This window comes from Vallitalea sediminicola, assembly GCF_054408565.1.
In genome coordinates, this window is sequence record NZ_BTPT01000003.1 from 1 (window position 1) to 57,671 (window position 57,671).

Consider the following 57,671-nt stretch of genomic DNA (forward strand, 5'->3'; position numbering starts at 1 on the left):
GATTGTTCAGAAGGATTAGGAATCAAGTAAGGGGCTATCGGATAATTATGCCATTTCCAAAAGGTATTATCCGACAGCCCTGTTTATTTAGAAAATCATTTGTATTTCATTACCATTATAATCCATAATTTTGTCTGTATTTATTCGTTTATCAATACCTGTTCCATGACCTTTTGATACAATTACTATTTTAAATTGTCTGTATGATAACATTCCCTTATATGAGCCTTCACGTTTACCAATTATTAATGTTCTACTATCATCTAACCATTTTATATTAATGAGTGAATAAGCACCGTTCTCGTAGTTGTAATTATCTCCCTCATCTTCATAAATAGTAAAAGAAGAGTCAGAACCAGTATATATCCTTAATTCTATTGGAGCATCTAATTGCTCATCTGTATACTGAACAGCAGGTCCCATAGGTATAATAGAGCCAGCACGTATATAGATTGGCATAATATCTAATGTTGCCTTGGATTCTATAATCTGTCCGCCTTGATATTGTTTTCCTGTCCAAAAATCATACCAATCATAACCTTTTGGAAGGTAGACCTCACGAGATTTTTCTATACCTGACAGTTTCTTAGAATTTTTTCCATAATACATAGGCTTGGTTATAGGATTAATCATAAAAGATGGACCGAACATAAATTGGTCAGCTATGTTATACACATTATTATCATCTCTAAAATCAAAAGCTAATGACCTCATTAGTGTGTAGTTCTCAAATGTAACCTTTCCAGCTAATGAATATATGTAAGGCATAAGTCTGTATCTAAGATTATCAAATTTTACTAGAGTATCATAAAATATGGAACCAGGTTCTCCAAATTGCCATATTTCTCTAGGTGTATCTGTCCCATGTGAGCGGAACATTGGTAAAAATGCTCCATATTGAAACCATCGTACATATAATTCACGGTATCCAAGATTGTTATATCCATCATCATATTCTCCGGCAAGAAACCAAGGCGCTGGAATATTCTTATCATCACACCATCGACACCATTTGCTCTTTCCTCCAACAAAGAAAGCGCCTATGTCAAGTGTCCAATATGGTTCACCGGTTACACAGAAATTAAGACCTGCTGGAATCTGTTTTCTTAATGTATCCCAACTTGCAGCTATGTCTCCTGACCATGTTATAGAAGCATATCTATGTTGTCCTGCGTAAGCAGAACGCGTCAAATTGACAACCCTCTTACGGTCAGTTGTGTTTCTTTGTCCTTCATATATACCTTTACAGTGTAATAAGGAATAAGCATTTATGTATTCTGGGTCAAGATATTTTTTGGCTTCCTGGGTATTTATTTTCATTCTCTCTTCTGGTTCAGGTTTTAGTTCACCTTTCCAGTCAGCTTCAAAAGGTTCAGTACAATCGCACCACCAAGCATCTACCCCATGTGAAAATATACCGTCATTAGCTTGATTCCAATAAAGTTTACGTGCTTTTTCATCAAAGGCATTATAGTTGGCTTGATTCCCCAGTAAAAATCCCTTGCGAGACATTTCTAAATGATTTTCACATCCAGTTGCCATAATAGGCCATATTGAGACCATAAGTTTTGTATTCATATCATGAAGCTGACTCATCATTTCAGTAGGAGCAGGGAATCTCTCAGGGTCGAAAGACTTTTGCCCCCATAGTCCATCAGTCCAAGAACGCCAATCAAGAATAATCAAATCGAGAGGTATTTTACGTTTTCTGTATTCTTTTACTATTGAAATCAATTCTTCCTGTGTTTTATATCTCTCTTTGGATTGAACATAACCGTATGCCCAACGAGGTAACATAGGAGTATTTCCAGTTAATTTTCTATAACTATTTATAATTTCATCGAATTCAGGACCGTAGATAAAGTAATAATCCATTTCATCATCTACATCTGTCCAGATATAAGAACCATATATATCATCATGGAATGTCATTAATGAGTAACTGTCAATTAGAATGCCATATCCTTTTGTAGAAACTAACATAGGAACAACAGATTTCATATTCTGCTGATACATATATTGGTGGTGACCTCTCAGGTTCATGACTCCTTCTTCGTGAGAACCAAGGCCATAGATAGCTTCTCCATCTTCCCAAATGAATTCTAATTTAGTATGATAAGCTTTACGGTCGATTATTTCTTTATAATCAGTAGCATTGGATCTGATTCCATCAACACTTTGTGTAGCTTTTATTTGTGTTGTTTCATCAAATACAGTTTTTACAACATCAATTGGTTCCAAACTTTTTCCACCATGAGCAGGTTCTTTTGTTAGTAAATTCCCTAAGCTGTCATAATAGGTGAATGTACCTGTATGCTTATTAATATCAATTCGTAAAGCTTTTGTGATAAATGTTATTTTGTCATGAGATTCTTTTAATGACCAGTTTGTCCAAGTATCTTCTTCTGATATAATCATGATACTATCTTTTTGGGAAAAATGTTTTTCTCTACTATAAGTAATTCTGACAATTGAATCTGAATAGGGTATAAGTCTAATTTTCCCACAATCAGTATTTAATAAAAGATATTCATTAACCTTCTTATAACTTGTTATTATCATTTTCTAAGCTCCTTACTATTAACATTTTAATGATGGATTCTAGGATTAAGATAATTATATATCTATATTAAAAAGGATACTAATAACATTTTGCTGATAAATAACACAATATTGCTTTTTTATTGATGTTTTTATATTTTTGTATTATATTAAAATAGAGGTGTCTAATATGATGAAACATAATCTGAAAGAGAATATAATACATGGTACTGATAAATATCCATTTGCAATTTATAAAGTGGATTTTGGAGAGTGTAATCAGCAGATACTCCCATGTCATTGGCATGATGAATTAGAAATCATATACATAAATAGAGGAAATGCAATTTTTAGAATTAACGATGTCAACTATGAGATACACCAAGGTCAAGCTTTAGTTATTAATTCTGGAGAACTGCACTGGGCATATACAGAAAATCAAAGTGGTTGTTCTTATTTTGCTATTGTGTTCAATACAAGTTTATTGGAGCTGCCCAGTACAGATGTTTCCCAGGGAAATTATATTAAGCCCTTATGCTATAATGAGTATAATCTAAATTCTCTAATTGATGGAGAAAGTACACCTAGTAAGGAACTCCTTGGAATAGTTGGAAAAATTATGGATAAAAATAATAGTAAGAGTGCAGGATATGAATTAGCTACAAAAGCTTATTTATTACTATTTCTATCTCTACATATAGAAAATGAATTATTAACTCATGTAACCCTTTCTACGGTTACCAAGAAGAATACACAGAGAATTAAGAAGGTATTAAGTTATATTGATGTGAACTATACTCAAAAGATTACTATTGAAGATCTAGCACAAGTAATAAATGTAAGTAAATATCATTTTTGTAGATTGTTCAAAACATATACGGGACTAAGTCCAATAGAATATATTAATATGATAAGAATAAACAAAGCTGAAGAATTACTTAAAGCATCAGATTGTACAATAACAGAAGCAGCTTTTGAAGTTGGTTTTGAAAATTTAAGTTATTTTACAAGACAATTCAAAAGATATAAAGGGATTTTACCTTCAAAAATATCATTATAATAGACAGGAGGCATACATGGATAAATACTTTTCAATAGGAGAAACAGCCAAGATAAATAATGTATCTATTCAAGCTTTAAGGTTGTATGATAAAATGGGGCTTTTAAAACCTGCATATGTTGACCCTGAGAGTAAATATAGATATTACACAATAGATCAATTCATATATATTGACTTGATCAAGTATTCAAAACATATAGGAGCACCTCTAAAAGAGCTTAGCGATGTTTTGCAAAAAAAGGATATTGTTACATTGCTGTCATTTATCCAAAAACAACAAGATATAGTGGAGAAAGAGATTAATAGATTAAAAAATATAAAAATCGCTATGGGGAATATTGAAAGCAAAATAAAATATGTTATGGAGTTTGAAGAAACCAATAAAATATATTATAGACATATAGATAAAAGATTTATCATAAAGACAAAACTAAAACAAGAAGACAAAAAAAGTGATATCGAAATAAAAATCAGAAAATTAGATAAGATATTAGAAGAGAATGATAAGATATTAGAAGGAGAAACTGGATATTTTGTTGACTTGAATTTATTGATAGGTAAAGGAGAAATGGTTTATAGAAATATCTATACAACACTATATAATGATAATATCAATAGCAAAAATATAGATGTTGAAGAGATACCTGAAGGAAGATATTTATGTATAGCTTATTATAACCATGAAAAAGAAAAAGCTGTAGACAAATTATTGTCATATATGAAAGAAAAAAATATCAACTACAAAGGTATCTCTATGCAAGCTGAGTTATTCAATACCCTTAGACAATGGGAGAATGATAATCTTTTATATGAATTACAAATTTTATTATAAAAACTATTGACTCTATACATGGTATAGACTTTATAATCTTTCACAGGAGGGATGAAAATGAAGTCACTATGGAAAGAGTTTACAAAATATGCAATACCATCAGTAATAGGTATGATGGTTTCAGCCCTATATGTTGTTGTTGATGGAATATTTGTGGGTAGAGGAGTAGGAGCTAGTGCTTTAGCTTCAATAAATGTTGCTTTACCAGTTACAACCTTGATGATTGCAATTAGTATGATGGTAACTATGGGTGGAGCGGCTGTTATGTCAATAAAATTTGGTGAAAATAAGCATAAGGAAGGTAATAATATATTCTTGCAGAGCTTATTTCTTATAGTAGTTATAACAGGTATAGTATCAATAATCAGTGTTATTTTTCCAGAACAAATAGCTAGATTATTAGGTGCTAGTGATGAATTGGTGAAAGGAACTGCTGATTATCTTCGCTATTATATGATGTTTGGTCTGGGTTTTGCAGCAAGTCTGGCATTAAGTGTTTTTATTAGAAATGATGGTAATCCTAATCTAGCAATGATTGCACTTATAGCAGGTGCTATAACAAATATAATATTAGACTATTTATTTATATTTAAGTTTGGTCTAGGAATAGCTGGTGCGGCAGTAGCTTCAGGATTAGGACAATTATCCAGCGTATTCCTGCTTATGACACATTTTATAAGAAAAAAAGGTAAGCTTAGATTATATGTACCTAAGTTAAAGAAAGATGAGCTTAAGCGAATTCTTAAGGTAGGAACACCAGAATTTCTTAATCAAATATCACCAGCAGTTTGTATATTTGCATTTAATCAAGTCATAATCAGAAGGCTTGGAGAAATTGGAGTTGCAGGTTTTAGTATCATTGGTTATATAAGTGTTGTTCTATTAGCACTATTCATGGGTATCTCACAAGGGATTCAACCATTGATAAGTTATAATTATGGTAAGGGTAACATAGAAAAAGTGAATAAGGTATTTAAGATGGGTCTTAAGACTAATTTGATTTCATCTATTGTAATTTATTCAATTATGTTATTGGTTGGACAAAAAGTGATTGGTGTTTTTAATAGTAATGCAGAACTTATAAAATTGACTTATGACGCTTTAATAATTTATAGTTTTTCCTTTATTATTGCTTCAATCAATATAGTTAATATCACTTACTATCAATCCACAGAGAATTCTAAGACTGCTAATATTATATCAGCTAGTAGAGGAATGGTATTTACAATTATTTTCTTGTTAGCTCTTCCTTCAATGATTGGAAATATTGGAATTTGGATTTCTATTATTCTAGGTGAAATATGTACTTTGCTCTTAATACAACTACTTGTGAAAAAAGCAGATATACATTCTAATAAAAAAGGAATTACAGTATAGTATAAATATATAATAATAATTTTAAAGCTGATACGTATACGTTACTAAAGTGTACATATCAGCTTTTTGATTTTTGGGATGAAATGCATTTTAATAATATTTTTATGAACAAAAAGACATAAAATAAGAAATTCTTAAGAATTTGATTAACTAATTCTTAAAACATTTTTGATAAGATATCTTTAGTAGTTCAAAGAAAAGGTGTGATATAATATGATGAAGAAAAATATAGCATGTAGAGGAGATACGTCGTGAATATATTAGTATGTGACGATGATAAGGAAATAGTAGAAGCAATAGATATATATTTACAGAATGAAGGTTATGAGGTTTTTAAAGCCTACAATGGAATAGAAGTATTGAATATAGTTAAAGAAGTAGAAATTCATTTAATATTAATTGATATTATGATGCCTGTGATGGATGGATTAAGAGCTACAATGAAAGTTAGAGAGAATAAAAATATACCGGTTATTATGTTGTCTGCTAAAACTCAAGATACTGATAAGATAATGGGGCTTCAAATGGGAGCTGATGATTATATAACCAAGCCATTCAATCCATTAGAACTTATGGCAAGAGTTAAGTCACAGCTAAGGAGATATACTACCCTTGGAGGTATGGAAACTAAAAATAATTTATTAAAAACAGGTGGATTAATAATAGACGATGATTACAAGAAAGTGACTGTAGAAGGAAAAGAAGTTAAGTTGACACCAATTCAGTATAAGATATTAATACTGTTAGTAAAAAATGTAGGTAGAGTATTTTCGATTCAGCAGATATATGAGCAAGTTTGGGGAGAAACAGCTTATAATCCTGAAAATACAGTAGCTGTACATATAAGAAAGATAAGAGAGCAAATTGAAATAAATACAAGAGAACCAAAATATTTGAAGGTGGTGTGGGGGATTGGATATAAAGTGGAAAAAATTCAATAAATTACTATTAATAAAAATAGTAGTATTTATCCTGGCTGTCATATGTTTAGCCAGTTCTATTACTATGTCAATTAATCTTGTGAAAACTTATGGTAACAATAACGAGGTTATTAATATGCTACACGAAAATAGTTATTATGAAAGTCAGATGCTTGAAGACGACATAACCAATATTATTAAACTATTTGATAAATATTTCAAAGATAATTATAGTGCTTTAAATGGAAATGGACCAGAACTACGATATAAACTAGAAATGCAATATAAAGGTCTAAAGTATAATTATTTGAATATCATATCAACAAAATCATCTATAAAAGAATCCTTTAAAACTTATCCAGCCTATTTTTTATATGATGAGAAATTAGGTGCAGAAGTACATCCAATGGAAATAGCGAATAATAGTAATTATGATTATACGATTAGAAAAAGTGTTGAAAATTCAGGGACTAAAAAATTTATTTATCTTGGTTTTACATATGAATTCTTGAACCCTAGGATTGAAAAATGGAAAGATCAAAAATCAATAATTATTCAAAAAATATATATTATTATAGCTCTTTTGACAGTGCTTTTAATAACTTTAATTTTCCTTGCAGTATTCTGCGGCAGAAAATCCAATAGAGATAAAAAACTGCTTCTTAACGCTTTTGACAGAATCTATAATGATATCAATATTTCACTTTGCATTGTACTAATATTTGCATGGTTAGAACTTACTAAGGGCATATATTTTAGCAACTACTTTTTTATTGAGGCAATATTTGTAGAAACCCTTATAACGAGCATAGTAGGTTTATTATTGTTACTATCTGTAGTGAAGCACTTTAAAAATAAAACTTTTGTTAAACATACATTAATATATACTCTCATAAATAAAATAAAAATATTAATAGAAGAGATATATAATCAAGGTAGTATTGGGAAAAAGGCTATACTAATTGTTGTTGGTTATTCCATAATATTATTATTGACAATCTATATTTTTCCAGTAACTATCTGCATTGCTGTATGGCTAGTTCTTAAAAAGTTAAGGGATTATAATGATATTAAGAAAGTAGTCAATGAGGTTGAAAATGGTAAGTATAATTGTAGAATAGATATATCATCCCAGGGTGAATTAGGAGAACTGGCAAATAGTATAAATAGTATAAATAATGGATTGCATCAAGCAGTTGAGAACAAGATTAAAAGCGAACGTTTAAAAACAGAACTTATATCAAATCTTTCTCATGATATAAGGACTCCTTTAACATCTATTATTACATATGTGGATTTACTAAAAATAGAGAAGGATACAAATAAAAGCAAAAAATATATAGGTATCTTAGAAAAAAAGTCACAAAGGTTAAAAATACTAACCAATGATTTATTTGAATTATCGAAAGCATCTAGCGGAAATATAAAAGTGAATTTTGAAAAGATTGATGTTATATCTCTAATAAATCAAGGGTTAGGTGAATTACATGAGAAAATAGAAGAGAGAGGTTATAATTTCAAAGTAAATCATTCAAAAGATAATCTATATGTTAAAGCAGATGGAATGTTGCTCTGGAGAGTTATTGAAAATCTCTTGAATAATATTATTAAGTACACAAGTGAAGGTTCTAGAGTCTATATAGATATATTTGAGCTGGATGGATTCGTTAACATGTCTTTTAAGAATATTTCTGCTTATGAATTAAATATACCTGTAGATGAGCTTATGGAAAGATTTATACGAGGGGATAATTCTAGAAGTAGTGAAGGAAGTGGGATTGGATTATCAATTGCAAAAAGTTTGACAGAACTACAAGCGGGGAGATTTCAGATAAATATTGATGGTGATCTATTTAAAGCAACTATACAGATGCCACAATTTATAGAGGATTAAAATAGTGGGGCTGTTTCATGAGACAGCCCCACTATTTTATTTCCATTTTGTATATAATTTATTAAGAAGTTTTTGAGCTGTCTCTTGTGAGTCAATACCACTTATATTTCTTAAGAAAACACCTTCAGGTGAAAGATTATCAATAAGCATATCTATTTCACTGATATCTATACAATGAAGATCTATGCCTTTTCCAGCTTTTTGTATTTTCTTATATACGTCAATCCAATCTTTGAAATTGTCATGTCCAGCTCCTGGAACCCATTGTACTGCGTTCAGATTTTTCATTGAAAGTATAGTATCCAGATGCCTTAACGCACCAGGTCCATCTAGATGATATATGGATTTATCATAAAATAAAGTTTCGTCAATTAAGCCATCTAGAAACAGTTCCTCAAAATCAGTTGTACTTATCATACAAGAAAAGTCATTACTCAGAGCATAGTATTTTTCTTTGGATATTAGAGGTAACCAAGTAGATGCAGGATTAGAAGCAGCATGGATTTTATTGTAGAACATATCATATATCTTATAAAATTCTCTCTGTGAATCAGATGACTTCTTCTTAATATAATGCTTGTTTTCAATAACATCCATTGCTAAGTTAGCAGGGTCACGTAAAGCCGATAAATGGTCACCCCCTGGATGAAAATCTGGTAATCCTGTAATAAATGTATCTTTTCCAATTTCGATTAGCTTATCAGTAAATTTTAGAGCTTTTTCCAGTAGAGGATGGGATGTATCTAATAGTGCTTTATCGTAATCTTTTTCCCAGTCCTTGATGCATGGTTCTGACCAAGCTGTTGTTTCTGAGAATGAATAATCACAACCACATAATGCACTAAAAAACTCAGGTCCCATATCAGGAAAAGCCACAGGCATTGCATCGCCTAGATATATTTGATTATTCAATTGGTGTGCAATCTGTTTAGCTCTATAATCTATATCTAACCATTGCTCCTTAAATGAATCATATTTTTTCTTAGGGAATTCAATATAGTTATCTTTGGGTAGAATAATAGATACTAAAGGTCTATCGGCAATTGTTCCTTCAAAAAAAGCTTCATATCTCTTATAACTTTCTTCAAAATCAGGCTTGAGAGAAAAATTCATAAGTATATATAATATTATCTCATTAAGTGTGTTAGCAAAGATTAGAAAATAGCCAGGTGTATGATCATCTTTGGTATAAATCTTGTGAGGTGTAAAGGACGGACTAATGATAAGGTCATTTACGGATAAAGTATAGGCTCTATCACAAAATTCCACATATGTTGTTCCAGATATATTATATATAAGTTCTATATCAGTAATTATTCGCCAATCACAAACACCATAGTTCTTAGGGGTCTGTTTACCGAAAGCTTTTGGAGTTAGTTTGAAATCGTTTATGAAACGGGTTAATTTATCTATATTATATTCATTAAAATATGTAGTGACTGTTTCAATCTTTTTCATAACGCACCAACCCTTTCTATACTTCCAAAAAAATAATTAAGATTAGTATATCATCAAATGAAAATAAAACAATATCTATAATAAAGATAGTTATAAATATCTAAAAATACATTTAACCTATAATTTTACAATAACCATTGGAATAGGCGGTATTTATTTTTCACCAAGTAAATATATTGAGGATTGTAAATAGGTGCATTGTATTTTCTTGTTGAATTATATTTGTAGAAATATGAAAATAATTGTAATATATTCAAAATAAATTGAAAAATACCAAGATGATACTTAATTGACAAAAAATAATACTAATTATATAATGTTTAAGAAGATTTTATTTGTTGGATAAATAATTGATGAGGAGGAGAGATAGCGGATGATATATTAATCCGTTTTCTGTATATTGCAGCAAATAGATTCTGAAATTAGCAAAGGAGAAAGGTGATTAGTATGTTTAGAAAAAACAAAGTTACAACTTCTCTTATTTTTTCTTTAATTATATGCTTAATATTAGGAACAAATGGTTCTTTTGCAAAATCATTAGAGAAAAATAACTTACTTATGAATGACAATATTATTAATAAATCAACTGATATGGAATTATCAAAAACAGATGTAAAATTAGATGAAAAAGAGGATATCTCTAATCTAATAGACAATAAAGCAGTTAATGATTCAACTTCAGTACAGCCTTCTGGTATAGAATGGCAGTATCTATTAAACTATCAAGGATATGATTACAATAATAGTAAGCTTTTTGAAAATACTTCAGATGGTGGATTTATGATGGGGGCAACTACTGGAAACAATCTTATATGGTTAACTAAGATTGATTCAGCAGGTAATATAGAATGGTCATATGCCTATGGTGAAGGCAATAGTTGGGCTGTAAATGGTTTAAGTCAAACATCTGATAACGGTTATATTGTAACAGGAAAGATAAATGATGATGTTTTTCTTGCTAAATTTAGTTCTATTGGAAATTTTGAATGGATCAAACTTTTTGGCGGAGATAAATCCGATAATGGTAATGACGTTATCCAAACTACTGATGGTGGATATTTTATAATTGGTACTTCAAAATCATACGGTGATGGACATTATGAACCATTATTAATAAAAACAGACTCAGCTGGAGATATACAATGGGGTACTACATTGACAACAACTACTAGAGATGAGTTTGGTCTACAAACTATGTTAGAACCTTCAACTGGAAATATAATAGTTAGAACACATAGTACGGATTTGAGTAATGATCAAACCAAATTATTGAAGATAAGTAATACTGGTAATCTGGTTCAGACTAAAATACATAATGATATTATGGAGGGTATCGTAGAACATATGGAACTTACTAATGATGGAGGTTTCATAATGTCAGGTAGAGATTCAGAATATGAAAATGGTGAATATGTTTGCAAGATGTCAATAGCTAAACTAGATTCTTCTTTCAATTCCAGTTGGAAGAAAAATATTTATGTTAATGGATATGATAGTTTTCAAGATGCTAGTTATGTAAGTCAGACTAATGATGGTGGTTATGCTATTACTGGAACAGCTAGTTATTATGATTCTGCTGCAAGTAAAAATTTTTATGATATAGTATTAATTAAAGTAAATTCCTCCGGAAATACTGAATGGATTCAAACATATAATATATCTGATGTTGATTATCCATCCTATGTATATCAAACAAGCGATTCAGGATATGTTCTTGGAGGTAAGATAGCTCCTAGTGGTGGTAGTGATATATTTATTTTTAAGTTGAATTAATAAATGTATTTATAATAATTAGTTGATTATTAGTAGTTGATACATAAATGAAAGGTAAGCAAAATGAGCTTACCTTTTGTTATTAATAAAAATTTATATAATAATATTAAACCAAAATATTTAGATGTGATATAATGGTATATGACAATAGATAAAAATATTATGTGAATGGTGATAAGATGAAAAAGAAAAATGTACCGTACTTTATTGCATGTTTGATATTAGTTATTTTAGTTTTATACTTATTCAAATTACAGAATTCATCACTGGAAAAAATACATAATTCAACTAGTGTTTGTATAGGTTATGGTTATAGTAGTCATATGGCTCTAATTGATAAGAAAGAAGAAGTATCGGGGTTAGAAGAGATATTTAATAAGGCAAAATTTACTGAATCAGATACAGCCATACAGTTTCCATATCTTAGTATTACTTTTCAGACTAATAATGGAACTACTAGATTCCATATTGATGAAAACGGTATTATAGAAACTGAAAATGATAAATACATAAAATCTGAAGATATTAATTTCAAAGATTTATATACAATATTTGAAAAGAATTAAATATTAGTATCATAATACTTAAGATTGGAACTGACCAGCCTTAATCCAACCTATAATATTTTAATTCTCTAAAAAACACCTCATTTTTATTTTGAGGTGTTTTTTAAATATATGTAAGTATAATTGGAGTGGCTTGATTAGTGTTTATGATTTATTTCAAAGAAATCTTCCATTTCCATACTTTTTTTGATTTTTCTCCATATTCTTTTTTTAGTATGGTATGAAATACATTCCAGTATTATAAACTTACCCATAGAACCTACTAAGAAACCAATTACAAAATATAAAAATAACATTTTAACCCCCTAATATTTATATAAAATATATAATCTATATTAAGTTTAATTAGTATGTGAAATTTATAGTTCTATTTATGTATGGGTCTAGCCTTAACTGAATCTATGTTATCAAAAAATAGATTTTCTATAGAAGTATTATAATAGTTAGCAATATCCATAGCTACATCTAAGCTGGGGTTTCGAACACCAAGTTCAATCATTCCATAATAACTGGTCGTTATCCCTAATGAATCGGCAACACTTTTTTGCGATTTGTCGCCTCTTTTTAGTATTAGATTAATTCTAATCATTTTTACACCTCTATCAACCAATAAAATATTCTATATTAATTATATTATACAATAATGTATTGTTTGTCAATAATAATAACAATATAATATTATAATTTATTTACACTTACAACTATAAGTTGTAAAATTCGTGTGAAGGGTGTGATAGCGTGATAGATAAAAGATTAAGAGAGTTAAGAGAAAAAAATGGATTAATACAAAAAGACATAGCAAGTTTGCTAAGCATAACTACTAGTGCATACGGATATTATGAACAAGGTAAAAATGATCTTGATACTAATACTCTTATATATTTAGCAGATTACTACCATGTATCAACAGATTATTTGTTGGGTAGAACAGATATCTCATTACCAATTGAAACTTTTTTACAAGATAAGCGGATAGACGAAAAGTTACGTGATATCATAGAAGAAATCTCAAATAGTAAAAATATGAAATTTGATAATAGACTCTTGAATATGCAGACAAGGAATTTTTTGATAAAGATGCTTACAAATACATGTGATATTGCAGGGGAGATAAACAGTACTGTAAGTGATAATTCAACAAAGAAATAGTACAGGCATAATAGAGGGAGAAATTATGGCTTCAGTAAGAATTTGTTTTAATGATATTGGCACTCTTTCCAAATGTAATAAAATAAAAGAGTTATTAATCATTAGTATTTGATAAATGCTCAAGTATATTATGTTCTTTCATAATAGCAACAACTTTTTCTGTTTCATCTTCAGAAAAATAAAATGTTGCTATTTCTTCATTTTTATTAGGATTATAAGGCTTTATATATAATATAATACCTTCTACATTTCCATTATCTAAGGATTGTATTAATTCATATAATACGATTTTATCCCATTTGCATATCTTGTGATATGATTCTATTCCTAACTCATAAAATTTTTGATTTCTTCCGAATTTACCCATATAAAAAATAAATGGTACGATAAATAATAATGCGTAAAAACTCAATTGTAAAACTGTATTAATAATGATGTAAGCGATAATTAATAATAGATATATTATATTAGAATTAAAAGTCCACTTGAAATTTATTAATACTTTTCCAAGATTGCGTATTAATTTTATTTCTCGATAAACCATTATTAAAAATATCGTATATATAACTATGATAAAGATTATGCCTATATAGAAAGGAACATCCATTGACTACCACTCCTTCATCTTAATTCAAGATATAGATTCAGTTACAAATGAAATTTGGTTATTGATTATATTAATAATATAGTATCTCAATTACTATAAAATATCAAGAAATATTATTTTCCATCACTACAGAGTCATTAAATCTTAATTTTTTTATGTCAAAAGGAATTATTCTTGACAAAACTTTTAGTAGCTACTATAATAATTACTAATCAATTGTGTAGTAGTTATTTTAGTAGTTACTAATATTATAAGAGTGGGTGATATGCATGAGAAAAGATAATAGATCAAGATATAGTTTTAGTGATGGATTTATTGATGGTTTACCGTTAGTAATAGGTTTTATCCCTATAGCTATTACATTTGGTATATTAGCGAAAACTAGCAATGTTACATTGGTAGAAGGAATTTTATTTTCTGCACTTGTGTTTGCAGGAGCAAGTCAGTTTATTGCTATTAACTTATTGATGGTGGGTGCTGGAATAGGAGAAATCATATTAACTACCCTGTTAGTGAATATGAGGCATATGCTTATGAGTGCATCTTTAGCATCAAGGCTGACAAAAGATATGAAGAAATGGAGTCCTCTTATTGCATTTGGTATAACTGATGAAACATTCTCGGTGAGTTCTTTTAAAAAGGGAACACTGACTAAAGAGTATATGTTGTCGCTGGAATTAATTGCATATCTTTCGTGGGTAGGAGGAACTGCCCTCGGGTATATAGCAGGAGGTACTTTGCCTGATATAGTCAAGACAAGTATGGGAGTTGCATTATATGCTATGTTTGTAGCAATATTGATTCCTGAGATAAAGAAATCCAACAAAGCATTAATATTAGCATGTTTATCAGGGGTAACAAATACAGTTTGTAAATATATCCTAATAATTCCTCAAGGTTGGAGTATTGTCATATCCATTGTCCTGGTGTCTTTATTAGGAGTCTGTTTATTCAGAGAACAGGAAGTGAAAGAATATGAATAATATAATAATTTTAATTATCGGGATGATGCTAGTAACGTACATACCTAGATTATTACCTTTTATAATAATGTCAGATAATGAAATACAGCCTGATCTAAAGAAATTTTTAGAGTATATACCGTATACAGCACTTGGGGCATTGATTATTCCTGGGGTATTTTCAGCTATTGAAGAATTACCACAAGCTTCATTGTTGGGAATAGGTTTCTGTTTAATCTATGCTTGGTATAAGGGGGGCATAATAATACCTGTAATAGGTTCGATTTTAGTTGCATTTTTAACCCTTTTACTTAACTGACACCTTTGTTTTTTAGGATTGTTATGAGATAATATACATAGATTTTAAGATTAAATGTTGATTACATATCACAAAAAGATAAATAGAGGTGGATTACATGGATAAAAAGATATCAATAATTGAGGATATGAAAAAATTAGGATTAAGTGAATATGAAGTAAAAGCTTATTTGAATCTCCTAGAAGAATATCCTGTAAATGGTTATGTTCTAAGTAAGAATTCTGGTATTCCAAGGTCAAGAATATATGAAGTATTGGATAACTTGAAAAATAAGCAGATTGTATTCGAACAAGTAGACAATAACACTACACAATATTATCCATTAGAACCTAAGTTATTAATCGGTAAATTGAAAAACAACTTTGATGATATTTTGAATAACGTAGACGAATACACAAAAAAAGTATACTATGAACAGCAAAATGATAATAAATTGATAGTTATCAAAGGAAGGGACAAGATTATTGATTTTGTCAACACTTTGATTTCACAAGCCGATAAGCGAATAGCTGTTTCCATATGGGAAGAAGAAATAAATGATATCAGAGCAATGTTGGATGATGCTATAAAAAGAGGTGTCACCTTAAAAGGTATATACTTCGGTAAAAATAATTCTTATAAGGACATCGTTTCACATAGAAGGATTGAAAGATATCTTTCTGAGAAAAGTGAAAGATATATGATAGTTATCATTGATGGTATTCAAGTTGTATCTGGAATAATATCAAGAGGAGAAGATAGCCAAGTTACTTGGACAAAAGATGCTGGTTTTGTTGATATGAGTGAAGACTATATAGCCCATGACCTAATGGTCAATCTATATTCTGAGAAACTTGATGATGATCAAAGAGAAGAATTTGAGGCATATTCGGATGAGGTTAGAAAAGATTATTATGGGTTTACTGATGAGGAATTTAATAACTTCAAAATATGATTTCTATATAATTATATCAGTCTTTTGTATATATCCTTAAATAATTAAAGTAAAAATACTAACTTGTCATTGTATTGAATATATATATATAAACTTATATATATAAGAGGTAGTTTATTATTAATCTTAAATTGTTGCATGATGAAATCTATAAACAGAGTATAAAAATAAGTGATTACAGGATTTCATTTTTTAGAACTCCTTTTATTGAAAATAAAATGTATTACGTAAGTAAGATTGAAAAAGAGCTGTTTGTATTAGATAGGTTACTTGAACAATGTTATATATGTCTAGAAAATATGGCAATTAACGAGACAAGTGAAAAAAACCTAGACAGAACATTTACCAGAGAAGAATTAAAAAAATATAATGGAGAAAAAGGTAGACCTGCTTATATTGCAGTAGATGGTGTAGTCTATGATGTAACCTATAATCCAAGCTGGGGTGGAGGAACTCATTTTGGTGTAGTTGCAGGAGAAGATATAACAGAGGAGTTTAATAAATGTCATGGTGGTGAGAGTATATTAACTCAATTGGAGGTCATGGGGAAAATAATAGAAGGGTAAACAATTGTCCTATAATAGATACTAAAAACAGAATGGCAAGAACTTTGATGGATATGGTGTCAGAACAAAAATCACAATTGAATAAAATTAATCTCATATGGCTGGAAACTACAGGATGTTCAGGTAATATCATATCTTTACTTAATGCGTATAATCCAGATGCCGTATATTTTTTGAAAGATATGGTTAATCTCATGTACAGTAATAGTTTAATGGCGGCTGAAGGAGAAGCTGCATATGAACAATTTCAAAAAACCATAGAAACAGAGTTTGTTTTGGTGGTAGAAGGAGCAATTTCAACAAAAGATAATGGTCTTTACAATGTGATTGCAAGATATAAGGGACAGTATATAACTGGAATGGATGCAGTAAAAAAAGCTGGTGAAAAGGCAAAATACATACTAGCTGTAGGAACCTGTGCCTCATATGGTGGAATATCAGCTGCAAGTCCTAATGTAGCAATGTGTAAAAGTGTAAAAGAATTTCTCGATGAAGAAATTATTCTACTACCTGGCTGTCCAGGGAATCCAGATTGGATTACTGGTACTATCGCACATTTAATATTATTCGGCAAACCTGAACTAGATGAACAAGGAAGACCTATCATATTCTATGGTACTACAATTCATGATAGGTGTCCAAGACGCTCTTACTTTGATAATAAGATATTCGCTAAGAAATTAGGAGATAAAGAGTGTATGTTCCGTTTAGGTTGCAGAGGACCAGTCACAAAGACGGATTGTCCTATTAGGCGGTGGAATAATACTGATAATTGGCCAATAGGTGCTAATACACCTTGTATAGGTTGTGCCCAAGAGGGGTTTCCAGATAAAATGGAGCCATTCATTAGGTATTAATTTTTATATAATTCATTTTAATAGAAAAAGTGCTAAATTTAAGTTTGATAAATATAATTAAACTTAAATTTAACACTTTTGTTTTTTATTATAAGTTCAAAATAATGAATAGAAATTTTCATTGTTAGAGATACCATATCTTCTAATATAGTATGGATTAGTCTTTTTGGTTACCTTACCTTTAGCAGTAAGGAATGCAAGTTTGTAATCTTTTTCTTTTAATATTTTCTGTGAAGTTTTCGTATAAGCTCCATATGGATAAGCTAATGCTTTAGTATCTATGTCAATATATTTTGATAAGATTGTTTCACTTATGGTAATATCATCTTTAATATCTTCATATGACTTGAATTTCATATATGGTAAATTTGTTTCACCATCTTTTCTATGTAAATTATATGTGTGGTCTCCATATGTAAATACATCACTACAAATTTCTAATTCTATAGCAGAACAAAATTGTAACTTCTTAGGGTCAAATTTCTCTTGATAATCTTGAATTCTAGATGTTATTAAAAATATTGTAGCATTGAAATTGTACTTCTTCAAAATGGTATAAGCATATTCAATATTACTCTTATATCCATCATCAAATGTAATTAGTACACTGTTACTGGGAATAGGTTTATCCTCATAAATATAATCTTTAAATTCTTTTAGAGTTAAGATAGTATATCCATTATCATATAAATATTTCATTTGTTCATGGAAATCTTCTAAAGATAGAACAGCACTGTTATTCTCCCAAGGACCAACAATATCCTTTTTGGGTAAGATATGATGATACATCAATACGGTTACAGTATTTATATTATTATTTGCTCCTAATGAATATGAACCAAAACTTAATAGTGACAAGACTAAAATTACTGCTAATAATTTTTTCATTGGTAAAACTCCTATTTCTAACTATGTAGTGCTAAATAATTGTTTTAAATATTGGATAATTATAACAATTTATTATATAACATATGAATAAAATTGTCAATATAAGGCGAAAAATATAAGAACAAATTAATGTTGTTGAAATTAAGTTTCTATATAGAATTACTCAGATTATTTCATTTTTAATAAAAATTTATAAGATTTTGTGTTAAGTATAATAACTTGTACATGTATTGAATATATATAGTTAAAGAGTTGTAATTAATACATTGAAATAAATATAGATCAAGATATTGATAAAAATGAGGTGAGAATAATAATGAATAAGAAAATAATCATTAATCCAGTTACAAGGATTAGTGGGTTTTTAGAAATTCAAGTTGAAATAGCTAATAACAAGATTATTAATGCGATGAGTAGTGGTATGTTATTTAGAGGATTCGAAAAGATGCTTCAGGGAAGGTCGCCCTTAGACGCGGTTTATTTTACTGAGAGGATATGCGGAATATGTTCTACTGCTCATAGTATGGCTTCAAGTCTTGCATTAGAAGAGGCACTTGATATAACCGTAGATGATAATGATAAAATGATTAGAGATTTTATGCATGGATGTGAATTTTTGCAGAATCATATAAGACACATATATCAATATACATTTCCTGACTTTGTAAAAGGACCGGACATCAACCCTGTATATGTTGTATCTCATAATAATTTTAAATTACCTGTCAAAGTGAATAATGAAATAGCTGGACATTATCTGACTTCTATGAGATATAGTAGGTTAGCCCATGAGATGTTAGCAGTATTAGGTGGAAAAGCTCCCCATAATCATGGTATTTTTGTTGGTGGAACTACTGGTAATATGGATATATCAAAATATATGAAAGTAAAATCTATTTTACAAGAAATAAAAGATTTTGTTGTTGATATCATGATAGAAGATGTAGAAACTATTGGTTACTATTATCCAGAATGTTTCCATCAAGGAATTGGGTATAAAAATCTGATGACTTATGGATGTTTTGATACTTACAAAGAAAAAGACAGAACTTATGTATTTCCAAAAGTATGGATCAATGGAAGAGAGGAAGAATTCAGACCAGAAAATATCACAGAAAATATATATTATTCATGGTATGAAAATGGAGAACCCAATCGTATGAAATCAGATGCCTATTCTTTTATAAAAGCTCCGAGATATAAAGGTTTGCCTATGGAAGTAGGTCCTTTAGCAAGGATGTGGTTAGGGGGATATTATAGAAGGGGAATATCATTAATGGATAGAACCATAGCAAGAGCATTAGAGGCTAAAAAGATTATAGAGATAATGGAATCACTATTGGAAGGAATTAAATTGAAGGATAGTCAACAAAAAATATATGATATCCCACAAAAAGCAAATGGAAAAGGGCTGATTGATACAACAAGAGGTGCATTAGGTCATTGGATTCTAATAGAAGATGAGAAAATTAAAAGATATACAATTATAACACCATCTGGCTGGAATCTATCTCCAAGGGATGAGAAAGGAATAAGAGGCACTATAGAAAATGCACTGATAGGAACTGAAATTGAAGATATAGATTATCCAGTAGAGATTGGAAGAATTGTAAGATCTTTTGATCCATGTGTATCTTGTGCAACACATGTAAGAGGTCAATATAATGCAGTGGAGATGAGGATAGTATAATGAATGTAAAAATAATCGCAATTGGCAATCCTATTATGATGGATGATGGAATTGGTATTTCTGTGGTAGATGAACTACAAGATTGGTTAACTAGTAAGGACATAGATATCATCATAGGTGAAACTGATATGGACTATAGTATGGATTATATAGAAGACGGGGATTTTATTATAATAATTGATGCTACTTATCTAGATTATAAGCCTGGTCATGTAACGATTTGTCCTATCCGTGAACTAGATGATGATTATAGAGGTGGGTACTCTCAGCATGAAATGAGTATATTAAAAGGTTTAACATTATATGATAGGAAAGTTGAAGGATATTTCATTGGAATAGAAATAGGTAAAATTGAATATGGTTATGAATTAAGTGATATATTACTTTCGAGATTTCAGAGTATATGTAATGATGTCAAGAAAGAAATTGATAAAATAATGAGGGGGAGTATTAATGCATGATACATTTTTATTCAAGAAGATTGGAGATTATCTAAAAGAATTATGTGAACAACAGAATATCAATAAATTAACTAAACTAAACGTTGTGGTTAATGATGATAGTCATGTAACGGAAGACACTTTATTGGAAGAGCTAAAAATGAATATAGGTGATTATATTTCAGACAATATAAAAATATGTGTAGAGCACAAACAAATTGAAGCGTTGACAGCGATTATATACAAAGTAGAGGGTGAAAAATAGTTGCAAGGTTATAAGATACATATTATGGGTATAGTTCAAGGAGTTGGATTTCGACCTTTTGTCTACAAAAAAGCACTTAAAAACAATCTAAAAGGTTGGGTTAATAATTGTGAATCAGCAGTAGTTATTTTTATAGAAGGAGAAAAAAATCATATAAAACTCTTTTTAAAAGAAATTATTAATAATTCACCTCCAATAGCACATATTGAAAAAATAAGAATAACTTCATACAGAGTTAAAGGCTACAAGGATTTTAGGATACTTCCTAGTACCAATATGAATTCAGCCATAACCTTTTTATCTCCTGATATAGCTACTTGTGATGAATGTATGAAGGAAGTGCTTAATCCTAAATCAATCAGATATAGGTATCCTTTTACGAATTGTACTCAATGCGGTCCTCGTTATTCTATAATTAGAGAATTGCCTTATGATAGAAAAAGCACCACTATGTCAGCGTTTCCTATGTGTTCAGATTGCAAAACAGAATATGATGATCCTAATAATAGAAGATTCCATACTCAACCCAATTGTTGCAAGGACTGTGGTCCAAGTGTCACATTTTTAGATTCAAATAATAATGAAATAAGCAGTGATGATCCAATACAATCTGCTGTTTCTATGATAAAACAGGGTAAAATAGTTGGAATAAAAGGATTGGGAGGATTTCACTTATGCTGTGATGCAGTTGATGAAAATATTATAAACACTCTTAGAGTCAGAAAGAAAAGACTTAACAAACCCTTCGCCATCATGGCTAAAAATCTACAAGCAGCTAGAAAGATTGCTCATATAAGTGCTGAAGAGGAACAAATTCTAACAGGTAAACAACGACCTATAGTGTTACTGAAAAAAAGATTATCTGATATACTCCCAGAAAATATCGCACCAAATCAAAAATGCATAGGAATAATGCTACCATATACACCATTGCATCATCTTCTATTTAATGACTCACTAGAATATATAGTTATGACAAGTGGTAATCTTAATGGACAGCCTCTAACTTATAAAAATGAAGAAGCTATAAAATCCTTAGGAAATGTATGTGATTATTTTCTAACTCATAATAGAGAAATTCATATGCCTATAGATGATTCTGTTGTAAAAGTGGTAGAAGACAAATTAATGGTAATAAGACTTGCAAGAGGATACGCTCCTTATCATGTGAAAATGAATAGTAAAAATGAGATGTTAGCAGTAGGAGGACAACAAAAAAGTACGGTGTGTCTTCTGAAAAATAGTTACGCTGTAATGAGTAATTATATAGGTGATTTGGGTGATTGTGATACTTATGAAAGATTTCAGCAAACTATAGAAAATCTTTTGAAGATATACAAAGCAACTCCTAAGATGTTGATTCATGATTTGCATCCAGCATATGACTCAACAAAATATGCCCATGAACAGTCAGGAATACAAAAAGGTGTACAGCATCATTACGCACATATGTTAAGTTGTATGATAGAACATGATATAAATAAAAAGGTTATTGGAGTAATCTATGATGGGACAGGACTTGGTGATGATGGAGCTATATGGGGAGGAGAATTCTTCGTAGGTGATAGAAAAAACTATAAACGGGTTGCACATCTGAAATATGTAACATTACAAGGTGGAGATATTACTGTAAAAGAACCTTGGCGTAGTGGAGTGGGTTTTCTAAGTAGTATAGGAGTTGAACCTGAATTATATATAAAAGGGGTTAAGAAAGATGCAATAAAATTACTCACCCAAGCTCTAAAATCAAATTTTAACTGTTTTCAATCATCTAGTATGGGACGTTTTTTTGATGGGATTTCTTCACTTATTGGACTATGTAATCACAATATCTACGATGGAGAAGCCGCCATAATGCTAGAAAATAATATAGCTCCTGATGTTACCAAATTATATGACTATGTTATAGAAAGTCTTAACAATAAATGGTTGATAGATTATGAAAAAATAGTTATAGGGATTATTAATGATTTGGAACAAGGAATAAGTAGAGATATCATAAGCAGTAAATTTCATAATACAATTATTGATTTTACAGTAAAAATGGTAGAAGAGTTACATAGAATATTAGGAATTAAGGATGTTGTTTTAAGTGGAGGAGTTTTCCAGAACACATATTTATTGAGTGGAATATATAAAAAATTGAAGGGATCAGGTTTTAATACATATTTTAATGAAATAGTACCCATTAATGATGGGGGTGTGTCACTTGGGCAGATAGCAGTAGGAAATGCGATGTTAGAGGAGGAGAGTCAAAATGTGTTTAGCGATTCCTGCACAGATTAAATCCATAGAGGGAGCTTATGGTGAGGCGATGTATTTGGGTGTTGTTCAAAGGGTAAATATTGAACTTATAGAATCTCCCAGCGCGGGCGATTACATTTTGATACATGCTGGTTTTGCTATTGAAAAGATTGACGAAGATGGTTATGTTGAATTAGAGAGAATAATGCGATGTCTTCTAGAAGAATGTGATAGTTATGAATGAAAAACTATTGATTGCTAAGATGGTACAAGAAATAAATGGTTCTGTAGATAAGGATATTGTGATTATGGAAGTCTGTGGAACACATACCCAGAGTATTGCAAAATATGGTATATGGGATATGCTTTCCCCTAATATAAAATTGGTTTCAGGACCAGGCTGTCCTGTATGTGTTACTGATAAGAAATATATAGATATGGCTGTATCTTTATCACAAAAGGAAGATGTAATAATTGCTACTTTCGGGGATTTGATGAAGGTAACAGGAACCATCTCTTGTTTATCAGAGGAAAAATCAACAGGAAAAGATATTAGGATTATTTATTCTCCTATCCATAGTATTCAATTAGCTAAGGAATTTCCTAATAAGAAAGTTGTTTTTCTAGCTGTAGGGTTCGAAACAACAGCTCCTTTGATCGGGAAAATCATTATGATGGCAAGAGAACAAAATATCAGTAACCTTTTTTTCCTAACCAGTCTGAAATTGATGAAACCAATATTAATAGAGATTCTAAATGATAAGTCTAACTGCATAGATGGGATTATATGTCCAGGTCATGTTGCTACGATAAAGGGTTCAACATATTTTTCATTTATTACTAATGATTATAATATAAAATCTGTAGTAAGTGGATTCGAACCTTTAGATATAATCAGTGGAATATATTTAATAATGCAACAGTGCAAGGGTAATGTATATGGCCATAATAGAAACTTATATAAAAGATGTGTGAAAGAAAAAGGAAATCATATAGCTAATAAAATCTTAGAAGAAGTTTTTGACCATAAAGACGGGAATTGGAGAGGAATTGGAATGATTTCAAATTCTGCCATGATAATAAATAATGAATATGAAGACTTTGATGCTGAAAAAAATTTTTACTTTAATGATTTACCTGAGATTAAAGAAGATAAGTGTATATGTAGAGATATTCTCCTAGGCAAGAAGATTCCTGTGTCTTGTAAGCTGTTTGGGAACCAATGTACACCACAGCATCCTGTAGGAGCTTGCATGGTTTCATCAGAAGGAACTTGTGGTATTTATTATAGATATAGAAAAGAGGGATAATTTGTGTAAAACTATTCAACTTCATCATGGAGATGGAGGAATTCATACTGATAAGTTGATTAAAGAAGTCTTTTATAGATATTTTCAGAATCCCATATTGTTAAAAGGAAGAGATGCAGCTATTTTGGATGTTGATAAAGGAAGATTGGCTTACACAACAGATAGTTTTGTTGTGAACCCTCTTTTTTTTGAGGGTGGAAATATCGGAACTCTAGCAGCTTGTGGAACAATCAATGATTTAACAGTATCTGGAGCAAATCCGTTATATCTAAGTACAGGCTTTATAATTGAGGAAGGGTTTTTGATGGATGAACTAGAACAGATTGTTTGTTCAATGCAGGAGGTTTGCAGTAAGTCCAATACATTAATTGTGACTGGCGATACCAAAGTTGTTGATAAAGGAAGTATAGATGGTATTTTCATTAATACATCTGGCGTAGGAAGTATATATGATAATTATCATCCTGATTCAATTAGAGTAGGTGATGAGATAATCATTACTGGGGGTATTGGTGAACATGGAACTGCTATAGCAGTTGAGCGATATGAACTTAATGTTCAAGGGAAAATTAAAAGTGATTGTGATTCATTGTACAATATACTGATAGGAATAAAAGAATTCTTACCACATATAAAAGTTATGAAAGATCCAACAAGAGGGGGGATGGCTACTAGTCTTAATGAGATATCAGAAGAACAAGGCATAGGAATTTTATTAGAAGAAGATAACATCCTTATATCTGATGAAGTAAAAGGAGTGACAGAAATATTAGGGCTGGATCCTTATTATCTAACTTGTGAAGGCAGAATGATATTAATTGTTGAAGAAGGTTATGGAGATAAGATTACAGAGATAATCAGCAAAGAGGATAATGGAAAAGATGCAAGATTAATTGGAAGAGTAGTCGATTATGCAAAAGGAAAAGTTTGTGTAAGAACATCCATAGGTGGAAAGAGAAGATTATATGCGTTAAGTAATAGCATGTTGCCTAGGATATGTTGAATAATTGAAAAAATATATGTTTTGTATTATAATTATAGCCGTGTTTTATAACTTGAAAATAATTATATATGTAATAATAAGGCGGTGGATTAAGTAATGTATCAAGCAACATTAGTGTTAGAGGGTGGCGCTACTAGAGGCGTGTATACAGCAGGTATTTTGGATTATTTTATGGAACAAGAATTAGAGATGTCCAATATATTAGGAGTTTCAGCAGGTTCATGTAATTGTGTGGATTATATTTCGGGACAAATCGGAAGATCTAAGGATTGTATGATTATTACTAAAAAGGAAAATGTCTACTATGGTATTAGGAAGCTTGTGGAGAAAGGCAAATTGATAGATATGGATTTATTATTTGATGATTTTGCTAACAAGGTATTTCCCTTTGATTATGATTCTTTTTTAAATTCTGATGCTACATGTGAAATAGTTGCTACTAATTGCATAAATGGAAAAGCAGAATATATGAGACCTCAGAAAAAAGAGGAGCTAATGTCAATATGTAGAGCATCAAGTAGTGTGCCTATGATTGCACCTATGGTATGGATTAATGATATTCCGTATTTTGATGGGGGTATAGCTGATTCTGTACCTATAGATAGAGCAATGCAACTGGGAAATGAAAAGATTGTAGTTATTTTAACAAGGAACAAAGGATATCGTAAAAAAGTACCTTCAAAAACTATGATAAGGTTATGCAAACGTAAATATGCTGCTTATCCAGGATTGATATCTGCTTTGGAGAATAGATATAAAGTATATAACAAAACAATGGATTATATTGATGAACTTGAGAAAAAAGGAGATATTTTTGTTATGCGACCAACTCTTCCTCCAGTTTCAAGATTTGAAAAAAGCGTGGAAAAGCTTAATGAATTTTACAATCATGGTTATGAGGATGGGAAAAAGCAATATTCTTCTGTATTAGAATACATAAAGTAAATCGTTATATTATCAAAAAAAACATAACAAGAAATTATAAAAAATTTTTAAATCCTAAAAATATTAAAATTAATTGATATTTAAGTTCATCGTGATTTAATAGTTAAAGTAGCTAAAATTAAGAAATTGTCAAATTAATACTTATTTACTAACATTTTAACTTGCAATTTCGAAGAAAATATAATATAATAGTGCTTACAATTTTCAACACAAACCAGCCTTATACTAGTCTTATCTTAAAAGATAAGGGGTCGCTCCCAAAGAAATTTTCTAGTGGGTCAAGCGAATAGGAATATGGTATCTTCTAAGTGGCTATCTGCATGACGGAAATCGTAGCAGACCTAAGAGATAAAATTAACTATTCGTTATGGTTGCTTATTATGTTAAATAACTTTAGATAAATAGTATGTTAAGAGTATAAAGCACTCCTGTAGTACATTGAAGTACTACGGAGTGCTATTTTTTTGTTGGATTTTATAATTATTTTTTATTTTTTGGTATATAATAAGCGATAATGCTAATAAAATTGGTACTTTAATTATTCAACTGTTCATATTTTTTCCAATATGATTCTACAGATTCATGACTTGAATCATCATTCCAATTATCTCTATACTTAAATAGTTCATTACGAAGTTTAGTTACTATGTCTTTATAGTTTTTGTCATAATATAGATTATTCATTTCTAATGGGTCATCTATTAAATCAAAGAGTTGAGTATCATTAGAGTTTTCACTGACGTATTCTATAAGTTTGTATCTCTCGTCTTTCACACTTCTTATTGTATCTGTATATGCAAAATATAGATTTTCTCTTGTTTTGTGATTTTCATTTAATATAGATTTCAATAAACTTTTACCTTCTACTGAATAAGGTATATCAATACCTGTTAAATCACATAACGTAGGATATATATCAAGTAAATAAGCATAAGAATCTCTTCTTTCATTCTGAGGTATTAATGGACCTGAGAATATTAGAGGAACCCGTATGCTATGTTCGTAACAGTTTTGTTTTCCCATTAATCCATGTTGCCCTAGAGCAAGACCATTATCTCCTGTAAATACTATGATTGTGTTATCATATTGACCTGTTTCTTCAAGAGCAGTAATTACTCTACCCATTTCATTATCAAGATGACTTATCATACCATAATATTCTGCAATATGCTGTTTAATGGCTTTTTCAGTACGTGGATAAGGTGTCAAGATTTCATCTCTTATACCCTTGATACCATAATCAATAGGATGTTCTTGTAAGAAATTACCTGGTAGTGATATTTTTTCTACATCATACATATTCAAATATTCTTCAGGCATAGTCCTCGGGTCATGAGGTGCCATGAAAGCAATGTATAAGAAAAACGGGTCATCACTATTATAATTGCGTAGGAAATCTATAGATGCATCGCAAAATATTTCACTAGAATGTTTACCTGATTCAACATGATCACCTATGGAAATACGTGTTTCATTTGTAGTCATGAAATTGTAAGTTCTTTTTAGTCTGCTCCCATATACGCCTTTTGGGTCAAAATGATTAAGAGGAACGTTCCAATGGTCGTCCATTCCACCAAAGAAAATGTTATCACCACATGAAAAACTTCGTGCATAAGACTTAACTCCATTATGCCATTTACCTGTTCCAAATGTTTGGTATCCTTGGGTTTGTAGGTGTTCACCTAATGTAATATGATTTTCAGGTATGTTTTGACCTTCTTTTTCTAGGTGGAAAAGAGTTCTTCCTGTATGTATCATAGCTCGACTTGGCATACATACAGCTCCGCTAGTTCCACAAGGTATATGAGCCTGAGTAAAAGTAACTCCGTCGTTTACTAATTTATCAATGTTAGGGGTATGTATTTCCTTATTACCCAAAGCAGAAATAGTATCGAATCGTTGGTCATCAGTTAAGAAAAATAATATGTTCGGTTTCATAATAATCCTCTCCTTATATGTTTTTAGTAAAAGCTAAATGATATGTGTATATGATCTAATTAGTTTTATTTTAGCAATTTATTTGGGTTAGATAAATATCAAAAGGGATGATTAGAATGTAAAAAAAGGACATCTTGGTTAATAGGATGTTTTAGAAATATTATCTGAACATACTATTAGATAATTATCAACATAGAAAAAAGGACTGTATTAAAGACATTTTAATATGATATAATATAAGATGTATATTAATAACAATTAATCGAAGATAATATAAAGTAAGAATATGCTCTAAGCATAACTAAAATTTCTTAGAGTATTTCAAGTGGACAAGAGAGGAAATTGTAATGAAAGAAAGAGCCAGTGATATTGTTTTTAAAACTATAAAAGAAAATATTATTAGCGGAAAATGGGTTTCTGGTACTAAAATAATGTCAGAAACACAACTAGCTAGTGAATTAAATGTTAGCAGGATATCAGTAAGAGAAGCTATAGAGAAATTAGCTGCTTTAAATATACTAAGCAAAAAGCAGGGTGGAGGAACATATGTTAACGATTTGCAGCCCTCAATATATTTCAATTCCCTTATACCCATGCTTACACTTGATAGAGATAACTATATGGAAATATTAGAATTCAGACTCATTTTTGAAACACAAAGTATGGGATTATGTGTCAAGAGATGTACTGATGATAAAATAAAAGATATGGAAGAATGCTATAATAGAATGGTTGAATATGAGCATGACGAAGATAGATTTACAGATGAAGACCTTAAGTTTCATATGCTTATTGTAGAAGGCGCCAATAATTCTATATTAAAAAAAGTAAGTGAAGTCTTGGGAGAGATATTACGATATCACCAAAAAAAATTGTATAAGGAATTAGGACCTGGTGGGGGTATAAAAGAGCATAAAAAAATGCTTGAAGCCATAAAAGATAGAGATGAAGAAGTAGCCATGATCTATATGAGAAGACATATAGAAAGAACTATAGAGGATATTAAAAACAATAAAATTGATTAAAGAGATATTAAAGATTATTATAGGAGTGGACAGCATATGATAAATTATATTATATGCTGTTTTTTTAGTAGAATCATTTTTAATTCTAGCTGTGCTTTATATTCCTATGAAATAACTAAATGATGAAAAACACAAGTTGTAATACAATTACGAGAACGGCGATTGGTTGATTTGTATTACAATTTGATGCATATTTTACCAAAAAAGGGGATTGACAGAAAAAAATGCATGTATTATAATGAACTTGTAATACGAATTGTGCAACATGTACAATTGTTTGAGTTTAAATTTATATCATACAATAAAAACATAATTAAAGTTGTAATACAACTGGAGGAGCTAAAATGTTAAAGAGTCAAGAATTAAGATCCATTGCACCAGAATTAGATTCTCTTAGAATTGGTTCTGGATGGAAAGTTGAAGAGTTAGAAAAACCACAGATTTTTGTACAAAGTAGTTATGGTCACAGTCACCCAGGAAGTGCACACCTAGATAAATTGGTGAAAGGCGTATGTGAAGGTGTCTATGAAGAAGGTGGACGTCCAGCAAAATATTTTGTAACAGATATGTGTGATGGAGAAGCACAAGGTCACGATGGAATGAATTATTCATTAGCATCTAGAGAAATGATTGCTAATATGATAGAAATACAATATGAAGCCACACCATTTGATGCAGGTGTATTTATTGCAAGTTGTGATAAGTCGGTACCAGCACATTTGATGGCTATTGCAAGACTAGATGTACCAGCTGTAATATTACCAGGTGGAGTAATGAAAGCAGGTCCAGATACACTTACATTAGAACAGATTGGTACTTATAGTGCGATGTATCAGAGAAATGAAATCTCAGAAGAGAAATATACTTATTATAAGCATAATGCATGTCCAAGTTGTGGTGCATGTTCTTTTATGGGAACAGCGTGTACAATGCAGATAATGGCGGAATCATTAGGCTTAGCATTACCAGGTACATCATTAATTCCAGCAGTAGGAGAAGAAATAAAAGAAGTATCAGTAAGAGCAGGAAAACATGCATTGAAATTAGCCAAGTCAGGTATTAAACCATCTAGTATATTAACTAGAAAAGCATTTGAAAATGCAATCATAATGCATGCAGCAATAGCTGGTTCTACTAATACATTACTTCATATTCCTGCTATAGCACATGAAGTTGGAATAGAAATTGCACCAGAATTATTTGACGAAATTCATAAAAAAGTACCTTATATATTAAATATAAGACCAAGTGGATTTTATCCCGGAGAATATTTCTGGTATGCAGGTGGAGTACCAGCAGTAATGGAACAAATTAAAGAATACTTACATCTAGATGTTATGACTGTAACAGGTAAAACTCTTGGTGAAAACTTAGAAGAATTGAAACAAAACGGATATTATGAGAAATGTCATAAATACTTGAAGGAACTTGACATTAAACCTGAGGATATCATCAAAAATAAAGAAAATCCAATACAAACTCAAGGTGCAATTGCTATATTAAAAGGTAACTTAGCACCAGAAGGAGCAGTAGTAAAACATTCTGCAATATCAAAGAAATTAATGCAGGTTGTTCTAAAAGCAAGACCATTTGATAGTGAAGAAGAAGCTATCAAGGCGGTTCTAACAAAAGAAGTGAAACCAGGTGAAGCTGTATTCATTAGATATGAAGGACCAAAGGGTACTGGAATGCCAGAAATGTTCTATACAACAGAAGCGATTGCATCAGATGAAGAATTAGTTGAATCCATAGCTCTAATAACTGATGGTAGATATTCAGGAGCCACAAGAGGGCCAGCTATAGGACATGTTTCACCTGAAGCTTCAGAAGGTGGACCAATAGCACTAGTAGAAAAAGATGATTTAATCAAGATAGATATTCCAAATAGAAGTTTAAGTATAATAGGAGTAAATGGAGTAGAAAAATCTGAAGAAGAGATGACAGAAATCTTAAAGATAAGAAAAGAAAAATGGCAAAAGCCAGCACCAAAATATACAAAAGGAGCCCTAGGAGCATATACAGCACTTGCTGTATCACCAATGAAGGGTGGATATATGGAATATAAATAATTACAAGATTATCTATAAGGTAGTACAGATTAAAACAATAGGAGGACATAATGATGACAAATACAACTATGTTGATTTTAATTACTATAGCAGCAATTGTGTTATTATTGGTTTTGGTACTTAAATTTAAAATTCAGGCTTTTATAGCACTTCTTATTACTAGTATGTTTGTTGGAATTGCTACAGGCATGCCTTTGGGTGATGTTATATCAAGTATACAAAACGGTATGGGAAGTACGCTAGGATTTGTTGCAACGGTTGTTGGATTAGGAGCGATTTTCGGACAGATATTAGAATCATCTGGAGGAGCTGAAGCTCTAGCACAAACAATGATTAAAAAGTTTGGTAAAGAAAAAGCGAATTGGGCTTTAGTTATAACAGGTTTCTTTGTAGCTATTCCAGTTTTCTTTGATGTTGGATTCATAATTCTTGTACCAATAGTATATGCATTAGCAAAGGATACTAAAAAATCAGTTCTATTTTATGGTATACCATTATTAGCTGGTCTAGCTGTAACACATACTTTTATACCACCAACTCCAGGACCAGTAGCAGTGGCAGAAATCGTTGGAGCAGATCTAGGATGGGTTATACTATTTGGTTTTATAATTGGAATACCTACAGCAATTATAGCTGGACCAATATTTGGTAAATACATAGGGAAAAAAATTAATATTGCACCACCAGAATTTGTTAATGAAGCTGATAATAAATCTAGAGTCAATGATAATAATTTACCTTCATTTGGACTTATAGTAAGTATAATAGGTGTACCACTTGTACTGATTTTATTAAATACCCTTACAGATGTATTAGTTAAAAAACAAGTAATTACCGAAGGGTTCTTAGTTGAATTATTAAAATTCTTAGGACATCCATTCGTAGCGTTGACAATAGCGACTCTTTTAGCATTATATCTTTTGGGAGTCAAAAGAGGGTTCTCCAAAAATGAATTATTAAATCTAAGTAGTAAAGCTTTAGCGCCAGCGGGTCTAATTATTTTAGTTACAGGTGCTGGTGGAGTATTTAAACAAATGCTTATAGATAGTGGTGTAGGAAATATGATGGCTGAGTCAATAGCAAAATCAAGTCTTCCACCTATCGTTTTAGCGTACATATTAGCAGTAGTAGTAAGAATTACACAAGGGTCAGCAACAGTTTCCATGATAACAGCGGCTGGTATAATGGCACCAGTTCTTACAGTATTTAATCTTGGGGCTCCAGATAGGGCATTAATAGTTCTTTCAATTGCTTCAGGAGCAACAATATTATCTCATGTAAATGATAGTGGATTCTGGTTAGTTGGTAAGTACTTTGGAATGAATGAAGCACAAACATTAAAATCATGGACCATGATGGAAACCATTATATCTGTTTGTGGATTCGTCGGGGCAGTTGTGATAAGTTTATTTGTATAGATTGATTTGGAAATAATCATATAGGAAATATTGTTTTGATAGATGATAGGATATGTAAAATATTGTATCATCTATTTTTTTTTATAAATTCCAAATGTTATTGCATATATTTCATTTCAAAATGTTGATTATAAATGTATAATAGATATCAAAAGGGATGAGTCATATGTTAAAAAAGGATATAATCACTAATAACCCCATTGAAAATATTAAAAGTATGTTTAGCCAGGTACCTTATAAGTACCATTTTAGAATACATACGATTTATAATATTGATAGAGTACCTTTAACGTGGAAGATTGAAGAGAGTAGGAGAAATAAAGATTTTCATATAATATTTATTAAAGGTGGTAATGGATATTATTATCTTGATAATAAGGAAGAACAATTAAAGAGGGGTAAGGTTATGTTTGTTAGTAATGACTTTCCACATAGTGCATTACCTGATAAAACTAATTTACCTTCTATTATGCCTATTAGATTCGGATTATATGATAACAAAACTTCATGTCAAAGAGAAAATTACTTCTCAAGTCCTTTTTCATATGCCTTTCATGCTAATGATATAATTAAGTACCAGAAATTATTTGAGAAATTATATCAGATAGCTAATGGTGATAATGAGTTAACTAATGAGATGTGCAATAGTATAATAACGCAAATATTTTATGAATTGGTTAATGATTATGAATGTGATAAGGATTATATAAAAGATAGTAGGATAGAAAATGTTAAAATATGTATAGATGAAAATCCCAGTCGAATGTTCACCATTGATGATTTGGCTAAATTGGCTAATCTATCAAAGAAACAATTTACAAGGCTTTTTATTGTACAATATAAAATATCACCTTATCAGTATATAATCAAATCAAAAATAAGATATGCAACATTTTTATTGGAGGAAACAAAAATGAGTGTGAAAGAGATATCTAATTATCTAGGTTATCCTAACCAGTATTCATTTTCAAAGCAGTTCAAGAAATGTACAGGTTATGCACCTTCTATATGGGCTAAAGGGGAAATAATAAAAGTTTAAGTAGGTTTGTACTTTTTTTAATTTGACAAATCAATCACTTATAGATAAAATCAGTGGATAGAATAACTATCGAGGAGAAATATAATATGAAAACTTTTAGAGAATTTAATATAACTGAAAAATTAATCAAAGGGCTACAAAAGGAAAAGATTACTATGCCTACAAAAATTCAAAACGAGACTATATCTCTCGCAATTGAGAATAAGGATATTATTGCAGAAGCAGTTACTGGTAGTGGAAAAACACTATCTTATCTAATTCCATCTTTTGAACGAATAGATACAAGCTCTAAAGATTTACACACTATAATATTAGCACCTACACATGAACTTGTTGTACAAATAAACAATGTAATAAAAAGTCTTGCAAAAAGTTCAGATATTCCAGTAAGATCAACAACTATAATGGGTCAAGTAAATATTAGAAGACAGATTGAAAGTTTGAAGGCAAAACCACATATAATTGTTGGTTCACCGGGTAGAGTCCTTGAATTAATTAAACAAAAGAAAATTAAAGCTCATCAAGTAAAAACTATAGTTATAGATGAAGCTGATAAATTACTATCAGATAGTAATTTACAAACTACAAAAGATGTCATTAAAACTACATTAAGGGATAGACAAATATTGGTTTTCTCTGCTTCTATTGATAAAATTGCCATAGATAGAGCAACAGAGCTTATGAAAGAGCCATCATTAATCAAACTTACTGAGGAAAAGGTTAATAGTGATATTGAACATTTTTGTGTAGTCACTGAACGAAGAGATAAAACAAACACACTTAGAAAAATAATTCAAGCTACTAAACCTACTAAAGCTATTGTTTTTATTAATAAAAACAATTTAATCCAAGAAGTAGTATCAAAACTTAATTACCACATGGTAAATACAGTTGGAATCTTTGGTAATGCAACAAAGGTAGAAAGAAAAAAAGCACTTGATGCTTTTAAAAGCGGAAAATCTAAAATTCTTGTAGCTTCGGATTTGGTAGCTAGAGGTCTTGATATTCAAGATATTACACATGTAATTAATCTTGATATTCCTGAAAACTTAAATGAGTATATTCATAGAGTTGGACGGACTGGTAGAGTAGGGGAAAAAGGCACCGCAATTTCTATTATTACTGAAAATGAAATACAATTATTGCAAAAAATTGAAAGATTAAATGATATAGAGTTTAAAGTTAAAGAGGTTTATATGGGTAAGTTAACAGATCGTGTAGAATAAGAATTCAAGTGAAAATGGGGGCTGAAGGATTAGAGTCTAAATAAATCTGAATATAATTATATAATATTACAAAGAAAAAACCGTTAGATTTATTATTCTAGCGTTTTTTTTGAACAAAAAAAGCATAAAAAGACAAAAATAATTTTATGTTATATATATGGTATGTTATAATTAAATACAGTCGATTAATGTAAAAAACACATATATAAACTAGAGGAGTGTCACTAATGGAAAAGTTAACTTTGCAAAAATTAGAATCAACACTGTGGAATGCTGCTGATATATTAAGAGGCGAATTGAATGCCGCTGAATATAAAGATTACATATTTGGTTTATTATTCCTTAAGAGAATGAATGACCAATTTGAAGTAGAAAGAAAATCTAAGAAAGAAGAGTTTTTAGCTCAGGGAATGGATAAAAATGAAGTAAATATAATACTTGAAGAACCATCCATTTATGAAGCTTTTTTTGTTCCTGTAAGGTCAAGATGGGACAATCTTAAAAACCTTAATCTAAATATAGGTCCAGAATTAGACAAAGCATTCAAATCCATTGAAGATGAACCTAAAAATAGTGAATTGATTGGTGTTCTTACAACAGCCAATTATAACGATAAAGAACGAGTTCCAGACAAAAAGCTTTCACAACTATTATTACTATTTGATACAATAAATCTTTCAAATGATTATCTAGAAAATAAAGATTTATTAGGTAATGCATATGAATACCTTATCAAGCAATTTGCAGATGAAGGTGGCAAAAAAGGTGGAGAGTTCTACACACCAGAAGAAGTTGTAAAATTATTAGTTAACATAGTTAAACCAAAAGAGGGAGATAGAATATACGATCCTACAGTAGGTAGTGGTGGTATGCTTATCAACTCTACATATTATATTGAAAAACATGGTGGTAACCCTAAGAACGTATCTCTTGCAGGACAGGAGATAAATCTATCTACTTGGGCTATATGCAAGATGAATATGTTATTCCATGATGCCAGAGGAGCAGATATCAAAAAAGGTGATACTATTAGAACGCCTATGCATTCTGAAGGTGGTACATTAAAAACATTTGACAAAGTTCTAGCCAATCCACCATTTTCACTAAAAAATTGGGGAATTGAAGAAGCACAAGCTGACCCATATCATAGATTTGTCTATGGTGTACCACCAAAATCTTATGGAGACTTAGCATTTGTATCACATATGATTGCTAGTCTTAACTCAAAAGGTAAGATGGGAACTGTTGTACCTCATGGTGTATTATTCAGAGGCGGAGCAGAAGGTAAAATTAGAAAAGGTATATTAAAAGATGATTTGATTGAGACTATAATTGGATTGCCCGCTAATTTGTTTTATGGTACTGGTATCCCTGCGGCGTTGTTAATTATTAATAAAAATAAACCAGTAGAGAGAAAAGGAAAGGTTTTATTTATAGATGCAAGTCAAGGATTTGTGAAAGATGGGAATAAGAATAAGTTAAGAAAAGAAGATATTGAAAAGATAACAAAGGCATATGACGATTATCAAGATGTTGATAAGTTTGCTAGTTTGGTTAGTTTAGAGGATATAAAAGAGAATGATTATAATTTGAATATAAGTAGATATGTGGATACTACTGAGCCAGAGCCTGAGGTGGACATTGAGGCAGTTATTAAAGAGATTAAGGATATTAAGGAGAAGTCTAGGGAGACGGAGAGTAAGTTGAATGAGTATTTGGTGGAATTAGGGTTTGAGACAATATAATAGAAAGTTGGTGAGATGGTGAAAGAAGGATATAAAAAGACTGAGTTAGGAGAAATACCTGTTGAATGGGAAGTGAAGAAAATAGAGGATATTACTGAATTTGTGGGTAGTGGAGTAACTCCACGTGGAGGACAAAGTGTTTATAAAACTAATGGAATACCATTTATTAGAAGCCAAAATGTATACCCAGAAGGATTAAGACTAGATGATGTTGTATATATAGATGAAGTACAAAATCAAAAAATGAAAAGAACAGAATTCAAGGAAAATGATGTTTTGTTAAATATTACTGGTGCTTCAATTGGTAGGTGTACGACTGTACCAAAGGGGGTTGGTAAAGGTAATGTTAATCAACATGTATGCATAATAAGATTACTGAAAAATACTGATTCACATTATATAAGTTTTTTTATTAATTCAGATAGGGGAAAAAAACAAATTGATTCATATAATGGAGGTTCAAGCAGAGAAGGGTTGAATTTTAAACAGGTAGGGGGAATAAAAATTATTATTCCACCTCCTCCAGAACAACAAAAAATAGCTTCCATCCTATCAACAGTAGACCAACATATTGAAGAAATAGATTCGTTAATTGAAAAGACAAAAGAACTAAAAAAAGGATTAATGCAAAAACTTCTTACTAAAGGGATTGGACATACAGAATTTAAAAAGACGGAAGTGGGAGAGATACCTGTTGAGTGGGAAGTGAATAAGTTAAGTAAGATATGTACAAACATTACTATTGGATTAGTAAAGACAATGACTAAAAACTATGTTGAAAGAGGTGTGCCTCTTATAAGAAATTCTGATATTAAAGATTGCAAAATTAATAAAGAAAAATTAATTTATTTGGATAAATGTTTTTCACAACAAAATGAAGAAAAGAGGTTGAAAAAAGGAGATATTGTTACTGTCCATACTGGAGATATTGGTACGTCAGCCGTAATAGATGAAGAATTAGATGGTTGTCATGGATTTGCAACTCTAAACACTACTGTCAATAAGAATATAATTTACGAAAATTATTTATGTCGTTTTTTTAATTCGGAAAAGTTTATTAGACAAGCACTTAGTTTTTCAACAGGTGATGGGAGAAATAATCTGAACTTAAAAGATTTTGTAAATACAAATATTACATATCCTAAAAATATAGCAGAACAAAAACAAATAGTAGATATATTATCTTCAATAGATGGCAAAATTTTTCAATATGAGACAAAGAAAGGTAAACTTCAATACTTAAAAAAAGGACTAATGCAACAACTACTAACAGGAAAAAAACGAGTTATTTAATAAACACAACAATTATAATTTTTATTCATTATAGATTTGAGGTGAAATAAATGTCTATACTAGGCAACGAAGAAACCTTAGTAGAACTACCAGCAAAAGAATATTTAATAAATAAATTAAACTACAACTTCATTCATGGACAACAACTTACACCCGAATACGGTGAACGTGATTCCATGAATGAAGTAATCTTAACCAATAGATTAGAAAAAGCACTAAAACGAACTAACCCATGGATGAATAACAGCAACATAACAAAAGCAATCAGATACCTAACCAGACCAGAAAACTTAGGTATTAACCTATATGAAATCAATGAAAAAATATATGATGCCATTGTTAACTTGTCCTACTCACTAGACCAAGATATAGATGGCAGCGGTCAGAAAAAATATCATACAGTTAAGTTTATAGATTGGGACAACATAGATAACAATGAATTTCTAGTGACTAGACAGTTCAAAGTTCATGGACCCCAAGAAAATATTATCCCAGACTTAATAATATTCATTAACGGTATACCAGTAGTAGTTATTGAATGTAAATCTCCATTCTTAGAAAAAAACAACAATGAAAACATGGGGAAACAGGAAGCTTTTGAACAACTACGCAGATATATGAACTTAAGAAAAGGTAATATGATTGAAGGAGCAGAGCGATTATTCTACACTAACTTCATTACTGGAATCCTTAACAAATATCATGGATATCTAGGAACTATAAGTTCATCTTATCAATATTATCAAGAATGGAAAGACCCATACCCTTTTATGAATAAGAACATAGAAGGGATAGAGGATAATGGACAAAACACTTTTTTACAAGGTGTTCTAGAAAAAAATAACTTATTGGATATAATGAGAAACTTCCTTCTATTTGAAGGTGGAATCAAGAAAGTATGTAGATATCAGCAATTTAGAGCAGTTAATAAGGCTTTGACAAGGATTATAAGTGGTAAGAGTTCTATTAGCAGAGGCGGAGTTATATGGCATACTCAAGGGTCGGGCAAAAGTCTGACTATGGTTTTTCTAGCAAGAAAAATACGAAGGATTAAGGAATTAGAAGATTCTACTATTGTAGTGGTTACTGATAGAGTGGATTTGGATAAGCAGATATATCAAACTTTTATAAGGACTTTATCTACCATTACTACACCAGTTAGAGCAGATAGTGTAGCTAAATTAAAAGAGTTGTTAGAACTTGCTAGACCACAGATTATTATGACTACAATACATAAGTTTCAAAGTGATAAAGAAGAAAAAGAAATCCTAAAAGATGATAAACAGATAAGTAACTTACAATATGATAAACAGTTTCCAGTACTAACGACTAAAACAAACGTTATAATACTTACTGATGAAGCTCACCGTAGTCAATATAAAGGTATGGCTAAAAATATGAGAGATGCACTACCTAATGCAGCATTTCTAGGGTTTACTGGTACACCAATAGATAAAAAAGATAAGTCTACCAAAAGAACTTTTGGTTCATATATTGATAAGTACGGAATTAAAGATGCTGTAGCAGATGGTGCAACAGTAAAAATTGTATATGAAGGTAGAAAACCAGATTTACAGATTAAGGCAGATACCCTAGAAGAGTTATTCAATGAAACTTTTGATGGTAGAAATGAAGAGGAAAAAGAAGCTATTAAGCAGAAATATGCTAATAAAAGAGCGATTATTGAAGCGGATAATAGAATTGATGATATAGCGAAGGACATGTTGATTCATTTTAAAGAACAAATATATCCTAATGGTTTTAAAGCCCAGATTGTATGCGTTTCTAGAGTAGCATGTGTAAAATATTATAATGCGCTAACTAAACATATGAAAGAAATAATGGGAGAAGATCTTGAGGTTAAGATAATATTTTCCTGTAGTCCTAATGACGAGCAATACCTAAAAGAACATTTTACAACTAAGACAGAGCAGGAAAATTTAATAAAAAGATTCAAACAGCCTATTAAGGAAGATAAATTATGTTTTATCATCGTAAAAGATATGCTTTTAACTGGTTTTGATGCGCCAGTAGAACAGGTAATGTATCTAGATAGACCGCTAAAAGAACATACCTTATTACAAGCTATAGCAAGGGTTAATAGAACTTATGATGAATCGAAGAAATGTGGGTATGTGGTAGATTATTATGGTATATCCAATTACTTAGAGGAAGCATTAGAAACATTTGATAAAGAAGAACTTGGAGAGCCTATGGAATCCATAGAATCCATTTATAAACAGATGCTTTCTTATAGGGAAGCAGTTATGAATATGTTTCAAGGTATAGATAAAAGTGATTTGGATGGTTTGGTTAACAGAATTAAGCCAGAAGATAAAAGGTCAGAATTTGAACTTGCATATAAAAGGTTTGCTAGTTCTATGGAGCAGATTTTACCTGCACATGTACCTACTGAAAATATTAATGATCTGAAATGGTTATCCTATATAAGAGCAGCAGCAAAAGCAAAATTTCAGCCAGAAAACAAATTAGATATTGCTGGTTGTGGCAACAAAGTAAGAGAATTGATATCAGAGCATCTACAGTCAAAAGGTGTTAGGCAGTGGATAGAACCTATAACGTTATTCGACCCTAATTTTGAGACTAAGATTAATTCACAGAAATCAGATGAAGCAGTTGCATCAAGTATGGAGCATGCCATAAAACATGTTATTAATGTAAAGATGGATGATAATCCAGTTTACTATACATCATTATTAGAAAAGCTTCAACATATTCTTGATGAAACAGTGAATAATTGGATAGAAAGAAAACAAAAATTAAAAGAGTTCATTGATAATGATATTGAAACAGGAGAGTCAAAAGAGGCTGAGTTACTTGGTTTATCCAAAGAAGAGTATGCATTTTTTGAAACAGTGAAAAAGCAGTTAAATGATGACATAGAAGATGAAACAGGCATTAGTTTAGGTAAGGAAACAACAGCGGAGTATGTATCCAATGATGTAGTTATTTTATCAAAAAATATAGCAAAAGATGTTGCTGAGATAGTTAAAAATAAGTACATGATAGATTGGGCTACTAATCCAACAAAAACAGATGATATCAAAAGAGCGATTTACTTAAAGCTTACTACAGCATATTTTAGACAAATTAATATAGAGGCAAGAAATAGACTAATACAACCATTGTTACAATTAGCTAAAAAACATTTTTCGGTAATAGATTAGAGGGAAAATATGAGACTAGAAATTGAATATGGAACAAAGGTTATTGAGTTTAGTGTTGAGTATAGAGATAGAAAGAGTCTAGAAATAAGTGTAGAAGCACCAGATATTGTGAAGGTGGTTGCTCCTATAGATACAAATGAAGAAGTCATTAAAGAAAAAGTGTATAGCAAGGCATCTTGGATAGTACAGAGATTATTTGAGTTTAGAGATATAGAGTATAGAAAGATTAATAAAGAATATGTGTCTGGTGAAAGTTTCATGTACTTAGGCAGAAACTATTCTTTGCAAGTATTACTAGATGAAAATGCGAAAAATAATCAAGTTAAGTTATACCAAGGTAAATTATATATTACTTCTAATACTAAAGATGAAGTTGTACTTGAGAAGCTGATGGAAAATTGGTATAGAAATAAGACATTTGATAAAGTTACTGAAAGAGTGGAATATTATAAGCACTTATTTAAGGTGAAGCCTATTAATATTAAGATTAAAGAACAGAAGAAGAGATGGGCAAGTTGTACTTCTAAGAATGAATTATTATTTAATTGGCGATGTGTAATGGCTCCATCTAATGTATTGGATTATATTGTTGTTCATGAAATGTGTCATATGATATATCCTAATCACTCAAATGAATTTTGGGAACTGGTTGCTTCCGTTCTACCTGACTATGAATCTAGAAAAGATTGGTTAAAGAAGTTTGGTGTAAGAATGGATTTGTAACCATAAAAATATATTATAGCAATTTTGGACTAGTTAATATATAATAAAATTATGTTAGAAAATGGATAGAAGTTTTAGTTATCAATAAAAGAGAAAGAATCTCTATAAGAAGGTGATCTATTTGATTAGGAGTTTTATTTTTGAGAATTTTAAAAGCTTTAAAAAGACAACCTTAGATATTGAACAGTTAACAATCATGGTGGGTGCTAATGCAAGTGGAAAAACCAATGCAATAGAAGGAATTAAAATATTATCAGAAATCGTTACTGGTAGAGATATATCTGATGTTCTAGATGGTACAAAAAATTTTAAGGGTTGGATTAGGGGCGGAAGTGATGCTTGTCCAAGACTTGATACTAATTATTTTGTTTTAGGTTGTATTATTGGTTATGATAAGGATACTGACCTAGAGTATAGAATAAAAATTAAAATTGATAACAAAATTTATGTGAAAGAAGAAAGTTTAGACAGGATATCTTATAATTCTGGTAATGAGAAGGAAAATATATTTACAACAAAAAGAATAAATAATTATTCAGGTACTATTAAAGCAGAGTATGACAATGGGAACGATGATTCTGATTCTGTAATAGTATGTATGGGTACAACTTCTGTACTTAGTCAGTTATCAACTAAAATACCTTTAAATGGAGAAGTAGAAAAGAAAATTATTTCTGAAATTAATCATGTAATTAATAGATTAAGAAATATACTATTTTTTGACCCAGAACCAGCTAATATGGAAGTATATTCAAGAGTAAATGATGTAGATATGAAGCCGGATGGGTCAAATTTGCCATCTGTTTTGAATTATTTATGTAAAGATAAAGACAAGAAAGAAAAAATAATAGATATTATTAAAGCTCTACCTGAAAATGAATTTGAAGATATTTCTTTTGATAGAACGTCAATTGGTGATGTAATGTTCAAAGTCATTGAAAAAGTAGGTAACAAAAAATTTGAAATCGAATCAGAAAAATTGAGTTATGGAACGTTGAGAGCTTTGTCAATCGTAGCTGCTCTATTACAAGGTGACGAGAGATCTATGATTATTATTGAAGAAGTTAATAATGGAATTCATCCAAGTAGAGCATCAAAACTTATAGACATAATATCTAATGTTTCTCAAGAAAGGAATATAGATACTTTAATTACTACTCATAATACAGCTTTGTTAAATGCCGTAGATAAGGAAAATCTAAAGGGCGTTATTGTATGTTATAGAAATATTTCTTCTGGAAATAGTGAATTTGTTCCTTTAATAGATATTGAAAAATATCCTTCATTAATGGCAAAAGGTAGATTAGGAGAGCTATTAGAAAAAGATGAAGTCAATAAAGCAATAACTAACAATAAAAATACAAGGAAAAAACATTATACTTGGATGGAGGATTAGATATTATGAATGTACATTTTATAGATACCTCTGTACTAGTTAATATCTTAGATATTCCTAATATGAATGCTTGTAGAGAAATAGTATTAGAGGAGTTTGAAAGTTTAAAAGAAAGTGGAATTGATACATTGATTTTACCTTTAGCTACTATAATTGAAACTGGTAATCATATTGCACATATAAGTGATGGAAGAATTAGAAGAGATAAGGGTACGAATATGGCAGGAATGCTTAAAGATATGGCTGAAGGTAATGCACCATGGGAGTATTACGAGGAAGAAATTAATAGAGAGGATTTATTGTATTTTGCAGAGGAATTTCCTGAGATGGCAATGGCTAAGACTGGTTTAGGTGATTTATCTATAATCGCTGCTTATAACAAATATAAAGAATCAGTGCCTGCAATTGGTCATATAAGAATATGGAGTATTGACAATCATCTACAATCATATAGTGAAGAAATGACTACTGAACCAAGAAGAAAAAGGTAATTTACTTAATATCTTATTAGTTGTTATAAGTACATAGTTAAATTGTTAAACGATTAATTTTAAGCTGGCTATCTTAGCAGTTTTTTTTATGCTGATATTGCTCACACAGAGCACTGACATTATAAGGATCATTGGCAGCAAAACAAAAAAATCAAATATTTTGCTATAATTAACAATTTATTCATATATAATTCAAAATTTAAATATAAAATAGTAGTTATTGGTATTGTATTAAATATCATATTCGTATTACTAAGGAGGATTAAGAAATGGAAATAACAAGTTTATCTGATACTAAGCAGATAATAAATTCACTAAGAGATGAAATAAATAAGGTGATTGTTGGTCAAGACTATATGGTTGATAGAATACTCATTGGACTTATGACAGGAGGACATATCTTATTAGAAGGAGTTCCAGGCTTAGCCAAGTCCCTAACAGCAAGTACGATAGCCGAAGTGAGTGGTGTTAATCACAAAAGGATACAATTTACTCCTGACTTATTACCAGCTGACATTCTTGGTACAGAAATATATAATCAAAAAAATGGGGAATTCATTATTAAGAAAGGACCTATTTTCAGTAATCTAATACTCGCCGATGAGATTAACCGTGCTCCTGCTAAGGTACAATCTGCTTTACTAGAAGCAATGCAGGAAAAACAAGTAACCATAGGGGATACGACTTACCAGCTTCAAAGACCTTTTTTAGTAATAGCTACACAGAACCCACTTGAAGAACAAGGTACTTATCCACTACCAGAAGCACAACAGGATAGATTTATGATGAAGTTGAAAGTTAAATATCCTGATAGAAAAGAAGAAAGCGAAATTATCGACCGTTTTACTATGGATAATTATTATGAACCTAATCTTAGCAAGATTTTATCATGTAGGGACATATTGCATATAAGAGAACAAATAAACGGTATTTATATAGATGATAATGTGAAGAATTATGTACTTGATATTGTTTTGAAAACTAGAGAAAAATCTAATTATATAGCATGCGGTGCATCTCCACGTGCTAGTATCAACCTTATTAAATCAGCAAAAGGACGAGCATTCTTGGAAGGACGTGACTATGTAGTACCTGATGATATAAAATCTATGGCGTATGATGTTCTGAGACATAGGATATTACTTTCATATGAAGCTGAAGCTGATGATATTACTTCTGAAGATATAATAGCTGGGATTTTGGAAAAAGTTAACTTACCATAGATAAGGAGTTAAACAATGGTATCTAAAGAAATGATTAAGAAGATAAGACAAATTGAAATAAAGTCCAATAAAATAGTAGAAGAAATATTTTCAGGTGAATATCGTTCTGGCTTCAAAGGTAAAGGAATGGAATTTGACGACATCAGACAGTACTATCATGGAGATGATGTGAGAAATATTGATTGGAATGTTACAGCCCGTCATAATAAAGCTTATGTAAAACAATTTAGTGAAGAGCGAGAATTGAACATGTTTCTAATAATTGATATGTCAAAATCCAGTGATTTCGGTAATAAAAAAGAGTTGATAGCGAGTATTGGTGCAACATTAGCTTTATCAGCAAGTAAAAATAATGATAGAGTCGGTATGATTTTATTTACTGATGAAGTGGAGAAATTCGTTCCTTCAAAAAATGGAAGGAAGCATGTTTTGTCAATAATTGAAAATATTCTTGATTTCAAACCTAAGAATAAGGGAACCAATCTTGGGAGAGCACTACAATATTTTAACAGAATCGAGAAAAAAAGAAGTGTGGTTTTTGTTATATCTGATTTTCTTGACGAAGGGTACAATAAAGATCTGAAAATTACTTCAGGACGTCATGATTTAGTGATGGTCCGTGTTATTGATAAAACAGAAGAATTGATTCCAGCAGGAGCTATTTTTACTTTTGAAGATTTGGAAACAGGGGAAATAATGGCACTAGATAATCTAAAGAAAGAATATAGGTTAGAAAATAACTTTAAAATGTATAAAAAAAATATTATCAACATCTACACTGACGAAGATTATTATAAACCGTTAAAACAATTTTTCAGAAGAAGGGGTAATAGATGATTAAAAGGAAAATTACATTAGTACTTAGTTTAATATCTTTATTATTACTTATTTCATCTATGACTATATTAGCTGAAGAAAGAAATATATATGTTGGTGATCTAATTAATATTGAGGTTGAAACTGACTTATATAATGAAGATGATATAAGAGAGAAGTTCAAGGATTTTGAAATTGTTGTCATTAAAGAAATTGATAAAGGTTACTTAGTTACTTTGCGTACCTTTGAAACTGGTAAACAAACAATACACTTAGATAATAAGGAAATTGAAATAGAAGTTAAATCAACTAAGGATGAGATTGATAAAGATGGAATATATGAAGGAGATTCAAATACCCAGAATTATGGATTCTCATTTAAATATAGCTATGTATTTTATGTATTGATAATTATTTTTTTGATAACAGGTAGTATTAGCTTATGGAAATTATTAAAAAGAAGGAAGAGCATATCAGTTAGTGCATTTAGGCGGTTTAAAAATGAGGTAGATGCTATTTCATTAGAAGACCGTAAATGTTTTGTGCTGATGACATTGGAACTAAAGAACTATCTACAGTCCAAGTACTCATGTTCTATAAGAGGAAAGACCTGTAATGAAATAATAGCTGAGATTTCTTCCATAACTGTTTTAGAACCTTTTATACCTGATATTAGATCGTGGCTTCAAATGAGTGATTACTACAAATTTACAGGAGTTGTCGTTACAATAGAACAAAAACAAGAATTATTAGAAAAATTGATAGAACTAGTTGAAAAAATTGAACAAGCAAAAGAGGTAGAAGTATGATACGATTAGCAAATTGGTATTTCCTATTGTTTATACCTTTCATAATATATATTTTTATAATCATGAAAAATAAAAGTACATTAAAATTTTCTAGTGTTAAACTTCTAAGAAGTTCTGGGCTTAAAAAAACTTATAAACATAAAATTGGCAAATACATAATATGTTTAAGCTTGGTACTATTGGTTATAGCACTTTCAAGACCTCAGATGACTGACCAGCCAAATACCATACAGGAAAAAGGGATAGATATTGCAATGGTATTAGATGTATCTGGTTCAATGGAGTCTGTGGATTTTAAGCCTAATCGTCTTGAGGTAGCTAAGGAAACCATAGAGGATTTTGTAGAAGATAGACCGTCAGATAGATTAGCTCTAGTAATTTTTGCTGGAACTGCATATACAAGAATACCACTGACACTTGACCATAACATTGTTAAGCAATCATTAGAAGAAATAACCACAGAATCTGTTAATGATGATGGTACAGCTATTGGAATGGCTATTTCTGTTGGACTTAACAGACTGAAGAAGAGTGATTCACTATCAAAGGTGATGATACTAGTTACTGATGGTGAGAATAACGCAGGAGCAATTAACCCTAGTACGGCAACTGATTTGGCAAAAGAATTAGGTATTAAAATATATACTATTGGTGTAGGGACAGACGAAACTATATATGCAGTAGATTTCTTTGGACAGACTCATTATCAGCGAGGTGAGGGTGGAATTGACGAAGAATTATTAAAAGAAATTGCAGATAAAACAGGTGGGAAGTACTATAGAGCAAAAGATCCAGAAACTATGTCTCAGATATTTTCAGATATAAATGAACTAGAGAAGACGAAATTTGATAGGGACGATTTTGTACAGTACAAAGAACTTGCTTTTAATCTAATCAAGATTGCACTTATATTGTTATTGATAGGGATATTCCTTGACCGTTATTTTTATATTCAAATTCCATAATGTATGCAGTAACTAAGATTTAGAAAGAGGGTTATTTTATTGAATGGTTTAGAATTTAGATATCCTTTTAATATAATATATATCATAATTCTTATAGCATGTTTGACCGTTTTTATACTAGGATATTATAAAAAGAAAAAGATAATGAATCTATTGAAGTTTGACACTAAAATGAGATTCATACATATCAAGATTGTTATGATGATTGTAGCAATTTCTCTAATAGTTTTTTCCCTGTTAGGACCAGAGATTCTAAAAGGTTTTACTGAAGTGAACAGTAAAGGACTTGATATCTATGTGCTGATTGATACTTCTAAGAGCATGTTAGCAGAAGATATCAAGCCTAATAGGATTAGCAGAGCTAGAAAGATAGTTGAGGATATTATAGATAATCTTGAAGGAGATAGGATAGGCTTTATTCCTTTTTCATCATCAGCTTTTATTCAGATGCCTTTGACCGATGATTATGACTTGGCTAAGATGTTTCTTAAGGTAGTTGATACTGATATGATAGGAGGAGGGGGCAGTAATGTTGGTACTGCAATCAGTCTAGCCGATAAATCTTTTGATCAGACTTCCAGTTCAGATAAAGTTGTAATAGTTTTAAGTGACGGAGAAGAACATGACTCTAACAGCTTAGAAGTATTGAAAAAAATTAAATATGATAGCTTGAAAGTTTTTACTATCGGAATAGGTACAGAAAAAGGTGGGTTGATACCTGTTTATGATCCTATCAATAATAATGTTGTAGATTATAAAAAAGATCAGAACGGGCAGCCTGTAATGTCAAAATTGAATTCGGATATATTGGAGCGCCTAGCTGATACTGGCAATGGCTCATATTATCAATCATCTTTAACAGGTGAAGAAACCAATTCGCTTGTTAATGATATTCGTTATCTAAAAAGAGATATAATGAAAACTAAGAAGTTGAAGAGATATAGATTGTTATATCAATACTTTTTAGGTGCAGGAATATTATTATTTATACTAGCGTATTTTATTCCAGAAAGGAGGAAGAATCAGTGAAAAAGATTTCTTTTGTATCTGGATTATTAATATTAATTATGTCGGTGCTTTTTTTAACAGGAGTAATTGATTTTGAAAATGGTGTAAAAAAATCTATTGTTAGTGGTAATAAATTATATGCTTCAGAAGACTACGATAAATCTCTAGAGGTATATCAAAAGGCATTAGATAAAAATCCAGATAATATTGTACTCAACTATAATTCTGGACAAGCATCATATAAATTAAACAATTATGAGCAGGCGATCAATAATTATGATAAAGCTTCTAATCTAGTAGACAAATATTTGAATCTAGGTAATTGTAGCTATAAGCTTGCTGATAGTAGTAATGATATGAACCAAAAGATGCAGTATTATAATGAAGCTTTGGAAACTTATAAAGATGGAATAGTTGATTTTCCTCAAAATGTAGAGTTGAAATATAATTATGAGTTTGTTAAAAATAAAATAGATGAATTAAATAAGAATAATGAAAATCAAGAAAACAATGAAAATCAGCAAGATAATAAAGAAGAACAACAAGATAAGAATGAAAATAATCAAGACAGTAAAAGCCAGCAAAAAGATAATCAAGGAAATAAACAAGATCAAGACAATAAGCAAGATCAAGAGGATAATCAAGACAACCAGAATGGTGAATCTGGTAGCGACAATAAAGAAGGGGAACAAGAGAATAAACAAGACCAAAGCCAAGAAGGCAATGGTGATGAAGATAAAAAAAATATCCAAGAGCAGAATGATGAAAATTCCAATGATGATAAAGAAGATGGTAGTAGTATGAATATGGAAGATTCTTCAGAAGCTAGTCAAAAGGATAAAGATATTATGCAGGTGCTTCAGATGTTGGAAAAACAAGAAGAAACTAGTTTGAAAAATAATCAACAAGTAAAAAACAATAGTAAGGAGGAGAAATATGACTGGTAAAAGAATGAAAGTTAGAATTTCCTTCATATTATGTTTAATAACCACACTTATATTATTTGTAGAAGGAAGCGTTTTGGCTAAGAAAGATGCAGAGTTTCGTCTTGATATTGATAGCCTTAATCTTGAAGAGGGAGTTAGCACTAATCTAGTTTTTTCTATAATAAATGCTAATGGATGTAAAGATCTAGTTATAGATGGTTTAGACAATTTTGATGTATTATCAACAAATCAATCTACATCTACCAGAATTATTAATGGAGATGCAACTAGTCAGATTGATGTTAATTATATATTGATGCCAAAAAAGGCAGGGAAATTCACCCTTCAAGGTAGTATCAATTATAAGGGAGATACACGTAAAACAAACACATTAGAAGTCAATGTCAGGGAAAAAAATGATGATGTCAATAAAGAGGAGATCAAAAATCTATTTTTAAAGACATTAATATCCGATGATGAAATTTATTTTGGGCAGAAAATTGGTTTGACATATGAACTTTATTCCCGTTATAACATTGTAAAATATGGTTTTGTTGATCAAATAGGGTTTGATGATTTCATTGTAAATGAAGTTTCTGATGATGACCTTAAAGGAAATTTTGTTATTGTTGATGGTAATAAATATGTTAAATACGAGGCAAAGAAAATGTATTTATCACCAATAAAAACAGGTAAGGTAACGATACCTTCATATAAATTTCAAGCTAATATAGCTACAGAAGACTTTTTTAATTCATCTAAGCCAGTATATTTAGGAACAACTGAAAAGGAGTTAACTATTAAACCTTTACCAGAGGATAATAAACCTGATGATTTTTCTGGACTGGTTGGGGACTTGAAGATAGAAGCTAATTATAATAAGAATCAATTAGAATATGGAGATTCATTGACACTCAATGTTACAGCTTCTGGAAACTGTAATTTGGAGATTCTAGATAAGATAATAAAAGATGAATTACCTGGATTTTCAGTTTATGAAACGGTAAAAGGTATGGAAGAAAGCATTGAAAACAATCAATATAAAGCTAAAAAAGAGTTTGAGATAATATTGGTTCCAGAAAAGAATGGGGATATTGAAATAGAGCCCATATATTTATCTTATTTTGATACGGTATCAGAGACTTACAAAAGAACTGAAATTCCTGGTACAACAATTACAGTAAATGGTGAAATGCCTGAAAACCAACAACCTAATCAAGGTAATAAAATAGATAGTAATAAAAATGTTGCTACTGAGAAAGTTAAGATAACTCAAGTTAGTTATAATGCAGATGATAAAGATTATGTTACCCTAAAATTCAGCAAGAGTCATTTATTAATAGCTTTGATAGTACTTATTGTTTTAATAGTGTTAGTTTTGGTATTGCTTATTATAAGAGCTTATACTAAGAAACAGGATAAAGAGCTAAATAATATATACAAGAGATTGAAAAGTACTGACAAAGAAAATGATCTATATAATCTGCTTAATGATATGATTAAACATCATTATGACATAAGCTTGAAAGCCAATTCCAAAGACTATATCAAAAATATGATTAAAGACTACGAAGTGGCTGATTTAGTGGTAGAAGTTACTAATTATATGGAAACCAAGAAAAACGGTGATAATAGAGATAATAAATATCTAAAAGAAAAAATAAAGGAAATATATATTAAGATTAAATAGTATTTGAAATCAGAGTTGATTAACAAAGTGTTAAAGGGTATGGTATGCGATATTAAAAATATATCGTCTGCTATACCCTTTATTTTTAGTTGACTGGTAAGTCTAAAAGTTATATAATAAGTTGTCCAATGATTGGAGGTTTACATATGGATATAAAAAAACCAGTTAGATTGTCATTACCAAAACAAATTGCTAATGAAATTGAAAAAAATATTAAGAATGGTAGTTTAGAATTAGGCAGTAAAATTCCATCGGAGCCAGAATTGGCTAAGGAGTTTGGAGTGAGTAGAAATACCATAAGAGAAGCGGTACAGTCTCTTATTCATGCAGGTGTATTAGAAGCCCGTCAAGGTGACGGTACTTATATATTGGCATCAGGACGTTTTGAAGCTAATATATTAAAAAGATTAAGTGATTCAGGTATGAATGAAGTGTATGAAGTTAGACTTTGTCTGGAAAAAGATATTGTAAGACTTGCAAGCCTAAGACGTACAGAATCTGATATCCTACATATCAAAGAAGCTTTAATAAAAAGAAATGAAGTGAAATTAACTGCCAAAGAAAATACCGACGTGGATTTAGCTTTTCATATAGCAATAGCTAAAGCATCTCATAATGATATTTTTTTTGATCTGTACAAGTATGTTTCAAAATTTATTAGTAATTCAATACAGCAAAAAGTCGAATCCAATAATATGGAAGGAGATAAGGTTGATCAATTGCACACAGAACTTTTTAATGCAATAAATGAAAAAAATGTTGAAAAAGCAGAAAATACTATAATCAGAATTTTAGACATCTAATAACGTAGAAAGCAGGGTATACATGAAGAAAACAGCAAAAATATTAATTATATTGTCAATTATATTTATATCATTTAATTTACGAGCACCTATCACAGCAGTTGGTTCTATTATTGATTTAATTAAGGTTGAGTTTAATCTAACAAGTGGTATGGCAGGGTTTATAACCACACTCCCTCTTATTGCTTTTGCAGTAGTTTCACCATTTGTATCAAAAATAAGTTCGAAGTTCGGATATGGACTAACAATGCTCGGCGGATTGTTTTTCATTATTGCAGGTGAACTTATTCGTTCTTATACTAATACCTTTGGATTATTTGCAGGAACTACTCTTATAGGTATTGGAATCGCAGTAGGGAATGTTTTGATACCAAGTATTATAAAACTTAGATTTTCAAAGAACGTGGGTATAATAACAAGTATTTATACCACAAGTATGTGTATTTTTGCAGCAGTGGGGTCGGGGCTAAGTGTTCCATTAGCTATTGGTTTAGATTTTGGCTGGAGAAATGCTTTAGCAATATGGTCTATTTTAACTTTGATTACTGTTTTTATCTGGTTACCACAGCTTAAGAATTCAAAGGATTCTATGAATAACCAGAAGACGATAAAAGATACAAAAGGTAAATCAATATGGAAATCACCTCTTGCTTGGTGGGTTACATTATTTATGGGAACCCAATCTTTATTATTTTATTGTCTTGTTGCATGGTTACCATCTATTATTACATCAAAAGGAATGAGCCCAGAATTTTCAGGTATGATGGCACTGTTATTTCAGATGGTAGGATTACCTGCAACACTTCTAATGCCTATTGTTGCTGATAGATTTAAGGATCAAAAAATGATTACAACTATATCGTCATTGATATATCTAGTGGGTATGAGTTTGTTATTAGTGTCTAATTCGACAATATCAATAATAATTTCTCTAATATTTGTTGGTCTAGGAATGGGAGGAAGTATAAGTCTGTCTATTACTTTCATTTCACTTCGTGCTCCAAATGCAAGAAAAGCAGCAGAACTCTCAGGTATGTCACAATCAGCAGGATACTTACTAGCAGCAACAGGTCCATTACTTATAGGTTTTATTTATGATAGAACATCGTCATTTACTATTCCTATTGTGATATTGATAGTATGTATAATCATGCTAATTTGTTTTGGATTACAAGCCAGTAAAAATGAAGTTGTAGAACAATAATGGATTGTAAGAGATACTGGTATAAAAAAGAGATAATTGATAAATAATATCTTGCAAATTTTTCAATAATTGGTTAATATTTAATTGAGAGAAATAATTTAATTTTTTAGTAGGAGGTTTATATATGAGAAGATATGTTATTAATGCATAGCAGAGGCTGTTGCATTTTTAATCTGATTTGTAAATAATAGCCTTTGTTTAATCCTAAAAAACAATTTTATTAGGAGGAGCAAAATGAGCTATATCAAGGCAACAAAGTTATTACCAAAGGATTTGATAGAAATAATTCAAGATTATATTGATGGTGAATATATTTATATACCTAAGAAAGAAAATAATAGAAAATCTTGGGGAGAAAATACAACAACTAAAAAGGATTTGGCTGTTAGAAATATAAATATATATGAAAAATATAAAAATGGTTATTCAGTAAAAAAACTTGCAGATGAATTTTATTTATCGCAAAAAAGTATTCAAAGAATTATTTTAAGTATAAAAAAGAATAATTATTAGAAGATACATAAGTCTGTTTCAGTACATGATTCAGGCTTATTTTTATTTCTGAAAAGAAAATAAGGTAGTAGTTTTATATAAACATTAGTATAATATCCAAGTGATTTATTATTAAAGGAGGGATTTTTTATGAGAAAGCTTATTATTTGTGCTTAGCAAAGGCTATGCATGATAAACTAAATATTATGGAATAGCCTTTGCGTAATCCTAGAGATAAATAAATAGGAGGAGCAAAATGAGCTATCTAAAAAATATAAAGTGGGAAATAGTTGCTTTAACAATCCCAGATGTAATAAGAAATTGTCCTAAATGTGGAAACAATGCTACTTATAGAAGTAGTGGGAAATTTCGAGTGAATGCTAATAAGAATAAGTTGGATATATGGCTTATATATCAATGTGAAAAGTGCAAATCTACTTGGAATATGGGGATATATGAAAGAATTACTCCCGCAGAGATAGATTCACAGCAATATGACTTATTTCTAAATAACGATATGGAGCTAGCAAAAGAATATGCATTTGATATTGCTATCCATAATAAAAATAAGGTCAAGCTTGATTTTAAAAATGTTGAATATGAAATTATTGGTGAAGATATAAATCTAATCAAAAATGATTTTATGGAGGAAAATAAAATCATTCTTGATATTATATGTAAATATCCACTTGATTTGAGAGTGGATAGAGTGTTAAGTAAGAAGCTAGGCATTTCAAGGGAAAAGGTGAAAAAATTATATAAGGATTCAGTTGTTATTGGTGAAAATAATAAAAATTTGTTGAAACAGAAAATTAATGAGAGAATTAGAATTTTTATTGGATGATTATGAAAAGGTCTATTTTTCTACAATATCCATCAAATCATCTTTATATGTGATATCTACAATTCTATGTTATTAATATAAACCCATGATATATAATAAGTTTTGTTTACTTGTAAAGAAGTTGTAAATTAACAGCTTTTCTATTGACCTTCATTTATTTGTGATATAAAATAAGACACATATTTACAGGGAGGTTATATCTTGAAAAGGAACATACTAATTGTTGAGGATGAAGTAGCAATATCCAATCTAATTAAACTTAATTTACAATCAGCAGGGTATTATACTGAGCAAGCCTATGATGGAGAAACAGCTCTTGCCCTTATACTTGAAAATACCTATGATTTGATTTTATTAGATGTGATGTTGCCTAAGATAGATGGTTTTACATTAATGCAAAAGATTGAACATTTAGATATTCCAGTGATATTTTTAACTGCTAAATCAGATGTTATTAATAGAGTAGAGGGACTAAAATTAGGGGCTGAAGATTATATAGTTAAACCTTTTGAAGCAATAGAATTATTAGCAAGAATAGAAACTATTCTAAGACGTTTCAATAAAGTAAATAATATCTTAAGATTCAAGGATATTGAAATAAATATATCTGAACATATTGTACGTAAAAATAATGAAATAATTGATTTGACACTAAAAGAATATGAATTGATATGTATACTAGTCAAAAACAAAAATATTGCACTTTCCCGAGAAAAACTAATAGAATTAGTTTGGGATTTTGATTATTTGGGTGGAACAAGAACTGTAGATATGCATATTGGAGCACTTCGCCGAAAACTAGACCTACAGGAAAATATCAAGACTGTTTACAAAATCGGGTATCGCTTGGAGGAATAACATTTGAAGATTTGGTTTAAAATGTATTTATTCTCGATAATCTTATTTTCCTTAATATTTTGGATTACTGTATTTATTATCATTGAAACATTTCATAATAATACACTTACACATCAAGTAACCAATAGTTTGAATGAGCATCAAAACATATATAATGGTATAAATATGGATATACCAGCTTATGAAAAACTACAAAGATATTCTAGAGATACTCTGTCCAGTACTCAAACCCTAGTATCCTCATTTAATGTATATGCTAGTAATTATAATTCTGATAATTTTTATCTGGAACTCTATAATGATAAACAAGAAGTTATTTTCAGTAATACAAATTTCATTGATAATATCTCTAGAGAAGATCTAAATAATCTAAAACCTAATACCCGTCAATATATAATTAAGGATATTGGAGATAGAAGTTATATCTTTATTTCTAGTATCCTAAAATTCAGTGATGACAACTATTATTTTTCATGTATCTATGATTTGACTAATATTTATGATGAACGTATTGAACAATACGATTTTACATTAAAATTATATTTATGTTTTTTAGTTGTCTTCATGTTTTTGATGTTTATTATTAGTAATTTCTTGACTAAGCCTCTTTCCAAGTTGACTCAAGCTACAATAAAGATTACAAAAGGCAAATATTCTGAAAGAGTATCAGTCCGTTCTGGGGATGAGATAGGTATATTGGCTGATAATTTTAATCATATGGCAGATGAGATATCCAATAAAATTGATAAACTGCAAGAACAGAATAATGAAAAACAGCGTTTTATTGAAAATTTAGCACATGAACTTAGGACTCCGCTTACATCAATAATAGGCTACGCAGATTTTTTACAGCGTTCAAAATATGATGAGAAGGTATTTTATGAAGGATTAGAATATATACATAACGAAGGGAAGAGGTTGCAACAGTTATCTTTTAAACTTATGGATCTATTATTGATAAAGAAAGATTCATTTGAATTTAGGAAATATGCAATAAAAGATATTTGCAGTCAATCCATTGGGATTCTTAGACCCAAATTCTTAGAAAAATCCATTAATATAAAATTGACAGGTGATGATTTTGATTGTTATATGGAGCATGATTTGATGCAAGTATTATTTATTAATCTTATAGAGAATGCAATACGAGCTTCTTATGAAGATTCAAAAATAATAATATCAATTGATAGTATTAATCAACAGGTTACCATAACAGATTATGGTATTGGAATGGACCAAGAAAATATTGATAAGATTTTTGAACCCTTCTACATGATTGATAAATCAAGAACCCGTTCGGAAAATGGAGCTGGATTAGGACTTGCATTATGTTCTAAGATTGCAGAATTTCATAATATCAAAATAGATGTAACGAGTGAGTTGAATAAAGGAACTTCTATAGTGTTGATTTTCTCTAATGATCAAGGAGGTAATCAGGATGCATAAAAAATTAATACTCCTTATAATATTATTGATAGTAAATTTACTCCTTAGTTCTTGTACAATTAGTACTAAAATTAAAAAAGATACTCTATATGAAGAAGAATATGATCTATCTAGCCTTCAGTTGGATACAGAGGAAAAAAGTGATAAAATGACTAAAGATGAAGCACTTGTATATGCTTTGGAATTCTTAGAAAATAACTTAGATAGAAAACTTTATCTGAATGAATTAAAGATAGAATGTATGTACGAAGATAAGGATATATTAAAAGATTACAAGAATATCAGTGAGGAAAATCTGATAAATCTAGAATTGGGATTATATTCTATAAAATTTGAGTTACCGGAAGTAGATGAGAGATTTTCTTTTTTGATTAATGCAATGGATGGTAATATAAGTGATTATACTCATCATTCACAAATGTCTGAACCAAGTGAT

Annotated in this window: 53 protein-coding genes (1 of these 53 running past the window's edge); 46 read left to right on the top strand and 7 right to left on the bottom strand. The window is 30.2% G+C overall.

The features are described from left to right. Positions 1–87: 87 nt before the first annotated feature. Complete coding sequence (locus ACX6CF_RS01195) at positions 88–2,562, bottom strand: glycoside hydrolase family 31 protein (protein WP_458783463.1); 2,475 nt, start codon at positions 2,560–2,562, stop codon at positions 88–90. A gap of 169 nt (positions 2,563–2,731) precedes the next feature. Here ACX6CF_RS01195 and ACX6CF_RS01200 point away from each other — a divergent pair, with 169 nt between their 5' ends. The 5 genes from ACX6CF_RS01200 to ACX6CF_RS01220 all read left to right on the top strand — a co-directional run bounded on the left by ACX6CF_RS01200 (position 2,732) and on the right by ACX6CF_RS01220 (position 8,624). Then, positions 2,732–3,601, top strand: a complete 870-nt coding sequence (locus ACX6CF_RS01200; RefSeq protein ID WP_458783464.1) for an AraC family transcriptional regulator — start codon at positions 2,732–2,734, stop codon at positions 3,599–3,601. Positions 3,602–3,617: 16 nt separating this feature from the next. Further along, positions 3,618–4,433 carry a MerR family transcriptional regulator gene (locus tag ACX6CF_RS01205; protein ID WP_458783465.1) on the top strand — a complete coding sequence of 272 codons (816 nt, stop codon included), beginning with the start codon at positions 3,618–3,620 and terminating at the stop codon, positions 4,431–4,433. Between the two features lie 57 nt (positions 4,434–4,490). Continuing rightward, entirely contained in the window at positions 4,491–5,810 is a 1,320-nt protein-coding gene (locus ACX6CF_RS01210; RefSeq protein ID WP_458783466.1) for an MATE family efflux transporter, read from the top strand. 251 nt (positions 5,811–6,061) lie between these two features. Next, positions 6,062–6,751, top strand: coding sequence for a response regulator transcription factor (locus tag ACX6CF_RS01215; RefSeq protein ID WP_458783467.1), 690 nt, complete (start codon positions 6,062–6,064; stop codon positions 6,749–6,751). Next, a complete protein-coding gene (locus ACX6CF_RS01220) occupies positions 6,723–8,624 on the top strand; it encodes a sensor histidine kinase (RefSeq protein ID WP_458783468.1) in 1,902 nt (633 codons plus the stop codon). Before ACX6CF_RS01215 ends, ACX6CF_RS01220 begins: the two co-directional genes overlap by 29 nt. 36 nt (positions 8,625–8,660) lie before the next feature. Here the strand turns inward: ACX6CF_RS01220 and ACX6CF_RS01225 are convergent, their stop codons facing one another. Then, positions 8,661–10,082, bottom strand: coding sequence for a hypothetical protein (locus tag ACX6CF_RS01225; RefSeq protein WP_458783469.1), 1,422 nt, complete (start codon positions 10,080–10,082; stop codon positions 8,661–8,663). A gap of 447 nt (positions 10,083–10,529) precedes the next feature. Between ACX6CF_RS01225 and ACX6CF_RS01230 the strand changes: the two genes are divergently transcribed. After that, a complete protein-coding gene (locus ACX6CF_RS01230; RefSeq protein ID WP_458783470.1) occupies positions 10,530–11,855 on the top strand; it encodes a hypothetical protein in 1,326 nt (441 codons plus the stop codon). A 179-nt stretch (positions 11,856–12,034) separates the two neighbouring features. Continuing rightward, positions 12,035–12,421, top strand: a complete 387-nt coding sequence (locus ACX6CF_RS01235; RefSeq protein ID WP_458783471.1) for a hypothetical protein — start codon at positions 12,035–12,037, stop codon at positions 12,419–12,421. 137 nt (positions 12,422–12,558) lie between these two features. Here ACX6CF_RS01235 and ACX6CF_RS01240 read toward each other — a convergent pair whose 3' ends face one another. Both ACX6CF_RS01240 and ACX6CF_RS01245 read right to left on the bottom strand, forming a co-directional pair. Beyond that, positions 12,559–12,717, bottom strand: a complete 159-nt coding sequence (locus ACX6CF_RS01240) for a hypothetical protein (RefSeq protein ID WP_458783472.1) — start codon at positions 12,715–12,717, stop codon at positions 12,559–12,561. Between the two features lie 71 nt (positions 12,718–12,788). Then, positions 12,789–13,010 (bottom strand): helix-turn-helix transcriptional regulator, encoded by a 222-nt coding sequence (locus ACX6CF_RS01245; protein ID WP_458783473.1) that lies wholly within the window; start codon positions 13,008–13,010, stop codon positions 12,789–12,791. 149 nt (positions 13,011–13,159) lie between these two features. Here ACX6CF_RS01245 and ACX6CF_RS01250 point away from each other — a divergent pair, with 149 nt between their 5' ends. Then, positions 13,160–13,570, top strand: coding sequence for a helix-turn-helix domain-containing protein (locus ACX6CF_RS01250; RefSeq protein WP_458783474.1), 411 nt, complete (start codon positions 13,160–13,162; stop codon positions 13,568–13,570). A gap of 94 nt (positions 13,571–13,664) precedes the next feature. Here the strand turns inward: ACX6CF_RS01250 and ACX6CF_RS01255 are convergent, their stop codons facing one another. Then, entirely contained in the window at positions 13,665–14,177 is a 513-nt protein-coding gene (locus tag ACX6CF_RS01255; RefSeq protein WP_458783475.1) for a hypothetical protein, read from the bottom strand. 269 nt (positions 14,178–14,446) lie between these two features. On the opposite strand from ACX6CF_RS01255, the gene ACX6CF_RS01260 reads away from it, so the two are divergent. From ACX6CF_RS01260 to ACX6CF_RS01280, 5 genes are all read left to right on the top strand, one after another. Next, complete coding sequence (locus ACX6CF_RS01260) at positions 14,447–15,160, top strand: AzlC family ABC transporter permease (protein ID WP_458783476.1); 714 nt, start codon at positions 14,447–14,449, stop codon at positions 15,158–15,160. Further along, the gene (locus ACX6CF_RS01265) at positions 15,153–15,458 is read left to right on the top strand and encodes an AzlD domain-containing protein (RefSeq protein ID WP_458783477.1); all 306 of its coding nucleotides are present in this window, start codon (positions 15,153–15,155) and stop codon (positions 15,456–15,458) included. Before ACX6CF_RS01260 ends, ACX6CF_RS01265 begins: the two co-directional genes overlap by 8 nt. A 97-nt stretch (positions 15,459–15,555) precedes the next feature. Then, positions 15,556–16,392 carry a TrmB family transcriptional regulator gene (locus tag ACX6CF_RS01270; RefSeq protein ID WP_458783478.1) on the top strand — a complete coding sequence of 279 codons (837 nt, stop codon included), beginning with the start codon at positions 15,556–15,558 and terminating at the stop codon, positions 16,390–16,392. 218 nt (positions 16,393–16,610) lie between these two features. After that, positions 16,611–16,958 carry a cytochrome b5 domain-containing protein gene (locus tag ACX6CF_RS01275; RefSeq protein ID WP_458783479.1) on the top strand — a complete coding sequence of 116 codons (348 nt, stop codon included), beginning with the start codon at positions 16,611–16,613 and terminating at the stop codon, positions 16,956–16,958. A gap of 32 nt (positions 16,959–16,990) precedes the next feature. Next, entirely contained in the window at positions 16,991–17,815 is an 825-nt protein-coding gene (locus ACX6CF_RS01280) for a hydrogenase small subunit (protein ID WP_458783480.1), read from the top strand. Between the two features lie 96 nt (positions 17,816–17,911). Here ACX6CF_RS01280 and ACX6CF_RS01285 read toward each other — a convergent pair whose 3' ends face one another. Continuing rightward, entirely contained in the window at positions 17,912–18,703 is a 792-nt protein-coding gene (locus ACX6CF_RS01285) for a polysaccharide deacetylase family protein (protein WP_458783481.1), read from the bottom strand. A 316-nt stretch (positions 18,704–19,019) separates the two neighbouring features. Here ACX6CF_RS01285 and ACX6CF_RS01290 point away from each other — a divergent pair, with 316 nt between their 5' ends. The 8 genes from ACX6CF_RS01290 to ACX6CF_RS01325 all read left to right on the top strand — a co-directional run bounded on the left by ACX6CF_RS01290 (position 19,020) and on the right by ACX6CF_RS01325 (position 26,600). Next, the gene (locus tag ACX6CF_RS01290) at positions 19,020–20,393 is read left to right on the top strand and encodes a nickel-dependent hydrogenase large subunit (protein ID WP_458783482.1); all 1,374 of its coding nucleotides are present in this window, start codon (positions 19,020–19,022) and stop codon (positions 20,391–20,393) included. Next, positions 20,393–20,854, top strand: a complete 462-nt coding sequence (locus tag ACX6CF_RS01295; protein WP_458783483.1) for a hydrogenase maturation protease — start codon at positions 20,393–20,395, stop codon at positions 20,852–20,854. The genes ACX6CF_RS01290 and ACX6CF_RS01295 overlap by 1 nt, the downstream gene beginning before the upstream one ends. After that, positions 20,847–21,098 carry a hypothetical protein gene (locus tag ACX6CF_RS01300; RefSeq protein ID WP_458783484.1) on the top strand — a complete coding sequence of 84 codons (252 nt, stop codon included), beginning with the start codon at positions 20,847–20,849 and terminating at the stop codon, positions 21,096–21,098. The genes ACX6CF_RS01295 and ACX6CF_RS01300 overlap by 8 nt, the downstream gene beginning before the upstream one ends. Further along, positions 21,099–23,384 carry a carbamoyltransferase HypF gene (gene hypF / locus ACX6CF_RS01305; RefSeq protein WP_458783485.1) on the top strand — a complete coding sequence of 762 codons (2,286 nt, stop codon included), beginning with the start codon at positions 21,099–21,101 and terminating at the stop codon, positions 23,382–23,384. Beyond that, positions 23,356–23,586, top strand: a complete 231-nt coding sequence (locus ACX6CF_RS01310) for a HypC/HybG/HupF family hydrogenase formation chaperone (RefSeq protein WP_458783486.1) — start codon at positions 23,356–23,358, stop codon at positions 23,584–23,586. The genes hypF and ACX6CF_RS01310 overlap by 29 nt, the downstream gene beginning before the upstream one ends. Next, positions 23,579–24,652, top strand: a complete 1,074-nt coding sequence (gene hypD / locus ACX6CF_RS01315) for a hydrogenase formation protein HypD (RefSeq protein WP_458783487.1) — start codon at positions 23,579–23,581, stop codon at positions 24,650–24,652. The genes ACX6CF_RS01310 and hypD overlap by 8 nt, the downstream gene beginning before the upstream one ends. Before the next feature lies 1 nt (position 24,653). Further along, positions 24,654–25,655: a hydrogenase expression/formation protein HypE gene (gene hypE, locus ACX6CF_RS01320; protein ID WP_458783488.1), complete on the top strand. Its 1,002-nt coding sequence runs from the start codon at positions 24,654–24,656 to the stop codon at positions 25,653–25,655. Between the two features lie 96 nt (positions 25,656–25,751). Then, positions 25,752–26,600: a patatin-like phospholipase family protein gene (locus ACX6CF_RS01325; RefSeq protein WP_458783489.1), complete on the top strand. Its 849-nt coding sequence runs from the start codon at positions 25,752–25,754 to the stop codon at positions 26,598–26,600. A 534-nt stretch (positions 26,601–27,134) separates the two neighbouring features. Here ACX6CF_RS01325 and ACX6CF_RS01330 read toward each other — a convergent pair. Next, positions 27,135–28,538, bottom strand: coding sequence for a sulfatase-like hydrolase/transferase (locus tag ACX6CF_RS01330; protein ID WP_458783490.1), 1,404 nt, complete (start codon positions 28,536–28,538; stop codon positions 27,135–27,137). Positions 28,539–28,885: 347 nt separating this feature from the next. Between ACX6CF_RS01330 and ACX6CF_RS01335 the strand changes: the two genes are divergently transcribed. The 25 genes from ACX6CF_RS01335 to ACX6CF_RS01455 form a co-directional block, all read left to right on the top strand. Further along, complete coding sequence (locus ACX6CF_RS01335) at positions 28,886–29,563, top strand: FadR/GntR family transcriptional regulator (RefSeq protein WP_458783491.1); 678 nt, start codon at positions 28,886–28,888, stop codon at positions 29,561–29,563. A gap of 344 nt (positions 29,564–29,907) precedes the next feature. After that, the gene (ilvD, locus tag ACX6CF_RS01340) at positions 29,908–31,632 is read left to right on the top strand and encodes a dihydroxy-acid dehydratase (protein ID WP_458783492.1); all 1,725 of its coding nucleotides are present in this window, start codon (positions 29,908–29,910) and stop codon (positions 31,630–31,632) included. Between the two features lie 50 nt (positions 31,633–31,682). Next, positions 31,683–33,050 (top strand): GntP family permease, encoded by a 1,368-nt coding sequence (locus ACX6CF_RS01345; protein WP_458783493.1) that lies wholly within the window; start codon positions 31,683–31,685, stop codon positions 33,048–33,050. Positions 33,051–33,216: 166 nt separating this feature from the next. Next, positions 33,217–34,089 (top strand): AraC family transcriptional regulator, encoded by an 873-nt coding sequence (locus ACX6CF_RS01350; RefSeq protein ID WP_458783494.1) that lies wholly within the window; start codon positions 33,217–33,219, stop codon positions 34,087–34,089. Between the two features lie 86 nt (positions 34,090–34,175). Continuing rightward, complete coding sequence (locus ACX6CF_RS01355) at positions 34,176–35,315, top strand: DEAD/DEAH box helicase (RefSeq protein ID WP_458783495.1); 1,140 nt, start codon at positions 34,176–34,178, stop codon at positions 35,313–35,315. Between the two features lie 227 nt (positions 35,316–35,542). Further along, positions 35,543–37,060 (top strand): type I restriction-modification system subunit M, encoded by a 1,518-nt coding sequence (locus tag ACX6CF_RS01360; protein ID WP_458783496.1) that lies wholly within the window; start codon positions 35,543–35,545, stop codon positions 37,058–37,060. Between the two features lie 15 nt (positions 37,061–37,075). Then, entirely contained in the window at positions 37,076–38,353 is a 1,278-nt protein-coding gene (locus ACX6CF_RS01365; protein ID WP_458783497.1) for a restriction endonuclease subunit S, read from the top strand. A gap of 50 nt (positions 38,354–38,403) precedes the next feature. After that, positions 38,404–41,541: a type I restriction endonuclease subunit R gene (locus ACX6CF_RS01370; protein ID WP_458783498.1), complete on the top strand. Its 3,138-nt coding sequence runs from the start codon at positions 38,404–38,406 to the stop codon at positions 41,539–41,541. 9 nt (positions 41,542–41,550) lie between these two features. Then, a complete protein-coding gene (locus ACX6CF_RS01375; RefSeq protein ID WP_458783499.1) occupies positions 41,551–42,264 on the top strand; it encodes a M48 family metallopeptidase in 714 nt (237 codons plus the stop codon). Between the two features lie 121 nt (positions 42,265–42,385). After that, positions 42,386–43,660, top strand: a complete 1,275-nt coding sequence (locus ACX6CF_RS01380) for an AAA family ATPase (RefSeq protein ID WP_458783500.1) — start codon at positions 42,386–42,388, stop codon at positions 43,658–43,660. A 5-nt stretch (positions 43,661–43,665) separates the two neighbouring features. Beyond that, on the top strand, positions 43,666–44,151 hold the full coding sequence (locus tag ACX6CF_RS01385) for a hypothetical protein (protein WP_458783501.1): 486 nt from the start codon (positions 43,666–43,668) through the stop codon (positions 44,149–44,151). 269 nt (positions 44,152–44,420) lie between these two features. After that, entirely contained in the window at positions 44,421–45,374 is a 954-nt protein-coding gene (locus tag ACX6CF_RS01390; protein ID WP_458783502.1) for an AAA family ATPase, read from the top strand. 15 nt (positions 45,375–45,389) lie between these two features. Continuing rightward, positions 45,390–46,211 (top strand): DUF58 domain-containing protein, encoded by an 822-nt coding sequence (locus tag ACX6CF_RS01395; RefSeq protein WP_458783503.1) that lies wholly within the window; start codon positions 45,390–45,392, stop codon positions 46,209–46,211. Continuing rightward, positions 46,208–46,999 carry a hypothetical protein gene (locus tag ACX6CF_RS01400; RefSeq protein ID WP_458783504.1) on the top strand — a complete coding sequence of 264 codons (792 nt, stop codon included), beginning with the start codon at positions 46,208–46,210 and terminating at the stop codon, positions 46,997–46,999. Before ACX6CF_RS01395 ends, ACX6CF_RS01400 begins: the two co-directional genes overlap by 4 nt. Next, positions 46,996–47,964, top strand: a complete 969-nt coding sequence (locus ACX6CF_RS01405; protein WP_458783505.1) for a vWA domain-containing protein — start codon at positions 46,996–46,998, stop codon at positions 47,962–47,964. The genes ACX6CF_RS01400 and ACX6CF_RS01405 overlap by 4 nt, the downstream gene beginning before the upstream one ends. A 39-nt stretch (positions 47,965–48,003) precedes the next feature. After that, positions 48,004–48,993, top strand: a complete 990-nt coding sequence (locus ACX6CF_RS01410; RefSeq protein WP_458783506.1) for a VWA domain-containing protein — start codon at positions 48,004–48,006, stop codon at positions 48,991–48,993. Then, the gene (locus ACX6CF_RS01415; RefSeq protein ID WP_458783507.1) at positions 48,990–49,919 is read left to right on the top strand and encodes a tetratricopeptide repeat protein; all 930 of its coding nucleotides are present in this window, start codon (positions 48,990–48,992) and stop codon (positions 49,917–49,919) included. Before ACX6CF_RS01410 ends, ACX6CF_RS01415 begins: the two co-directional genes overlap by 4 nt. After that, positions 49,909–51,588: a BatD family protein gene (locus ACX6CF_RS01420; protein ID WP_458783508.1), complete on the top strand. Its 1,680-nt coding sequence runs from the start codon at positions 49,909–49,911 to the stop codon at positions 51,586–51,588. The genes ACX6CF_RS01415 and ACX6CF_RS01420 overlap by 11 nt, the downstream gene beginning before the upstream one ends. Positions 51,589–51,716: 128 nt before the next feature. After that, positions 51,717–52,391 (top strand): FadR/GntR family transcriptional regulator, encoded by a 675-nt coding sequence (locus ACX6CF_RS01425; RefSeq protein WP_458783509.1) that lies wholly within the window; start codon positions 51,717–51,719, stop codon positions 52,389–52,391. Positions 52,392–52,413: 22 nt separating this feature from the next. Continuing rightward, positions 52,414–53,595, top strand: coding sequence for a CynX/NimT family MFS transporter (locus tag ACX6CF_RS01430; RefSeq protein ID WP_458783510.1), 1,182 nt, complete (start codon positions 52,414–52,416; stop codon positions 53,593–53,595). Between the two features lie 234 nt (positions 53,596–53,829). After that, the gene (locus tag ACX6CF_RS01435; RefSeq protein WP_458783511.1) at positions 53,830–54,108 is read left to right on the top strand and encodes a CD3324 family protein; all 279 of its coding nucleotides are present in this window, start codon (positions 53,830–53,832) and stop codon (positions 54,106–54,108) included. A gap of 235 nt (positions 54,109–54,343) precedes the next feature. After that, complete coding sequence (locus ACX6CF_RS01440) at positions 54,344–54,931, top strand: DUF1062 domain-containing protein (RefSeq protein WP_458783512.1); 588 nt, start codon at positions 54,344–54,346, stop codon at positions 54,929–54,931. Positions 54,932–55,132: 201 nt separating this feature from the next. Further along, positions 55,133–55,789, top strand: coding sequence for a response regulator transcription factor (locus tag ACX6CF_RS01445; protein WP_458783513.1), 657 nt, complete (start codon positions 55,133–55,135; stop codon positions 55,787–55,789). 3 nt (positions 55,790–55,792) lie between these two features. Then, complete coding sequence (locus ACX6CF_RS01450; RefSeq protein WP_458783514.1) at positions 55,793–57,235, top strand: HAMP domain-containing sensor histidine kinase; 1,443 nt, start codon at positions 55,793–55,795, stop codon at positions 57,233–57,235. Then, positions 57,228–57,671 carry the 5' portion of a hypothetical protein gene (locus ACX6CF_RS01455; RefSeq protein WP_458783515.1) on the top strand. Its footprint extends 222 nt past the window's final position, so 444 of the gene's 666 nt are visible here — the first part of the coding sequence; the start codon lies at positions 57,228–57,230; its stop codon lies off the right edge, out of view. Before ACX6CF_RS01450 ends, ACX6CF_RS01455 begins: the two co-directional genes overlap by 8 nt.

What these genes read in the sequence shown, in the direction of transcription:
- ACX6CF_RS01195 (WP_458783463.1), bottom strand. Translation starts at nt 2,562, where the DNA reads ATGATAATAACAAGTTATAAGAAGGTTAATGAATATCTTTTATTAAAT.
- ACX6CF_RS01200 (WP_458783464.1), top strand. Translation starts at nt 2,732, where the DNA reads ATGATGAAACATAATCTGAAAGAGAATATAATACATGGTACTGATAAA.
- ACX6CF_RS01205 (WP_458783465.1), top strand. Translation starts at nt 3,618, where the DNA reads ATGGATAAATACTTTTCAATAGGAGAAACAGCCAAGATAAATAATGTA.
- ACX6CF_RS01210 (WP_458783466.1), top strand. Translation starts at nt 4,491, where the DNA reads ATGAAGTCACTATGGAAAGAGTTTACAAAATATGCAATACCATCAGTA.
- ACX6CF_RS01225 (WP_458783469.1), bottom strand. Translation starts at nt 10,082, where the DNA reads ATGAAAAAGATTGAAACAGTCACTACATATTTTAATGAATATAATATA.
- ACX6CF_RS01230 (WP_458783470.1), top strand. Translation starts at nt 10,530, where the DNA reads ATGTTTAGAAAAAACAAAGTTACAACTTCTCTTATTTTTTCTTTAATT.
- ACX6CF_RS01235 (WP_458783471.1), top strand. Translation starts at nt 12,035, where the DNA reads ATGAAAAAGAAAAATGTACCGTACTTTATTGCATGTTTGATATTAGTT.
- ACX6CF_RS01240 (WP_458783472.1), bottom strand. Translation starts at nt 12,717, where the DNA reads ATGTTATTTTTATATTTTGTAATTGGTTTCTTAGTAGGTTCTATGGGT.
- ACX6CF_RS01245 (WP_458783473.1), bottom strand. Translation starts at nt 13,010, where the DNA reads ATGATTAGAATTAATCTAATACTAAAAAGAGGCGACAAATCGCAAAAA.
- ACX6CF_RS01255 (WP_458783475.1), bottom strand. Translation starts at nt 14,177, where the DNA reads ATGGATGTTCCTTTCTATATAGGCATAATCTTTATCATAGTTATATAT.
- ACX6CF_RS01260 (WP_458783476.1), top strand. Translation starts at nt 14,447, where the DNA reads ATGAGAAAAGATAATAGATCAAGATATAGTTTTAGTGATGGATTTATT.
- ACX6CF_RS01265 (WP_458783477.1), top strand. Translation starts at nt 15,153, where the DNA reads ATGAATAATATAATAATTTTAATTATCGGGATGATGCTAGTAACGTAC.
- ACX6CF_RS01270 (WP_458783478.1), top strand. Translation starts at nt 15,556, where the DNA reads ATGGATAAAAAGATATCAATAATTGAGGATATGAAAAAATTAGGATTA.
- ACX6CF_RS01275 (WP_458783479.1), top strand. Translation starts at nt 16,611, where the DNA reads ATGTATTACGTAAGTAAGATTGAAAAAGAGCTGTTTGTATTAGATAGG.
- ACX6CF_RS01280 (WP_458783480.1), top strand. Translation starts at nt 16,991, where the DNA reads ATGGCAAGAACTTTGATGGATATGGTGTCAGAACAAAAATCACAATTG.
- ACX6CF_RS01285 (WP_458783481.1), bottom strand. Translation starts at nt 18,703, where the DNA reads ATGAAAAAATTATTAGCAGTAATTTTAGTCTTGTCACTATTAAGTTTT.
- ACX6CF_RS01290 (WP_458783482.1), top strand. Translation starts at nt 19,020, where the DNA reads ATGAATAAGAAAATAATCATTAATCCAGTTACAAGGATTAGTGGGTTT.
- ACX6CF_RS01295 (WP_458783483.1), top strand. Translation starts at nt 20,393, where the DNA reads ATGAATGTAAAAATAATCGCAATTGGCAATCCTATTATGATGGATGAT.
- ACX6CF_RS01300 (WP_458783484.1), top strand. Translation starts at nt 20,847, where the DNA reads ATGCATGATACATTTTTATTCAAGAAGATTGGAGATTATCTAAAAGAA.
- ACX6CF_RS01310 (WP_458783486.1), top strand. Translation starts at nt 23,356, where the DNA reads ATGTGTTTAGCGATTCCTGCACAGATTAAATCCATAGAGGGAGCTTAT.
- hypD (WP_458783487.1), top strand. Translation starts at nt 23,579, where the DNA reads ATGAATGAAAAACTATTGATTGCTAAGATGGTACAAGAAATAAATGGT.
- ACX6CF_RS01325 (WP_458783489.1), top strand. Translation starts at nt 25,752, where the DNA reads ATGTATCAAGCAACATTAGTGTTAGAGGGTGGCGCTACTAGAGGCGTG.
- ACX6CF_RS01330 (WP_458783490.1), bottom strand. Translation starts at nt 28,538, where the DNA reads ATGAAACCGAACATATTATTTTTCTTAACTGATGACCAACGATTCGAT.
- ACX6CF_RS01335 (WP_458783491.1), top strand. Translation starts at nt 28,886, where the DNA reads ATGAAAGAAAGAGCCAGTGATATTGTTTTTAAAACTATAAAAGAAAAT.
- ilvD (WP_458783492.1), top strand. Translation starts at nt 29,908, where the DNA reads ATGTTAAAGAGTCAAGAATTAAGATCCATTGCACCAGAATTAGATTCT.
- ACX6CF_RS01345 (WP_458783493.1), top strand. Translation starts at nt 31,683, where the DNA reads ATGATGACAAATACAACTATGTTGATTTTAATTACTATAGCAGCAATT.
- ACX6CF_RS01350 (WP_458783494.1), top strand. Translation starts at nt 33,217, where the DNA reads ATGTTAAAAAAGGATATAATCACTAATAACCCCATTGAAAATATTAAA.
- ACX6CF_RS01355 (WP_458783495.1), top strand. Translation starts at nt 34,176, where the DNA reads ATGAAAACTTTTAGAGAATTTAATATAACTGAAAAATTAATCAAAGGG.
- ACX6CF_RS01360 (WP_458783496.1), top strand. Translation starts at nt 35,543, where the DNA reads ATGGAAAAGTTAACTTTGCAAAAATTAGAATCAACACTGTGGAATGCT.
- ACX6CF_RS01365 (WP_458783497.1), top strand. Translation starts at nt 37,076, where the DNA reads ATGGTGAAAGAAGGATATAAAAAGACTGAGTTAGGAGAAATACCTGTT.
- ACX6CF_RS01370 (WP_458783498.1), top strand. Translation starts at nt 38,404, where the DNA reads ATGTCTATACTAGGCAACGAAGAAACCTTAGTAGAACTACCAGCAAAA.
- ACX6CF_RS01375 (WP_458783499.1), top strand. Translation starts at nt 41,551, where the DNA reads ATGAGACTAGAAATTGAATATGGAACAAAGGTTATTGAGTTTAGTGTT.
- ACX6CF_RS01385 (WP_458783501.1), top strand. Translation starts at nt 43,666, where the DNA reads ATGAATGTACATTTTATAGATACCTCTGTACTAGTTAATATCTTAGAT.
- ACX6CF_RS01390 (WP_458783502.1), top strand. Translation starts at nt 44,421, where the DNA reads ATGGAAATAACAAGTTTATCTGATACTAAGCAGATAATAAATTCACTA.
- ACX6CF_RS01395 (WP_458783503.1), top strand. Translation starts at nt 45,390, where the DNA reads ATGGTATCTAAAGAAATGATTAAGAAGATAAGACAAATTGAAATAAAG.
- ACX6CF_RS01400 (WP_458783504.1), top strand. Translation starts at nt 46,208, where the DNA reads ATGATTAAAAGGAAAATTACATTAGTACTTAGTTTAATATCTTTATTA.
- ACX6CF_RS01405 (WP_458783505.1), top strand. Translation starts at nt 46,996, where the DNA reads ATGATACGATTAGCAAATTGGTATTTCCTATTGTTTATACCTTTCATA.
- ACX6CF_RS01420 (WP_458783508.1), top strand. Translation starts at nt 49,909, where the DNA reads ATGACTGGTAAAAGAATGAAAGTTAGAATTTCCTTCATATTATGTTTA.
- ACX6CF_RS01425 (WP_458783509.1), top strand. Translation starts at nt 51,717, where the DNA reads ATGATTGGAGGTTTACATATGGATATAAAAAAACCAGTTAGATTGTCA.
- ACX6CF_RS01430 (WP_458783510.1), top strand. Translation starts at nt 52,414, where the DNA reads ATGAAGAAAACAGCAAAAATATTAATTATATTGTCAATTATATTTATA.
- ACX6CF_RS01435 (WP_458783511.1), top strand. Translation starts at nt 53,830, where the DNA reads ATGAGCTATATCAAGGCAACAAAGTTATTACCAAAGGATTTGATAGAA.
- ACX6CF_RS01440 (WP_458783512.1), top strand. Translation starts at nt 54,344, where the DNA reads ATGAGCTATCTAAAAAATATAAAGTGGGAAATAGTTGCTTTAACAATC.